This is a genomic window from Pseudomonas sp. NPDC085632 (assembly GCF_044541255.1).
Lineage (GTDB): Bacteria > Pseudomonadota > Gammaproteobacteria > Pseudomonadales > Pseudomonadaceae > Aquipseudomonas.
Genome location: NZ_JBITSX010000028.1, coordinates 1 through 57,671 on the forward strand (window position 1 = coordinate 1; position 57,671 = coordinate 57,671).

General features: G+C 58.4%; 45 protein-coding genes (1 of these 45 running past the window's edge). 25 read left to right on the forward strand and 20 right to left on the reverse strand.

Annotation, left to right across the window (positions count from 1 at the left end; all coding sequences use genetic code 11):
- From ACIF4X_RS18005 to gspG, 5 genes are all read right to left on the reverse strand, one after another.
- Positions 1 to 1,109 (reverse strand): secretin N-terminal domain-containing protein (locus tag ACIF4X_RS18005; protein ID WP_397483174.1); only part of this gene is annotated, 1,109 nt, incomplete at its 3' end.
- On the reverse strand, positions 1,106 to 1,651 hold the full coding sequence (gene gspM, locus ACIF4X_RS18010; RefSeq protein ID WP_397483175.1) for a type II secretion system protein GspM: 546 nt from the start codon (positions 1,649 to 1,651) through the stop codon (positions 1,106 to 1,108). The genes ACIF4X_RS18005 and gspM, both read right to left, overlap by 4 nt.
- Positions 1,644 to 2,822, reverse strand: a complete 1,179-nt coding sequence (gene gspL, locus ACIF4X_RS18015) for a type II secretion system protein GspL (protein ID WP_397483176.1) — start codon at positions 2,820 to 2,822, stop codon at positions 1,644 to 1,646. The genes gspM and gspL overlap by 8 nt, the downstream gene beginning before the upstream one ends.
- Entirely contained in the window at positions 2,819 to 3,778 is a 960-nt protein-coding gene (gene gspK, locus ACIF4X_RS18020; protein WP_397483177.1) for a type II secretion system minor pseudopilin GspK, read from the reverse strand. Before gspK ends, gspL begins: the two co-directional genes overlap by 4 nt.
- Before the next feature lie 8 nt (positions 3,779 to 3,786).
- Positions 3,787 to 4,245 (reverse strand): type II secretion system major pseudopilin GspG, encoded by a 459-nt coding sequence (gspG, locus tag ACIF4X_RS18025; protein WP_038368790.1) that lies wholly within the window; start codon positions 4,243 to 4,245, stop codon positions 3,787 to 3,789.
- Between the two features lie 147 nt (positions 4,246 to 4,392).
- Here gspG and gspI point away from each other — a divergent pair, with 147 nt between their 5' ends.
- From gspI to ACIF4X_RS18040, 3 genes are all read left to right on the forward strand, one after another.
- Complete coding sequence (gene gspI / locus ACIF4X_RS18030) at positions 4,393 to 4,779, forward strand: type II secretion system minor pseudopilin GspI (protein WP_397483178.1); 387 nt, start codon at positions 4,393 to 4,395, stop codon at positions 4,777 to 4,779.
- Positions 4,780 to 5,829: 1,050 nt separating this feature from the next.
- Entirely contained in the window at positions 5,830 to 7,362 is a 1,533-nt protein-coding gene (locus ACIF4X_RS18035) for a hypothetical protein (protein ID WP_397483179.1), read from the forward strand.
- Positions 7,363 to 7,498: 136 nt separating this feature from the next.
- A complete protein-coding gene (locus ACIF4X_RS18040; RefSeq protein WP_397483180.1) occupies positions 7,499 to 7,888 on the forward strand; it encodes a hypothetical protein in 390 nt (129 codons plus the stop codon).
- Between the two features lie 157 nt (positions 7,889 to 8,045).
- Here the strand turns inward: ACIF4X_RS18040 and ACIF4X_RS18045 are convergent, their stop codons facing one another.
- A complete protein-coding gene (locus ACIF4X_RS18045) occupies positions 8,046 to 8,405 on the reverse strand; it encodes a DUF6124 family protein (RefSeq protein WP_099758868.1) in 360 nt (119 codons plus the stop codon).
- Positions 8,406 to 8,996: 591 nt separating this feature from the next.
- On the opposite strand from ACIF4X_RS18045, the gene ACIF4X_RS18050 reads away from it, so the two are divergent.
- The 3 genes from ACIF4X_RS18050 (at position 8,997) to ACIF4X_RS18060 (ending at position 11,936) form a co-directional block, all read left to right on the forward strand.
- On the forward strand, positions 8,997 to 9,869 hold the full coding sequence (locus ACIF4X_RS18050; RefSeq protein ID WP_397483181.1) for an ion channel: 873 nt from the start codon (positions 8,997 to 8,999) through the stop codon (positions 9,867 to 9,869).
- A complete protein-coding gene (locus ACIF4X_RS18055) occupies positions 9,869 to 10,687 on the forward strand; it encodes a nucleotidyltransferase domain-containing protein (protein WP_397483182.1) in 819 nt (272 codons plus the stop codon). Before ACIF4X_RS18050 ends, ACIF4X_RS18055 begins: the two co-directional genes overlap by 1 nt.
- A 304-nt stretch (positions 10,688 to 10,991) precedes the next feature.
- Positions 10,992 to 11,936, forward strand: coding sequence for an HNH endonuclease (locus tag ACIF4X_RS18060; protein ID WP_397483183.1), 945 nt, complete (start codon positions 10,992 to 10,994; stop codon positions 11,934 to 11,936).
- Between the two features lie 128 nt (positions 11,937 to 12,064).
- On the opposite strand, the gene ACIF4X_RS18065 is transcribed toward ACIF4X_RS18060, so the two are convergent.
- The 3 genes from ACIF4X_RS18065 to ACIF4X_RS18075 form a co-directional block, all read right to left on the reverse strand.
- A complete protein-coding gene (locus tag ACIF4X_RS18065) occupies positions 12,065 to 12,598 on the reverse strand; it encodes a HEPN domain-containing protein (RefSeq protein ID WP_397483184.1) in 534 nt (177 codons plus the stop codon).
- Positions 12,595 to 13,734 carry a DUF262 domain-containing protein gene (locus ACIF4X_RS18070; protein WP_397483185.1) on the reverse strand — a complete coding sequence of 380 codons (1,140 nt, stop codon included), beginning with the start codon at positions 13,732 to 13,734 and terminating at the stop codon, positions 12,595 to 12,597. The genes ACIF4X_RS18065 and ACIF4X_RS18070 overlap by 4 nt, the downstream gene beginning before the upstream one ends.
- Positions 13,735 to 14,037: 303 nt before the next feature.
- On the reverse strand, positions 14,038 to 14,469 hold the full coding sequence (locus tag ACIF4X_RS18075; RefSeq protein WP_397483186.1) for a type II secretion system protein N: 432 nt from the start codon (positions 14,467 to 14,469) through the stop codon (positions 14,038 to 14,040).
- Between the two features lie 120 nt (positions 14,470 to 14,589).
- Here ACIF4X_RS18075 and ACIF4X_RS18080 point away from each other — a divergent pair, with 120 nt between their 5' ends.
- Positions 14,590 to 14,694, forward strand: coding sequence for a prepilin-type N-terminal cleavage/methylation domain-containing protein (locus tag ACIF4X_RS18080; protein WP_397483187.1), 105 nt, complete (start codon positions 14,590 to 14,592; stop codon positions 14,692 to 14,694).
- Positions 14,695 to 14,718: 24 nt separating this feature from the next.
- Positions 14,719 to 14,856, forward strand: a complete 138-nt coding sequence (locus tag ACIF4X_RS18085; RefSeq protein ID WP_397483188.1) for a hypothetical protein — start codon at positions 14,719 to 14,721, stop codon at positions 14,854 to 14,856.
- Positions 14,857 to 14,915: 59 nt separating this feature from the next.
- On the opposite strand, the gene ACIF4X_RS18090 is transcribed toward ACIF4X_RS18085, so the two are convergent.
- Positions 14,916 to 15,230: a hypothetical protein gene (locus ACIF4X_RS18090; protein ID WP_397483189.1), complete on the reverse strand. Its 315-nt coding sequence runs from the start codon at positions 15,228 to 15,230 to the stop codon at positions 14,916 to 14,918.
- A 301-nt stretch (positions 15,231 to 15,531) separates the two neighbouring features.
- Between ACIF4X_RS18090 and gspH the strand changes: the two genes are divergently transcribed.
- Together gspH and ACIF4X_RS18100 are read left to right on the forward strand one after the other, a co-directional pair.
- Entirely contained in the window at positions 15,532 to 15,978 is a 447-nt protein-coding gene (gene gspH, locus ACIF4X_RS18095) for a type II secretion system minor pseudopilin GspH (protein ID WP_038369315.1), read from the forward strand.
- Positions 15,975 to 16,583, forward strand: a complete 609-nt coding sequence (locus ACIF4X_RS18100; RefSeq protein ID WP_397483190.1) for a prepilin-type N-terminal cleavage/methylation domain-containing protein — start codon at positions 15,975 to 15,977, stop codon at positions 16,581 to 16,583. The genes gspH and ACIF4X_RS18100 overlap by 4 nt, the downstream gene beginning before the upstream one ends.
- Positions 16,584 to 17,278: 695 nt before the next feature.
- Here ACIF4X_RS18100 and ACIF4X_RS18105 read toward each other — a convergent pair.
- From ACIF4X_RS18105 to ACIF4X_RS18115, 3 genes are read right to left on the reverse strand one after another with little or no spacing between them, the layout of a single operon-like run.
- Positions 17,279 to 18,217, reverse strand: coding sequence for a FecR family protein (locus ACIF4X_RS18105; RefSeq protein WP_397483191.1), 939 nt, complete (start codon positions 18,215 to 18,217; stop codon positions 17,279 to 17,281).
- 31 nt (positions 18,218 to 18,248) lie between these two features.
- A complete protein-coding gene (locus tag ACIF4X_RS18110; protein WP_007913935.1) occupies positions 18,249 to 18,800 on the reverse strand; it encodes an RNA polymerase sigma factor in 552 nt (183 codons plus the stop codon).
- The gene (locus ACIF4X_RS18115; RefSeq protein ID WP_397483215.1) at positions 18,797 to 19,462 is read right to left on the reverse strand and encodes a secretin and TonB N-terminal domain-containing protein; all 666 of its coding nucleotides are present in this window, start codon (positions 19,460 to 19,462) and stop codon (positions 18,797 to 18,799) included. Before ACIF4X_RS18115 ends, ACIF4X_RS18110 begins: the two co-directional genes overlap by 4 nt.
- Before the next feature lie 207 nt (positions 19,463 to 19,669).
- On the opposite strand from ACIF4X_RS18115, the gene ACIF4X_RS18120 reads away from it, so the two are divergent.
- On the forward strand, positions 19,670 to 19,984 hold the full coding sequence (locus ACIF4X_RS18120; RefSeq protein ID WP_397483192.1) for a hypothetical protein: 315 nt from the start codon (positions 19,670 to 19,672) through the stop codon (positions 19,982 to 19,984).
- Positions 19,985 to 20,113: 129 nt separating this feature from the next.
- Here the strand turns inward: ACIF4X_RS18120 and ACIF4X_RS18125 are convergent, their stop codons facing one another.
- Entirely contained in the window at positions 20,114 to 20,554 is a 441-nt protein-coding gene (locus ACIF4X_RS18125; protein WP_397483193.1) for a carboxymuconolactone decarboxylase family protein, read from the reverse strand.
- 309 nt (positions 20,555 to 20,863) lie between these two features.
- Here ACIF4X_RS18125 and ACIF4X_RS18130 point away from each other — a divergent pair, with 309 nt between their 5' ends.
- From ACIF4X_RS18130 to ACIF4X_RS18145, 4 genes are all read left to right on the forward strand, one after another.
- The gene (locus ACIF4X_RS18130; RefSeq protein WP_397483194.1) at positions 20,864 to 22,297 is read left to right on the forward strand and encodes a PLP-dependent aminotransferase family protein; all 1,434 of its coding nucleotides are present in this window, start codon (positions 20,864 to 20,866) and stop codon (positions 22,295 to 22,297) included.
- A 123-nt stretch (positions 22,298 to 22,420) separates the two neighbouring features.
- The gene (locus ACIF4X_RS18135; protein ID WP_016984406.1) at positions 22,421 to 22,714 is read left to right on the forward strand and encodes a putative quinol monooxygenase; all 294 of its coding nucleotides are present in this window, start codon (positions 22,421 to 22,423) and stop codon (positions 22,712 to 22,714) included.
- A gap of 232 nt (positions 22,715 to 22,946) precedes the next feature.
- A complete protein-coding gene (locus ACIF4X_RS18140) occupies positions 22,947 to 23,351 on the forward strand; it encodes a cupin domain-containing protein (protein WP_397483195.1) in 405 nt (134 codons plus the stop codon).
- 217 nt (positions 23,352 to 23,568) lie between these two features.
- Positions 23,569 to 24,282: an ATPase gene (locus ACIF4X_RS18145; protein WP_397483196.1), complete on the forward strand. Its 714-nt coding sequence runs from the start codon at positions 23,569 to 23,571 to the stop codon at positions 24,280 to 24,282.
- A 170-nt stretch (positions 24,283 to 24,452) separates the two neighbouring features.
- Here ACIF4X_RS18145 and ACIF4X_RS18150 read toward each other — a convergent pair whose 3' ends face one another.
- The gene (locus ACIF4X_RS18150; RefSeq protein WP_397483197.1) at positions 24,453 to 29,348 is read right to left on the reverse strand and encodes an NAD-glutamate dehydrogenase; all 4,896 of its coding nucleotides are present in this window, start codon (positions 29,346 to 29,348) and stop codon (positions 24,453 to 24,455) included.
- A gap of 503 nt (positions 29,349 to 29,851) precedes the next feature.
- Between ACIF4X_RS18150 and ACIF4X_RS18155 the strand changes: the two genes are divergently transcribed.
- The 7 genes from ACIF4X_RS18155 (at position 29,852) to ACIF4X_RS18185 (ending at position 37,342) form a co-directional block, all read left to right on the forward strand.
- Entirely contained in the window at positions 29,852 to 30,205 is a 354-nt protein-coding gene (locus tag ACIF4X_RS18155) for a hypothetical protein (RefSeq protein WP_397483198.1), read from the forward strand.
- A gap of 291 nt (positions 30,206 to 30,496) precedes the next feature.
- Complete coding sequence (locus ACIF4X_RS18160; protein ID WP_007913915.1) at positions 30,497 to 31,456, forward strand: MoxR family ATPase; 960 nt, start codon at positions 30,497 to 30,499, stop codon at positions 31,454 to 31,456.
- Between the two features lie 5 nt (positions 31,457 to 31,461).
- Positions 31,462 to 32,406, forward strand: coding sequence for a DUF58 domain-containing protein (locus ACIF4X_RS18165; RefSeq protein ID WP_116029096.1), 945 nt, complete (start codon positions 31,462 to 31,464; stop codon positions 32,404 to 32,406).
- Positions 32,403 to 32,900, forward strand: a complete 498-nt coding sequence (locus ACIF4X_RS18170) for a DUF4381 domain-containing protein (RefSeq protein WP_064119837.1) — start codon at positions 32,403 to 32,405, stop codon at positions 32,898 to 32,900. The genes ACIF4X_RS18165 and ACIF4X_RS18170 overlap by 4 nt, the downstream gene beginning before the upstream one ends.
- The gene (locus tag ACIF4X_RS18175; protein ID WP_397483199.1) at positions 32,893 to 33,972 is read left to right on the forward strand and encodes a vWA domain-containing protein; all 1,080 of its coding nucleotides are present in this window, start codon (positions 32,893 to 32,895) and stop codon (positions 33,970 to 33,972) included. Before ACIF4X_RS18170 ends, ACIF4X_RS18175 begins: the two co-directional genes overlap by 8 nt.
- Complete coding sequence (locus ACIF4X_RS18180) at positions 33,969 to 35,708, forward strand: tetratricopeptide repeat protein (RefSeq protein ID WP_397483200.1); 1,740 nt, start codon at positions 33,969 to 33,971, stop codon at positions 35,706 to 35,708. The genes ACIF4X_RS18175 and ACIF4X_RS18180 overlap by 4 nt, the downstream gene beginning before the upstream one ends.
- A complete protein-coding gene (locus ACIF4X_RS18185; RefSeq protein ID WP_397483201.1) occupies positions 35,705 to 37,342 on the forward strand; it encodes a BatD family protein in 1,638 nt (545 codons plus the stop codon). Before ACIF4X_RS18180 ends, ACIF4X_RS18185 begins: the two co-directional genes overlap by 4 nt.
- 216 nt (positions 37,343 to 37,558) lie before the next feature.
- Here the strand turns inward: ACIF4X_RS18185 and ACIF4X_RS18190 are convergent, their stop codons facing one another.
- From ACIF4X_RS18190 to ACIF4X_RS18200, 3 genes are all read right to left on the reverse strand, one after another.
- Complete coding sequence (locus tag ACIF4X_RS18190) at positions 37,559 to 37,861, reverse strand: hypothetical protein (RefSeq protein ID WP_077573237.1); 303 nt, start codon at positions 37,859 to 37,861, stop codon at positions 37,559 to 37,561.
- Between the two features lie 73 nt (positions 37,862 to 37,934).
- Positions 37,935 to 38,276 (reverse strand): hypothetical protein, encoded by a 342-nt coding sequence (locus ACIF4X_RS18195; RefSeq protein ID WP_397483202.1) that lies wholly within the window; start codon positions 38,274 to 38,276, stop codon positions 37,935 to 37,937.
- Positions 38,273 to 51,313, reverse strand: coding sequence for a hemagglutinin repeat-containing protein (locus ACIF4X_RS18200; RefSeq protein WP_397483203.1), 13,041 nt, complete (start codon positions 51,311 to 51,313; stop codon positions 38,273 to 38,275). The genes ACIF4X_RS18195 and ACIF4X_RS18200 overlap by 4 nt, the downstream gene beginning before the upstream one ends.
- A 408-nt stretch (positions 51,314 to 51,721) precedes the next feature.
- On the opposite strand from ACIF4X_RS18200, the gene ACIF4X_RS18205 reads away from it, so the two are divergent.
- The 3 genes from ACIF4X_RS18205 to ACIF4X_RS18215 are packed head-to-tail and all read left to right on the forward strand — an operon-like array spanning position 51,722 to position 57,197.
- Positions 51,722 to 52,966, forward strand: coding sequence for an exonuclease SbcCD subunit D C-terminal domain-containing protein (locus tag ACIF4X_RS18205; RefSeq protein ID WP_397483204.1), 1,245 nt, complete (start codon positions 51,722 to 51,724; stop codon positions 52,964 to 52,966).
- Positions 52,963 to 56,604: an SbcC/MukB-like Walker B domain-containing protein gene (locus ACIF4X_RS18210; RefSeq protein WP_397483205.1), complete on the forward strand. Its 3,642-nt coding sequence runs from the start codon at positions 52,963 to 52,965 to the stop codon at positions 56,602 to 56,604. The genes ACIF4X_RS18205 and ACIF4X_RS18210 overlap by 4 nt, the downstream gene beginning before the upstream one ends.
- Positions 56,601 to 57,197: a glutathione S-transferase gene (locus ACIF4X_RS18215; protein ID WP_397483206.1), complete on the forward strand. Its 597-nt coding sequence runs from the start codon at positions 56,601 to 56,603 to the stop codon at positions 57,195 to 57,197. Before ACIF4X_RS18210 ends, ACIF4X_RS18215 begins: the two co-directional genes overlap by 4 nt.
- 124 nt (positions 57,198 to 57,321) lie before the next feature.
- Here ACIF4X_RS18215 and ACIF4X_RS18220 read toward each other — a convergent pair whose 3' ends face one another.
- Both ACIF4X_RS18220 and ACIF4X_RS18225 read right to left on the reverse strand, forming a co-directional pair.
- Entirely contained in the window at positions 57,322 to 57,579 is a 258-nt protein-coding gene (locus tag ACIF4X_RS18220; protein WP_397483207.1) for a hypothetical protein, read from the reverse strand.
- Positions 57,576 to 57,671, reverse strand: the final stretch of a protein-coding gene (locus tag ACIF4X_RS18225; protein WP_397483208.1) for a hypothetical protein. Its footprint extends 117 nt past the window's final position; the window shows 96 of its 213 coding nt (coding positions 118-213); its start codon lies beyond the right edge, outside the window; the stop codon is at positions 57,576 to 57,578. The genes ACIF4X_RS18220 and ACIF4X_RS18225 overlap by 4 nt, the downstream gene beginning before the upstream one ends.

Consider the following 57,671-nt stretch of genomic DNA (forward strand, 5'->3'; position numbering starts at 1 on the left):
AGCACAGAACGCGCACTGTCACTGGTGCCGCTATCACTCTCACCCGTGAGCAAACCACGCAGTGCCTGCGCCAGTTTCGCCGCTTGCGCATTACGCAGATAAACCACATGCAGATTGCTCGGATTGCTCTGCGCGTTATCCAGTTTGTAGATCAGATTACGCGCCAGTTCCGTGCGCTCCGGACTGCCAGCGCGAATGATGATGGTGTTGGAGCGCGGATCACCAATCACCGCAATTTTCTGCGTCGGATCATTGCCCGGCGCATCGAGTAAATCCGCCACCATCGGCGCAATGTCAGCGGCAATGCCGTTCTGGATCTGCACCACATCGGTGTCAATCGCACTGGGCGAATCAATGCTCGCAATCAACTGCGCAACGCGAGTCAGGTTCTCCGCGTAATCGGTGATAACGATGGTGTTGTTGCCCGGATAGGCGTTGATCGGATTATTCGGCGACACGATCGGCCGCAGCACAGGAATCAGGTTCACCGCGTTCTCGTATTGCAGGCGAAACGTGCGGGTGAGCATGCCGTTGCCGGCCGGTTTGTCGGCGCTGTAAATCGGCCCGCCGAGCAACTTCGCATCCGCCTCCGGCACCACCTGCGCGACACCGCCAACATCGACCACGCTGAAACCCTGCATGCGCAACGCCGCCAGCAACATGTCGTAAGCCTGCCGCGCCGGCACCTGACCTTCCGAGACCAACGTCAACGTACCCTTCACCCGAGGATCGACGAGAAACTGCTGCCCGGTCGAACGCGCCAACGCCCGCACCACCGCTTGAATATCGGCGTCGACAAAATTCAGCGTCACCGGTTGATCGCCCAAAGGATTGCTTGGCAACGCGATGCCCGACGCCGCAGCGCCACTGCGCCCACTCTTGCTGATGTTGTGCAATGGCTTCGGCGCCGGTCGCGCCTGAGCCTGTGCGCGTTCGCGGTCGAGCACCGCGTCACCGCTGCGCTGGGTGTTGGCCAGCGGCCGCCCGAGCTCACTGTCGACCAGCAACGGCGGCTGATTCTGTGGTGTGCTGGTGTGGCTGCACGCGCTCAACGCCATCAGCAACATCGGCAACGCCAGACGTGCCGGTTTGGATCCTGACCCCTTCATGAAGCTTCCTTAGCGCCCAGCGCCTGATCCATGCGAACGGTGCCTGACAAAGTGCCGGCAGTGACTTCGGTCGAGGGGTTGTCTGCGCGTTGCAAACGGGCCTCGACCACTTGCAGAGAAAGTTGTGCCGGGTTGCTCAACAGCCAATCGAGCACGGCGTCGGCCGGCGCCGCGTCGAAGGTCAACTGCCAGGCGCCCTGTGCCTCCTGTAATTGGTAATGCCCCGCCAGGCCGCTGGCCTGCAGGGTCTGCTCCAGCGACTGCGCCACGCTTTGCCCGTCCGGGCGCACGCTGACTTCACGCAACAGCACCTCCAGCGCTTCGGTCTGGGCGCGCAGCTTTGGCGTTTCGGTTTGCCAATAGGTGATTTTCTTTAGCGGTGGTTGGATCAGCGCGATCCACAGCAACAGGCCGATCAGCGCGATGGCCATGCCGGCGACCATGCGCTTTTCACGCAACGCCAACGGCTGCCAGCGCGCGTGCACCTGAGCGTTAAAACGCTGCCACTTGGCGCGGTACAGCGCGAGCGAGGCCTTATTCATCTTCTTCTGCTCCGCCGCTGTCATCGCTGTCGCTTGGGGTGGCTTCAGTGGCCGGACGCAAGGTCCAACCTTCATCATCTGCCGTCACGCTGATACCGGCCTGGGCCAACGTGCTTTGCCACTCCTGATCATTGCCGCCGCGACGGGCTTCACTCAGCAGACTCAGTTGCAACGTGCCGTCGACAAACGCCAACCGCTCGACACTGCCCGCCATCGACGGCATGCCGCTGCCGGCCTGCAACACCAGACGATTGAACGTCTGCGCCGGATCATCCGCCGCGCCCTTCTGCCGCGCTGCCAGTTGCTGACGCGCCTGTTGCAACGGGTTGAGGATCACCGGCAACTCGGGAAATGCCTGTTTTACCCGGAGGTTCATCTGGGTTTTCAGTTGCTGGCCCTGCCCGGCCTCGCGCGCGGCATACAGGTTCAAACCGATCACCCACACCGCCACAGCCAACGCTGACAGGGCGACCGCCCTGCCCCAGCCGCGATGCTCGGTTTGTTGCTGCTGGACTGCGCCGTGCAGCCCCCAACCCGGTAGCGGCCCAGTCCAACGCTGCGCATCCGCCATCGGCAGTTCAGCACCCGACGGTGGTTGATCCCCGATCCAGTGCAAAGTGACGCCCGGTTCCCAAACAACACCGTCGAGGCCGTCATCAAACAACGGCTGCACCCGCGCCACTTGCACGCTGTCGCGCAGCAACAAATGCCCGTCCTGCACGCACGCGACGGTGCCGGGCAACACCGGCAAACGGTACGGCGCCGGGTAGAGTCCGCGCAGGTTCAGCCCAGCACTTTTCAGCAACTGGCCAAAGCGCAACAGGTGCTGCCGAGGCGCCCAGGCGATCTGCACCTGCCCGGCCTCGTCCCGCGCGCTGTGCGCGATGTGCATCTCGCTGCTGTCGCCCAGCATCAAGGCCTGCGCCGCACACTGCACCGCCGCAACAATCTTGTTCGCAGGCAACGGCGGTAAATCGAGACTCGCCAACAGGCTGTCAGCCGGGTGCAGAAAACACACCAGCGGCGGCAGTTTCGATTGCTGGCTCAACTGGCTCAGGCCGAGGCGCTCTTCCCGCGTGACCTGCCCCTGACGATCCAGCCAAGCGCAGTGCAATTCACTGTGCAAATCCAGTTCCGCCAAGGGCGGCAACGCGACTTTCAACTGACTCATACGCCCACCCGCGACCAGATCACCTGCGGCAAGCGGTCCTGGCTGCGATGCAGCAACGCCTCAAGACTGACCCGCCGCTGATCGCGCCGCGCCTCGCCGCGCAGGCGAAACCAGTCACTGGTGATGCCGACCTTGACGCTGGTCAACTCCAGTTGCGGCATGCGCAAACGGTTAACGAAGTCGCCCCGGTTGATAAACCAGCGCCCGGCATCGCGCTCGGCGATCAGCGCATTGGCGCGCTCCAGCGACAGCCCAGGCACATACGCGGCCAAGACCGGCGCGGTGGCGGTGTTGCCGTTAAGCCAAGTGGTCGCCGGAATCACCGTCAGGTACGGCGCCAGTTTGCCGATCACCGCCTCATTCACGCCGTCGACACTGCGCAAATCATCGATGCTGCGCAGCATCGGCAACGTCGGCTTCTGCGGTTTGTGTGAAGCGTTGGGCGAGGTGGCGCGACCACTGTCGAAACCGCTTTTCGGCGCCTCGGCAATCTGCGCATTCAGCAGTCGTGGGTAGGACGCAATCACCCGCTGACTGATGCGCTGACTCAACCCGGCGCTGACTCCGATCAACTCGCACAATCGCTGAAACGCCGCGACCTGCGCCTCATCGACCCGCTCGTTGGCCACCAGATTGCGCAAGTTGAACTTGCCCTGCTCATCCTCCAGTCGCCCCTCAAAACCTTGCGCGGAGAGTCGCTGCGCCCACGGCTGATCGAGCCGGGTCAGCGGGTCGCGCTGACGTGCATCCCACAGCAATTGACGGCTGATCTCCAACCCGCCCTGCACCAGCCAACGCCCCTGCACCCGCTGCTGATCCGCCTCCAGCGCCCGGGTCGCCACGCTCTGGCGCGTCAACATGCCCGCCGCAATCACCGCCACCACGGCCGCAATCAACAACGCGCTGATAATCGCCATGCCCTGTTGCTTCGCCCCCTCAGGCGAGCGGCTGTTCATGGCCGGCCTTACAACTGCCAGGAACCGATATCGGCATTCACGCCGTCGCCGTCAGGCTGACCGTCGGCACCGAGGGAAAAGATGTCGATCTCACCATTGGCGCCGGGGTTGAGGTACTGATAAGGACGACCCCACGGATCGTTCGGCAAGCGCTCCAGGTACGAGCGCCAATTGCTGTTCTTCGCATCCGCCGGCCGCTCCACCAACACCTTCAGCCCCTGGTTCATGCTCGGGTAAGTGCCGTGATCGAGGCGATACAACTTCAACGCCTGCATCAACCCACCAATATCCTGCTTCGCCGCCGTCGCCCGCGCCTGATCCGGCCGGTCGAGCACCTTGGGCACCACCATCGCCGCCAAAATCCCCAGAATCACCACGACCACCATGATCTCGATCAGGGTAAAACCCTGCTGCCCACGCGGCGTGCGCATCGGTTGCTGAAGCGATTTGAAAGGTGCGATATCCATCTCGACATTCCCTGGCTTGATTCGATTCGACGCGCAGTGTTGCAAGAAGATATGTCAGGGATGTTGAAAATCCTCGGGTGTTTTCGTCGTCAAGCCGTCAAGGACGCGGGTTAGCGTCGAGGGCTGGGTTTTGGTTTTGGGCCATGTATGCGTGCGCGTTCGCGGGAAGAGGGTTTCACGTTGATTGAGGTGCTGGTGGCGCTGGCGATTATTGCCGTGGCGATGTCGGCGGCTGGGCGGGTGGCGGGGTTGATGACGCAGAGCAGCGGGGTTTTGCGGGATCGGTCGGTGGCGATGATTGCGGCGCAGAGTCGGATGGCAGAGTTGCGGTTGGAAGGCAGGTTGCCGATGGGTATGAAAGCGCTGGATTGTGATCAGGGGCGGCTATTGCTGCGCTGTGAACAGCTGATCAGCGCAGCCGAGAACGGACGTCTACTCAAGATTGGTATCCAGGTATTTGACCGGAATCAGGATGCGCCACCGTTGGCCAGGCTTGAGACGTTGTTGTCCCGAACCGAAAGCCCCTCACCCTAGCCCTCTCCCAGAGGTAGAGGGAACTGATTCGGGGATGTTCGAGAGCTACACCGACTTGAAAGCCATTCATTGAATCCAAAATGGCCAAGCTCACAAAGCCAAATCGAAGGTCCTTCACCGAACCATAATCGCCAAAATCTTCCAGGTCGACGTACCCCGCAAGACACCTCGGTCGGCCCACTCTCCCTCCGGGAGAGGGCTGGGGTGAGGGCCGCTTCAACTCGCGCCCCCAGATCACCAAAGCAATAATCGCGAAGGCCCTTCACCAAAACCATAATCGCCAAAATCTTTCAGGTCGACGTACCCCGCAAGACAACTCGGTCGGCCCCCTCTCCCTCCGGGAGAGGGCTGGGGTGAGGGTCGCTTCTAATCACGAATTCCCCAGAACAACCACCCGATCAATCAACAGTTGATCCCGACACCTACATCACCCCGGCAAGATTCGGGCGGGTTGGGTGTTGGTTTGATCATGGTAAAGCTCCTTGATGACTGGAGCCGCCACCGTTCGCGGTCAAACAAACAGGGGGGCAGCTGTACGCGGGTTGACCGACCGGACATCAAGGAATCCGGCACACCCGAAGGTGTCCCACGCACAGCCACCGCGACATGATTTCAGACAATGCCTGAACACGTGCAGAACGCTGGCGCGCCTTGATGTTGGGCGGACGGTCAAATCCGATCGCTGATTCGTCAGCGACCGGACCACAATAGAACCCACCCCCAAGGCGCACAAGCCGGCGGATTCTGGCGTAGCTGTAGGCAAAGGCGCAAGGATGTGTAGCCTGAGAGAGTGTCTGGAAATGTCTTTTTAAACGTTGGTGTTTATCGAGATAGCCTTCCACCACTTGGCCCTAAATAGATCCGCCCCCTTATCCAAGGCGCCCACTGTCGCGGGTCAGGTCTATTGCGACTTTAGTCACTGTCGAAAACGGGAAGTAATGCAGGTAGTATGCGGCGGCCTTGTGCCACTATTATCAAGGCCGCGCTACACCTTGATAGAGCTGACCTACCCCCCTACTTTTCCCCGCGAACCTGGAACGGTGACACGCAATGGATGCAAGCACTCAGAAGATCGAACTCTACGGCCACGCCCTCGACACACCGCAGAGCAAGCTTGATACCAACCTGGTCAGGCAAGCATTCTCGACGATTGCCTCGACATGGTCGCGGAAAATCAATGGCGGCTTCTACGACCTGTTTTCCGACCTGGATAACCTCTACGAAGACGGTGACGACCTGGCACACGAGATCCGCATCCAGGCAATTGGTCAAAGTATCAAACTCACCGTGGCCCACGGGATCTACGATATCGACGAAGAACGTTTCTATGACGCCTTCATGGAGCGCTACGACTCGTGGGATGAAGACTTCGGCGTATTGGCCGAGCAATACGAGGCCATTGTCGAGCGCACTGCCGAGCAGGATGCGCATCGCACCAATCGCCGCCATGGCCGCCGCCAATGGGTAGGCTACGGCTCAGAGAAAGCGGTATACGATGCCGACGCGAAAAACCTCATGTCCAATATTGGTCATGGTGTATTCAACCTGATGGCCAAAGGGGTCAGCGCACTCGGCAACTCGTTCAAGAAAGACGAGATTTTCAAGAGCCCGGCAACGGTCAAGGCTTTTGCAGACGGTGCCAGCAATATCGTCAATGCGGCGTACCTCGCGACGCTCGACGCCATCAATGCCGACTCACCCGGAAAGTTGCATGGCTACTCGAAGGACGAGATCAGAAAGTCCCAGGCGATTACCGAGAACATTGAAAAAGGCCTGATCCCCGACGATGCCGTGCTGCCGTCGGCGATCAAGGCGATCAGTGCATATCCCTACAACGAGCGCATCTACCCGATCCTGCTGCGCAAGTTCGGCGGTGATCAAGGGCGGCTGGATGATGTAGTGGAGTTTTTCGGCATGGGAGGCCTGCTCAAGGAAAAGCAAACGCTGATCCAGGAGCAATTGCGCCAGTGCGATCTGAGCACGGTGGAAAGTTTCAATGCCAGTCGTCCGAACATCGAGCGCTATGCGCAATTCATCTGTTTCGACCGTATCGATGAACACTGTGAGCGAGTGATCGAGAAAATCGTGGCGCGCGAGACTCAGACAAGCTCGCCATCTGCCATAACTTCCGCACTACCGGGCGCCGCAAAACACAGCGCCAGCGGGTTGACCGTGGCGATGGCCGTCGAGGGTTTCAGGTCCAATGCCGACCACAAGTTCTATGCAGCGCCGGACTTGCCGGCGAAGAAAATTTTGACATTCGAATCCAAAAACGCGCTGAACATTGCCAAGGACGAGGTGGTGTTCTACTTCGACGACACGGTGTTTGGTTCCGGCGACAAGGGCGTATTGGTTGATCTTGAGCGCGTGTATGCGTACTTGCCATTCAAGGAGTCGCACCGCGTGGCACATGCTGATATCGCCGACGTTACCATCAGCGGCCTGATGAATAAAAAGCTGACGATTGCCAAGCGTGATGGAACCAAAGTGGATGTGCCACTGACCCAAAGCAACAAGGGCGCGACCAGCCTGTACGAGGCCATTCTTAAGCTGGTGCGGTTGAGAGAGGCGGCGGGGAACTGATTTATCAGGTCTGCCGAAGTTCAAGGTCGGTGACATACCGGGCGCGATACCGAAAGCAGCAAGAAACTGACCCGCAACCTTACGCCGAGTATCCGAAGTGTCTGTCGAGTTGAAAATCGGAGATAGGAGCCATCAAATGAAGGCTTCGATCCTCGTACTTGTCGCGCTTTATTGCACGGGTATCAGCGCAGCGTTTGCCGATGACTCACAGGCGCCAAACGACAATCGCAAGCCAACAGGCATAGTCGTCGGTGAGCGTTTGGTTGCGGTCAAGTCCAAGCTAGTCAAACAAGGATGGAAGCCGACGCGTATGCACACCACCGACGGCTATGAATACAGTGGCCTGGAGCGGGACTTGGCTGCACGCGAGTTCTTCGAACTGGATGCCTGCTCGTTTGATAGCTCGCGCTGCGTCTTGTACTACGCGAAGAAAGGAACTTGCCTACGCGTCGATACCATCGGTGAGCAATTCAATGACATGACCGTGACGCGATGGACCCGCGAATGTCCTGAAGCGCCTCAATAACCATACGAAGACAGCACGGTAATAATCAACTGCTCCCACAGGTTCCAGCGTCGTACACAACATCTGCAATCAGCATAAAACCCTGTGGGAGCGAGCCTGCTCGCGAAGGCGCCAGAATGAACACCCGATCAATCACCAGGTGATCACGGCACCCGCATCACTCCGGCAACTGCAAATTATCCAGCGCCCGATTCACCGCCAACTCCCCGAGCATGATCAACTGCGCAATCCCCGCCAGCGCCTGGCGCTGCGATGCCGGCAACAGGCTGGAGACGTTCTGGGCGATGGTTTTGGCCGACGCGAGTGTTGCACTGGCATCGACCAGCAGTTCTTCGGTTTTGTTGTCCGCCGTCACGGCGTACATCCCACGGTTTTTACGTGGGGGCGGCGTGGAACCGGGTGGACAGAGGTAATGGTCGAGCGCGCGGTCGGCGGCTTCGTGGAGTTTTTTTGAGTCGATGGATTCGTAGGGGGAAACCGAGGCGGTTTCGGGCGGGTTGGGTGTTGGTTTGATCATGAGTGAATCTCCAAATCATAGAAAAGGAGCCATCATCTTTCGCTACCAAACGAAGGGGTGGTGGCCATACGAAGGTTGGTAGACCGGTGACTTGGAGAACCGGCGCGCCCGAAGACGCCCTGCGCATGACCACCATAAATACACAGCCCCAAAAAGGCCTGTATCGGGTGACGCTATGCGCCAAGTCTAAGCCGGGCTACCAAACCCGATCGCTGATTCGTCAGCGACCGGACCACAATAGAATCCGACCCAAAAGCGCACAAGCCGGCGGATTCTGGCGTAGCTGTAGGCAAAGGCGCAAGGATGTGTAGCCTGAGAGAGTGTCTGGAGATGTCTTTTTAAACTCCGGTGTTTACTACTCTGATCCTCGATGGTGTTATCCGAGCGTGTGTGATTACCTAACAGGCATGTACAATCCAACAAAAGCGTGGGGCTAAAATGCGCCGCAGATCACGTCAGGGATGTTGACATATGCTTGGCTTGAAATCGAAGCCGCTCGGCCGTGTCGCCAACCGGTCTAAGAGATGCGCAATGAACACAAATGGGTTCTGAGAAACCAAGAAATGGTAATCAGGCAATGGAGTTGAATGAGTGCTAAACAGGATAATAGTCAAGTTAATAGCGGCAGTGAAAGAACGGTTAGTCCCGAGGGGAAGCCGAAACTTTGGAATATCTGAAAAAATCACAAAGCACGCCCACATTCAAACCCTGCCAAACACGCCTGAAATTTCGCTATCCTTCATTGAGTTTTATTTTGAAAACATAACCCCCAAGGAAAGACAGATTTCAGGAAAAATTTTTACGAAATGCATATTCTCCCATCAAATCATAGAAAACTTCACTTTTACGAACTGCAAGTTTTTAGACTGCGTATTTAATGGTGCATATTTGACAGGAGTCGAGTTTCACGACTGCGAATTCCGCGAGTGCTTCTTCTACAAGACAAAGTTTAAAGACACATACGTTGATCCAGTATTTTTCCATTTTACAAAAAAATGGCACTGGATCAGCGCCAATATAAATTCAGGTTTTTTTCAATCCCTGTATAGCAATTACAAAAACATGCATCAGGAAAAATTTGCGATGGATGCAGACCGGAGATTTCAATTTTATCGGAGATATCAACATCTATATGGACGGAATCCCAGTATCTACAAATTTGTAAAAGGCTTATTATTCGACTACTTTTTGGGGCATGGTTATGGAATCACGAATAGCCTTGTTGTAACGGCTATATCAATCCTCAGCTTTTCTTGGCTTCTTCACGGAAAATTAACGCCTGGCAAAGAAGATTTTTTTGAAACTCTCTACTTTACAGTTGTTTCATTGACAACAGCTGGATACGGCGAGATCACGCCCCGCCATGAAGTTATCCCTCTGACAATTACAATGATTCTACTACTTTCATCAATCGCTTGGTGCGCATTAGTCACCGCAATCATTGTAAAGAGGATTGTGAAATAGTGCCATTCGCCATCATTCAATGTGGGTCTACTGCTAGGGGCGATGCGAACGCCAACAGCGATGTGGATATTATTTGCGTCTGGTCGGGCAAATCGCCTGACTTTACCCGTCTTATTCACCAGTACGGCGAGCTAACCTTTTATTCTGTAGAAACGATCCGCCGGATGCGAGCCAAAGGCTCTCTGTTTTTGACACATTTAGATGTCGATGGTGTTCTTATCGATGGTGACAAATCCTTACTCGAGGAATTTCGCGGTTTTCGCCCATCAGCCAGCCAGGTTCGAAGTCTGTATAAAAATACAGCTCGCGCTGTAAGTAACTTGGACTGGTTTCCTGACAACCCCTCCGGGGAACTTTGGCTTTGCGATGTACTTTACGTCGCCCTTAGAACCTGCCTTTATTGTAAGAATGCAGCGGCAGGCATTTACACATTTGGCTACCTTGATGCGTTGAAAGCTAGAAAATTAAACACAAATCAAATCGCAACGATGGCTCTTCTTAGAGAAGGTAAATATCGCTATAGAAAATCGACCGCCGATTTTAGCAACGCGAGATTCGACTTTAAAACCAGCCTAGCCGCCCAGGCGTGCTTCGCAGTTTTGTCCAAGCCAGTCAAAATAGTCAGAGGCGGTAAGACAGACTGGGCAAAGCTATCCTTGCGAGACTATTGGGGTGAAAGACTAATAGAAAGGGCTATTTTGAACAATGAACATCAAGATGATGAGTTTATGCTGAAAATAAAACATCACAACTACAACAAAAGATCTCTCAAATCTGACATCTCCAGAATTGTAGACATGCATAGATTTACCAATTAATCCGCGACGAACTTAACTCCGACAGACTTTACAGCACAAAAAAGAATAACCATATTTCAATCACAAAGAAAAAGAACTGCAGATTTTCCCGAAAGGTAACAACACATATTTTCACTACTGAGAAATTTAGTTCATCATCATTACCGATACTCTAAGCTGAGAGTGTGCCCGGCGATAGCACTCACATGATCCCAGCCAAAACAGTGATGGAAGCTTCCTTAATTTTTAGAGCTCATCTGTGTTGGCAAATACAGCATTTCGACCATTCGCTACTCCTTCACCCCTGAGCCAGAGAGGCCTATTTTTGTCCAGACCATCTATCCCAGCTGAAATCCGTCGCGCTGTCCTAGTAGAAGCTGGCCATCGCTGTGCAATTCCTCGGTGTAACCAAACGGAGCTTGATGTACACCATATCGTGCCGTGGGAAACATGCAGAAAACATGAGTACTCCAACCTGATAGCGCTCTGCCCGCTCTGTCACCGTCGTGTTCATAATGGTGACATTGACCGCAAGGCTCTGCATATCTACAAGGAAAATTTGGCTAAAGAGTTTGGAAAGCACGACAACGGCAGCTTCCAGGCGGAGGTTATTGAGTACAAGCGCCGATTGAGCGAAGTGAACGATGGCGCTCCCGGGTTCACCTTCCAATTCGAATTTCCAGATTTTCCGAATCCTGTAGAGAGGATCGTATCTCGAAATATCGAAGCGTGGGGCTTAGAGCTACTTGCTGATTTTCGTAATACTCAGGAGCATTATGACAAGCATCCTCAAGAGCTTGAGGGCACACTAATGAACATCAGGGCTGACCTGTCGGGTCACTACCGAGTCATACGGAGGGACGAGAAGATCATCAGTATCAGGTACAGCATTGACACCTATTATACCGGTGCCGCTCATGGCCGAAGAGGTACGCGCGTACTGAACTACACATTGAAGCCGTTTCGCCCAATCACACTTGAATACCTTCTTGGCGACCTCAATCGCCTCCCATTGCTCGCAGCATTAGTTCGCCACAGGCTAAGTGAAACCGGACGCTACGACGCTAAATGGCTCATTACAGGCACAGAGCCTGAACCAGAAAATTTCTCCTTGTTTAACATCGAGCAATATGGCCTGACATTCACTTTCCCCGAGTACAAAATCGCCAGTTATTCAGAGGGAGTACAAAGAATATTCGTGGACCTATACTCACTATCAAGCATTTGTGACCCGCATGCGCTTGAAGCAATCAAAGAATTTAATCTCTAGCCATTAAAAAGCTGTTCAGCACTTCGAAAAAATATCAATTTATTCTTCAAAACAATAGATAGAAATTATTTCTTGAAACTTTAAATGGGACTGTTTCATTTTCATAAAATCAATCAGCCCCACCATTCTTACTCCAGCTCATTCACCGGCTCATCTTCCCCCTCTTCGAACTCATGATTAACGACTTGATCAAGAATGCGCAACACCTCGCATCCACCTTGATAGCATTCTATTGTATCTTCGATTTCGACATTTGGGGAACCGCCATGAGCGAACTCATTTCTTGCTTTAACCAGCTTATTTAGCGCAGTATTGAATTTTGGCTTGTCACTTAGACCAACTAGCTCTTCAAATTTTTTTCGCCATCTCAAGTCAAATTCTGAAAGAATGTTCTCAATTTGCCCAAGACGAGGATTGAACGAGCTGTCACGAATCTTCTTCTTTACAAAATTTCTGGCCTGTATAGCGCATTCGGCGTCGACTTTGTCTGCGATTATTTTTTTAAATCCAACCTCGATCGCTCCCGAGGCCCTTATTACGGCATAGCGTCGCATATAAGGTGTGGGGGTGGCACCCGCCCCCATTCCCACCAATAATTGTCTTATACCTTCAAGCTCCTGACTACATAATTCAAGCTGTTGTAACACCTCCTGATTTATCATTGAGATGCTCCTTTGAAAAACTCCCTGTACATCTGTCCAACTCGATTACGAATGGTTTCAGTACGCATGGTCTCAAAGGAAAGATTATTTTGAAGCCCTTTGTCTTGTAAGGCTTTTCTACGTCGCGCAGATAAACCTTCTGAACAATCACGCGCAATATTACGCCGTATCCCCAGATCAACAGCAATCATGACTGAATCGAAAATGGTCGCGCTAAATGCAGGGACCACTCGATCAGGGTTGCTTGGTGATAGGTTGTGGAAGGCTTCAACGCCTAAATTATCGTGAATGTAGCGTGTCGCCGCTAAAAATCTATCCCGGAATGCGTCGCAATAATCGACGCGATTATGCACCCCCATGTACTGGTTAAGATATTTTTTTAGCGAAATTCTAGAAGGCGCTTTTGTTGGATCCAGAGAGGCCAAGTCAGAAATAGCGAAAAATCGTAAGATACACTCCATATCTCGCATCCTGGAATCAGCTTCCTCTCTACCCCATAGCTGCCGCCAAACTGGGTCTTTGTTCAATTCAAATAATAAGGAGTTGAATGGACCTTGATATACACAGTTACGTATCTCTTGCGGTAGCAAAGATCGACCACCAGAGTTAATTCGCTCGAAAACTTGAAAAAGACTAGTATCGCCGTCGGTTGGGGATTTCTGCATAAAAACGATGGCATGAATAGTTGTATTTCTGATCTTACGCTGCTCTTCAGGCAGAAGCTCTAAGAATGCTTTCCCCTTCCAGCGCTCATGAATTTTTTCGCTTTTTGAAAGCTTGAATACTGATCCATCTTTTGTAAACACACCTTTTACATAATCGCGCACCGTCATCAATCTTTGATAACCATCAATTATCAAAAGCTTTTCATCGTTAGTTTTTGCTAAAAATATGCTCGGGACAGGGAGCCCAAGCAGAATGGAGTCTATGAATCTTGAAGCTTCCGACTTATCCCAGACATAGTTTCGTTGCAGTTCAGGCTTTACAAGTTCGTTATCGTCATAGCGACTTATTAATTCGCGAAAGCTTAAATCTGCACCCCATGATGAAATTTCAAATAAGTCATCATCGCTATAAAAGTCTTCATTTTCTTCTGAAGGTAAATCTAAAGTTACGTTGCTCTCGTCAGTGCTCATGCTTAGCGTCCTGTGCGTCATGATGGCAATATGCCCCGGCGTTCAGCAACATAGCCGAGCCTTAAATGTTTCGCAACGAAAAGCGTGGTGGCACCCTGCCTCGCCGCTAACAACATAGACCCAGGTGAGGTACCGCTTCTGGCCCAAAGAGGCTTAATCTGAGCGTCCGCTAATGGCCAATAGCAAGCATTAGCGGCGACCTACTCTGGTCAACTCCGACTGAGAATCCTTCTGGTTGTCTGTTTGCTTTTTTTGCACAAACATCTGAAATTGCAACCATCTTAAAAGCGAATCCACCCTACCTCACCGCCTCACCAACTCCGGCAACACCACCCCCTCCGCCAACCTCTCCACCTCCAACCTTACCCTCTCCCCACCCTGCTCAATCACCACCCCATCCCCCTCCACCGCCACCAACTTCACCCCAGGCCCCACCCTCTCCCCCTGCAAAAAACTCCTCGGCGGCCCGTCATTCAAACTCAGTATCGCCACCGCCCCCCGACTCCCCGCCATCACCCCGCTCACCTTGATATCCATCGGCGCCGTTTGATTGGAAAACCACTGCAACGCCGGGCTATCACTGCGCGCCGCCAGCAATTGCGGGGCCGCTGCCGGGGTGTGGGATTCGGCGGAGGTCAGCAGCAGCGACGACCACGTCGCCACGCCGACCAGCGCGGCGAGCAGCGCGAGGGCCTGGACCATTTGGGGTGGGGAAACGCGTGCGGTGAAGGTCATGGGTTGAATCTCCTTTTTATCCCTGCTGCCAGCCTACGCGGCAATTCTCTCCGTTTTATTTCACACGCCTTACAGGTTGGCCGTGCACGATGGCGCAGGACGCAAAGGAGCGCGCGCGCGATGAACAGGCAACAGGGTTTTACGCTGATCGAGTTGATGGTGGTGCGGGTGATCATCGCCGGGGCCGGGTTGAGACGCGGAGCAATGAGCGTTCGATGGCCCTGATTGCGAAGTTTGCATGGCCGGGTTATGCGGTTGTTGCGCAGTGAACAGGTCATTGGCGCGGCGGGGAATGGGCGGTTGCTCAAGGTTGGCGTGCGGGTGTTTGACCGTAGTCAGGACGCGCTACCGTTGGCCACACTCGATACCCTGCTGAGCGGCCCATAAGGCTCCTGAGCTTAGCCCTCATATTTAGAAAAGGACTAGGCCAGGAGCCATTTTTTAGCCTACTTGTTTGGAACCACAGTGAAGTTCCAGGAATGGGACTCTTCTCCAGCACCGTATAGCGCCTTGGCTCTAATGCTGTGCGAACCCACGCTCAATTCACTCAAGGAAAAGGTCCAGTTGCCCATTGGATCGACAACGACTGCACCTTTGGCAAACGTGCCATCAAACACTTCAACTTTCTGCGTTGCTTCCGCGATACCGGCAAGAGTCACGCGGGTCTCGGTGGTTTTACCGCCATTCGCAATTTCAACGCCGTTGGCTCCTTTGACCGAAGTGATAGTGGGTGCAGTTGCATTAGGTTGGGATGTCGACATGGTGAAAACTCCGATAGTGAGATAAATGGAACGGAGTAATTCAACGCTGAAAAACGCAAATGCACACCTGTCAGATCTGACAGGTAGCGGTCCTTTTTCGACGAGCGGTCGTCTTCACTCAGGGTCGGTCAGCGCGAGTACCTGGACCATTTGTGGTGGGGAAACGCGTGCGGTGAAGGTCATGGGTTGAATCTCCTTTTTATCCCTGCTGTCAGCCTACGCGGCAATTCTCTCCGTTTTATTTCACACGCCTTACATGTTGGCCGTGCACTATGGCGCAGGACGCAAAGGAGCGCGCGCGATGAACAGGCAAGAGGGTTTTACGCTGATCGAGTTGATGGTGGTGCTGGTGATCATCGGCATCGCCAGTGCGGCGATCAGCCTGAGTATCAAGCCCGATCCGTTGCAGTTGCTGCGCAAGGATGCCGAGCGTGTGGCGCAGTTGCTGCAGGTGGCGCAGGCGGAGGCGCGCGCGGATGGTCGGCCGATTGTGTGGGTGAGTGATGCCAAGGGGTTTCGGTTTAGTCGGCGCAGTGACAGTGGCAAGGGGTTTGATCATTTCGCGCAGGATCCGCAGTTGCGGCCGCGTGCCTGGCAGAGTCCGAAGATGGAGGTGCGGGTGGAGCCGAAACAGAAGGTTGTGCTGAACGCTGAGTGGATCAATCCGCCGCTGCAATTGACGTTGTCGGATGGCTTGAATCGCTTGAGTGTGCTGCGTGATGGCAGCGGAAGGATCAGCCTGCAATGAAGCGCCAGCAAGGGTTTACGTTGATTGAGGTGATGGTCGCGATTTTGTTGATGGCGGTGGTGAGTCTGATTGCTTGGCGCGGGCTGGACAGTGTGACGCGGGCGGACAGTCATTTGCAGGCGAGCAGTGAGCAGAGTGACGGTTTGGTGCGGGCGCTGAATCAGTTGCAGCGGGATGTGGAGATGCGCGCGGGGATTGAGTTGACTGAGCCGAAGAAGGTTGGGGTGGATGATGAACCGCCGAGCGCCCCGCCCGCTCTGACTGTGCGCAGTAGCGACAGTAAGGGGTTTCGGCTGGACATTATTCGCACGGCGGCGGATCAGCCGGGGGCGTTGCAGCGGGTGCGGTGGTGGGTCAAGGGCGACACGTTGTATCGGGCGGTGGCTGAGGCGCGGAGTCGGTATCCGTTGCCGGCGCCTGGGAATGGGGTGGCTGTTTTGAGTGATGTCAGCGATGTGCAGGTGCGGGTTTGGGAGGTGGATAAGGGGTGGCGGCAGTTGAGTGGGAATCGGCGGGAGGATCCGCTGGGGTTGGAGATTCGGTTGAATCGGGGGACTGCGCAGGGGGTGGAGAAATACCGGCAGGTGATTGGGCCGTTGGAGTGATACTGGCTGCAATGTGGATATCCGTGTAGGAGCTGCCGAAGGCTGCGATCTTTTGACTTTGAAGATCAAAAGATCGCAGCCTTCGGCAGCTCCTACATTGGGATTGGGTGCAGTCAGTTGGGGTTGGTTGGCTGGCAGGCCGTCATCGCTGGCAAGCCAGCTCCCACAGGAATTGGGTGAAGTCAGTCAGGGGTTGGTTGTCTGGTTGGTCGCCATCGCTGGCAAGCCAGCTCCCACAAAGACTGAGTGCAGCCGGTAGATATTGGTCCGCTGACAGGCCGCCATCGCTGGCAGGCCAGCTCCCAAAATTTCGATTCGCGAGCACAGCATGCGGCGAAGCCGCCCCACTCAATGGCCGAGTGTCAGCTCGCCGAAAGCTCTTGATCTTGATCCACGGGCGACGTCGGAAGGCTGAGTGGAGGGATTCATCCGGGGGTGGGAGCGCAGCGACCGTTTGGCGCAGCCAAATGCATCGAGAGGAGGTGCAGCGAAGCAAACCGTAGGCGATGCGCCCGGATGGATCCCGGAGCGAAGGAACCCCGAGCTTTAGCGAGCGGGCCGCACGCAGGAGCAAGCCTTTTTGGTTACTTTTTTCTGGGCCGGCACTCCGGGCGTCTGGAAAAAGTGACCCGCCGTAAGGGCGGAACCCTAAGCAGCCGTTACCGCAGCAACGGATATGTACCCAGTCAAACCCACTAACTCAAAACGACAACGCCACCCGGCAACTCGGTGCATTTGACGCCATAGGCATCCCGGATGAGCAGTGCGACGCCGGCGAGTTGGTCAAGGCTGAAGCGGGCCTGGACGCGGCGTTGGCCGAGTTCGCGGTTGAGCAGCAGCAACATGCCGGGGCGGTAGCGGTTGATTTCGTCGATCATCTGGCTGAGGGTCGCGCCGTTGAAGACCAGCACTTGTTGGCGCCAGTTCATCACGGCGGCTGTATCGACGCTTTGCACGCTGCCGACTTGCTGCGCGTCGTAGGTCACTTGCTGGCCCGGTTCGAGGCGCAGGCTGCGACCTTCAACATCTACTTCAACCGCGCCATCGAGGCAGGTCACACAGACTTGCTGATCGGTGTTGCGCAAGTTGAAACGTGCCTGACTGGCGCGCAACCACCCTCCTCCAGCCTGCATCGCCAGCGGCAAGCGTGCGGTCTGCACTTCGACTTCACCGCTGACCAGTTCGAAGCCTTGCACACCGTTATCGATGGAGCGCTGATTGATCCGCGTCTGGGTGTTCAATTCCAGGCTCACACCCTGCGCCGGTTCAAAGCGACGCTGCTGGCCGACTTCGGTGATGAAGTCGGCACCGAGCCCTTCGAAGCCACCGGGAATCGTCCCGCGCACCAGCAAAAACGCCGCCGACGCAGCAATCGCCCCGCCGAGAAAAGCACGTCGACCAAACCCACGCGGCGCCTGCATCTGCTCCACGGCCGGTTGCAGTTGCTGCCACAACCGCTTGGCCTCTTCGAACGCGCGGGCATGCTCGGCACTCTGCGCGCACCATTCGCGCAAGGCGCGGGCGTCGGCCACGGTGGCGCGGCCGGAGGTCAGCAGGACCAGCCAGTCGCGGGCTTCGCTGTGCAGATGGTCGGCCGCCGATGGCTCGGAAGGTGTCAGTCGAAAGATGTTCAAACGCGCAGATTCTCAACGAATTGATCGGGCACTATTCAGAAGACGGTTTTCCGGCCCCGCGACCGAACCGCTGAAACACTTTTCTTTCCAGTTTCGCCGCGCAGAAGCCCAATGCGGCTTTGATTTCCTTTTCGACCATGCGCGTGGAAATGCCGAAACGCTGGGAAATTTCCAGATGCGGTGCCTCTTCCAGGCGCGCGGCGATGAAGATCTTCCGGCGCCGTGCGGGCAGCTCGTACAACGCACTGAGCAGTGACTGGATTTCCTTTTGCCCACCGACCACCCGCGCCGGGTCGAGGGCTTCGTCGCCGATTTGCAGCAGCTCCTCGACTTCCTCGCCGGTGAGCAGGCGCGCATCGGCCTGACGGCGGTCGGCGGCGATGTTCAGGGCCATGCGATAGAGGTAGGCATTCGGCCGCAGGACGTTCGGCGGCGTCTCCATGCGGTCGACGCGCAGGTAGGTTTCGTGCAGCACGTCGTTGGCCAGATCTTCCGAACCGAGACGCCTGCGCAGGCGCACCCGAAAGTCCTCGTAGGACGTCAGGAACAGTTGGACCATCGAACCTTGTCCGGTGTCTTTCATCCCCCGGAAACTCCTTCCCATTTGGTGCATTCCATGCGTTTCCCTGACGACTCCGGTAACAACAGCAACGTGACCGGCTGACGCAAGGCGCTGGGCGTCGGCCGGTCGATTTTGAGGTTGCGAAAACTTTCCACCAGCGCGTTGTCGCGCCGTACATCACCGGTCGAAGTGACCAACCGGTTGTGCTGCACCAAGCCATCGCGGCCGACCCACACCTGCAACACCGCGCGATAACTGCCCGGTCGGGTCAGCGGCGAGCGGCACAGATTGCGTTCGATGGCCGCCTGCACCGCCGTCGCGTAACTGCGATTGACCGCGACGCTTTCCGGCGTCTGTTTTTGCGGCGGCGTCGGCACGTCTTCGACCTGCGCCACTTGCAACGTAAACGCATCGTCCCGGGCATAACGCGCCATCAACCCACTGCCGCCGAGCAAGCGACGCAGGGCATCGGCGGCGGTGTATTCACCATCCACCGCCAGCGAACGTCGGCCGCGACTCAACTGGCTGTCGACCAGCACCGCAACGCCGGTGGCATGGCTGTACTGATCCAGCGCGTGCGCCAGATCCTGTGCCGGAATGTGCAGCGTCATGCGCAAGTCCGCCGGCACCGCATCGGCCATGGCGTGGCCCGCCGCACAGCCAAGCAGCCACCCCAGGCACATCCGGCGCACAAGCCTCGTTGAACGCTGAAAACCGTCCGTGGAATTGCCTCGCTGCACGGCTGACGAATCCTTGGAAATCGTCATCCTGAGGGCTGTTTATGAATCTGGTGTGACGGGCGGTGCAAAAAAACCATCACGGGAATTGCGCACGGCTTGCACTAGACTCAAGCCATAGCGCGGCCCCTCCGGGCCGGCCAGGAGGCGAGCATGAACACACTGTGGCGATTGAGCCTTGGCGGGCTGTTGTTGGTGGCGCTGTCGAGCGCTTATGCCGAACAGCCGTTGGGCTGTGTCGAGGTGACGGTCGGCGGCTACAAGGCACCGAATTACGACTGTTTGAGCCAGCAGATGGGCAACAACCCGGAAGGCGCGGCGGCGGCGGAGAAGAATCAGGAGGCGCTGAATGTGCCGGTGAATAAGCGGCCGCCGAATCAGGTTGGACTGGCGACACCGGCGGCGACCAGTACGCGGATGGGCAATACCTTTGGCACCTCGGTGAAACCGCAACGCCCACCGCAATGACACCCCACCGATCGTTCCCACGCTCCGCGTGGGAATGCAGCATGGGACGCTCCGCGTCCCATCCGGAGCCGAACGCGGAGCGTCCGTTGAGGCATTCCCACGCAGAGCGTGGGAACGATCAGGGCGGGCTCAATCGCTAGGCGTTTGGCGGAAGCTTACTGCGAGGCGGTTCCAGCTGTTGATGGTGGTCACGGCCATCGTCAGGTCGACCATTTCGCCTTCGTTGAATTGCTCGCGCGCCTGCTGATACACCTCATCCGGCACACGGCTTTCCGCCAAAAGCGTCACCGCCTCAGCCCAGGCCAGCGCCGCACGCTCGCGCGGGTTGAAGAAGTTGCTGTCGCGCCACACCGCGATCGCATACAAACGCCGATCACTCTCCCCGGCCCGCCGCGCGTCGACCGAATGCATGTCGGTGCAGAATGCGCAGCCGTTGAGCTGTGAAGCACGGATGCGGATCAGTTGCAGCAGCGGCTGCTCGATACTGAGGTTGGCGGTCAGCGCCTCCATGGCAATCATCGCTTTCATCGCCTTCGGCGAAGCGTTGTAGTAATCCAGGCGCGGGGACATGGCGGTTCTCGGTAGACGGAATAATGACTTCACCGTAAACGCCGACAGCGGTGCGTTACAGCCCCAATTGCACGGAAAACCGCTACACCACTGCCTCCGGACACACACTGACCCTGTGGGAGCTGGCTTGCCAGCGATGGCGGTATATCTGCTGACACTAATGCTGGGTCCGAAGGCCTCATCGCTGGCAAGCCAGCTCCCACAAGGTACGTGACCAATTCGAGTTTTTTACTCCACGCAACTACTGCCCCGCAAACAAACGGGAGTAATCTGGCCGGCACACTCAACTGCCCGGGGAGCCTCGTCGGTATGGAACTTCACGTCGTGATCAACGGCCGCAAGGATCTCGCCGGTCAGTTGTACCAGCAACTGCGCGGCGCCATTGAATCCGGGCGCCTGGCCGCTGGCACGCAATTGCCGCCAAGCCGTCTGCTCGCCGAGCAACTGGGGATTTCGCGCAAGACCATTTCCGACACCTACGCGCAACTGACCTACGAAAACTTCCTCACCGGGGTGATCGGCAAAGGCACTTACGTCAACGCGCGACCGGCGCAGATCCAGCGCAAGCAAAGCCACAGCGAACTGGCCAGTGCCGAAGTGATCGAGAGCTGGCGCAATCTGCCGGTGTTTCTGCGCCATCCGACACTGGAAGGCTCGCTGCGCTACGACTTCATCGGCGGCGCGACGAGCAAGGGCCAGTTTCCGCAGGATGACTGGCGCCGCTGCGTCGCCCATGCGATGCGCCAGATGGGCCAGTCCAAGGGTTTTTACAGTGTCGCCGAAGGCCTGCCGGCGCTGCGCAATGCGATTGCCCGGCACATCGCGTTTTCCCGGGGCATCAACTGCCAGGACGAAGACATTGTGGTAAGCAACGGCGCGCAACAGGCGCTGGACCTGATCACACGTGTGCTGATTCGCCCGGGCAGTCTGGTGGCGATGGAAGACCCCGGTTATCCGCCGGCGCGTCTGCTGTTCGGCACCCACGGCGCCGAGGTGGTCGGGATTCCGGTGGATGCCGAGGGTATTCAGGTCGAACACATTCCCGATGGCACGCGCCTCATCTATGTCACGCCGTCGCATCAGTTTCCGCTGGGCATGCCGATGAGTCAGGCGCGGCGTGAAGCCTTGCTGGCTCGCGCCCATGAGCTGGGCGCGATCATCATCGAGGACGACTACGACAGTGAATTCCGCTACGAAGGCCGGCCGACCGATTCGCTGTTCAATCTCGACCAGCGCGGCATCGTCGCCTACGTCGGGACGTTCTCGAAAACCCTGCTGCCGGAGTTGCGCCTGGGTTATGCGATTCTGCCGCCGGCCATTCTTGAAGCGGTGATCCGTGCCAAGCAATTGACCGATTTGCACGCCTCGACCCTGCCGCAATGGGCGCTGGCAAAATTCATCGCCGAAGGTTGCCTGCTCAAGCATATCCGCCGTTGCCATGCGATTTATGCGCAGCGCCGCGAGCGGATTCTGGCGCGCATGGCGACTGATCTGGCGCCATGGCTGGACGCGGTGCCGGCCAGCGCCGGGTTTCATATGGCGGTGTTCTGCAAGGTGCCCATCGATTTGCCGCTGGTGATCGAACTGGCAAAAAAAGTCGAAGTCGGTTTGTACTCGATCAACGGCTTCTATTATCAGCAACCGGCGAAAAACGGCCTGTACTTCGGCTTCGGCGCCATCGAAACCCTGGACATTGATATCGCGCTGGATCGTCTGCGCGACATCCTCCAGCAGGTCGCCTGAGCGATTGGCCTGAAGATTTAACCGCCGATTGGTTATTGGTGTTCCCAGGGTGCAGGCCTATCCTGCACAGGCGTTATCCCTCAATGAGCAGGATTCGTCCGGCCTGATTCAGGAGTGTGAGCAATGTCCAACGAAGTGATCAATACGGTCCAGGTGCAGGCTGCGGCCGGCCGCTCGGATGAACTGGGCAGGCAACTGCAGAAGATCGTCGAAACCCTGCGCGAAACGCCGGGCTGCGATTCTTACCTGGTCGACCGCTGCCCCGAGGACAGCCACCGCTGGACGGTCAGTGCCCGCTGGCAGTCGGAAGCGGCGATGCAGGCGCATTTCAACCGGCCCGAGGCGCAAGGGTTTATTGACCTGATCGATAGTCGATTGGCCAATAGCGTCGACTTCAATAGTTTCCCTATCGTCTGAGAGCAAGATCAAAAGATCGCAGCCTGCGGCAGCTCCTACAGGGTTTTGTGTCGTTCATTAAATTATCGAACGACGCTGAACCCTGTGGGAGCCTGGCTTGCCAGCGATGGCGTACTCAAACACGCTGAATAACTTCCAATTGGTCACCTGATCTTCCCGAATATTGGCCGTTTGAATGCGCCACCCTGCGGACTACTGTGATTGCACCCCCAACCCTCACAGGTAACCCGCCATGAAAGCCCTGCACGTCTTCGCCGCCGCCCTCGCCCTGAGCCTTTGCACCTCGGCCGCTTTTGCCCACGACCCGTCGGAAAAAGTCACCGTCCTGCAAGACCAGATGCTGAAAAACGCCCCCGGCAAAAAAGCCATGATGATCGAGGTCGACTACAAACCCGGCCAATCCTCCATCGCGCACAAACACGACGGCACGGCGATGGCTTACGTGCTGGAAGGCGAAGTGATTTCCCAAGTCAAAGGTGAACAACCGATCACCTACAAGAAGGGTCAATTCTGGTACGAACCGGCCGGCTCCGAGCATCTGGTGTCGAAAAATGCCAGCCAAAGCAAACCTGCGAAGTTGCTGGTGTTCATGGTGCTGGCCCCGGATGAGCAAGTGCTGATCCCGCTGAAAAACTGATGGCTGTTTAACCAGCCATAAATAAACGGGCGCAAATCGACGATTGGCGCCTTTTTATTTCCCGGGGCAATTAGTGGTTGCGGGTTAAAGCGAATCAAACTATTGCTCTGCTTTTATTACAGCAAATTGTCAGCTTGGCGGGTTTAGTCTGAATTAACGGTCGTCATCAACGACTTTAAAAACTTTCCGACTGATGTTGTTTCACGGGAGAAACACCATGAAACTTGCGCTCACCAGTGTCTTGGCGATATCGGTTTTAGCTCTGTCAGCCTGTTCAGTCCCCACCGCGCCCCAAGCCGTTTCCTCACTCGACACAATGCTCCCCCATCCCACCGGCCGCAGCAGCGCCACCCAGGTAAAAAGCGGTCCCGGCGTATCACTCGGCGTGGTTTACAGCCCAAGTACGCAGACCAACCGCGAATACTTGCGCGACTATCAGACCAACGCCGGCACCGGTTTCGGCCAGAGCCTGCTGGTGCAGCCGATCCATGACGCCTACGTCGCCAGCTCGAAACCAGACATGGCGGTGGACTGGGTCAACGCCTCCCTGCAACGTCAGTTTGGCTCAGTGACGGTGTATCCAGACATGCAAAGCCTGCGCGCGGCCAAGCCGGATGTGGTAGCGATCGTCGACACCCACAGCCAGTTGATCACCTCGCGCAGTTCCGATATCAAAGCCGACGTCAGTGCCGATTTTTATGATGCGCGGTTGAACTATATCGGTACGGCGAAAGGTTCGGATGCACGGGAATTGACGCCGGTGTGGGCGGACTTCAAGCGCTCGGAAGAGATAGTGGCGGATATTAATCAGCAGCAGGATGTGCAAGTTCGGGCATTGCAGAAGTTTGACCAGTCGCTCAGCAATTTAGTGGCCAGGCCTGCGGATAAAGTGTCGATGCTTGATAACAACCAATCACATAAGTTGTATTGAATGTAAGGGCCTCATCGCTGGCAAGCCAGCTCCCACAAGGACCGGGTACAACACAAAACCTGTGGGAGCTGGCTTGCCAGCGATGGGGCCAGAACAGCCACCACAAAACCTTCAGACATAAAAAAGCCCCGGCATCTCACGACACCGGGGCTTTCTCATTCCACCACTACTTACGCCAGTTCAAGCTCGGCATTCGCAGCAACCGCAGGCACTACCGCTTGCCCACTCAACGCCAGATCCAGCAGTTCACGGTTGGCCACTGCATACATGGCGTAGTCCGTGCCGCTCGCCGCACGGATTTCCACCAGCATGGCGCGCCAGCGCGAGATCATGCTTTCGTGCTGTTCCATCCACAGCGCCAAACGTGCTTCCACGTCCAGTGTGCCGTCGCCCTGTTGCAGGACAGAGATGGTGATTGCACGTTGCTGCCAGTCGACATCGTCACGGAACGCTTCACGGGCCAGGGCCTGCCAGTTGTTTTCAACCGGCAGCGCGCTGATCTGTTGCAGGTACCAGGTGATGTCCAGCGCACTGCCCACGGCGAAGTAAGCCTTGGCCACTTCGGCAGGGTTCTGGCCAGTCACGTCGGAGGCTTCGATGATCGGCAGCAGCGTGTACAGGTGCGAGGTGCCCGCAACCATACGCGCCAGCAATTCCGGTACACCGGCTTCGACGTACGCCTGATAACGCGCCTGCCAGTTTTCACGGATTTCGCCGCTCAGCAGTTCGTCGAGTTTCAGGCCCAGCTCTTTCAGGTGTGGACCGAAGTGCGCGGTATCACGGGCAGCGTTCTGCTCGTTGCGACGGGCACGCAGGAACCAGCGCGTGGCACGGCGGCCCAGACGCATCAGCTCGTCCATCAGCTCCAGCTGTACGTCAGCGCTGACTTGGTAGTCCAGCGCTTCGATCTGACGGAACCAGTGCGGGAGGTGGAAGATGTCGCGCACGATCACGTAAGCACCGGCCACGTTCGCCGGGCTCATGCCGGTCGACTCTTTGAGTCGTTGAACGAAGGTGATGCCCATGTGGTTGACCAGGTCGTTGGCGATCTGGGTGCTGACGATCTCGCGCTTCAGACGGTGACGACGCATGGCTTCGGAGAACTTGCTGACCAGGGTCGGCGGGAACGCCGTTTCCATGTCGCGGGTCAGGTATTCGTCGTCCGGCACCAAGGAGCCCAACAGCTGCTCTTTGAGGTCGATCTTGCTGTAGGAAATCAGCACCGACAGCTCAGGACGGGTCAGACCGTGGCCTTCAGCAATGCGCTCGTTGATCTGCTCTTCGGTCGGCAGGAATTCGATGGCACGGTCCAGCTTGCCACGACCTTCCAGATCGCCCATCAGACGCTTGTACTCAGCAATGCGCGCATAAGCACGACGCGCCGCCAGGGACAGGGCCTGAGTCTGCTTGTAGTTGTTGCCCAGCACCAGATTGCCGACTTCGTCGGTCATGCTCGCCAGCAACTGGTTGCGTTGCTTGTCGGTCATGTCACCGGCCTGAACCACTTCGTTCAGCAGGATCTTGATGTTCACTTCGTGGTCGGAGCAGTCGACGCCCCCGGCATTGTCGATGAAGTCGGTGTTGGAACCGCCGCCATTCAGACCGAATTCCACGCGACCCAGTTGGGTCATGCCGAGGTTACCGCCCTCGCCCACCACTTTGCAGCGCAGCTCGTTGCCGTTCACGCGCAGTGCGTCGTTGGCCTTGTCGCCGACATCGGCGTGGCTTTCAGTGCTGGCCTTGACGTAAGTACCGATACCGCCATTCCACAGCAGATCCACCGGCGCCTTGAGCAAAGCGTTCAGCAGTTCGGTCGGGGTCAGTTTGTCAGCCTTGATGTCGAAGCGTTCCTGCATCTGCGGGGAGATCGCGATGCTCTTCGCGCTGCGCGAGAAGATACCGCCACCTTCGGACATGATGCTGGTGTCGTAGTCGGTCCAGGCCGAACGCGGCAGGTCGAACATGCGCTGACGCTCGACGAAGCTGGTCGCCGGGTTCGGGTTCGGGTCGATGAAGATGTGCATGTGGTTGAACGCGGCAACCAGTTGCAGCTTGTCGGACATCAACAGGCCGTTACCGAACACGTCACCGGCCATGTCGCCGACGCCGACAACCGTGATGCTGTCTTCTTGAACATTGATGCCGCGCTCGCGGAAGTGACGTTGTACGCCGACCCACGCGCCCTTGGCGGTAATGCCCATTTTCTTGTGGTCGTAACCGGCCGAACCACCGGACGCAAACGCGTCACCCAGCCAGAAACCGTAGTCGATGGCAATGCCGTTGGCGATGTCGGAGAAGGTCGCAGTGCCCTTGTCCGCTGCCACCACCAGGTACGGGTCGTCATCGTCGTGGCGAACCACGTTCAATGGCGGTACCAGTGCGCCGTCTTTCAGGTTGTCGGTGATGTCCAACAGACCGGAAATGAAGATGCGGTAGCAGGCGATGCCCTCGGCCGCGATCTCGTCACGGCTGCCGCCCAGTGGCAGGCGACGCGGCAGGAAGCCGCCCTTCGCACCGACTGGCACGATGACCGAGTTCTTCACTTGCTGGGCTTTTACCAGGCCGAGGACTTCGGTACGGAAGTCTTCTTCACGATCGGACCAGCGCAGACCACCACGGGCAACGTTACCGAAGCGCAGGTGCACGCCTTCGACGCGTGGCGAGTAAACGAAGATTTCGAACTTCGGTACTGGCTTCGGCAGTTCAGGGATCGCGTGCGGGTTGAACTTGAAGCTGAAGTACGACTTGTTCTGGCCGTTGGCGTCAGTCTGATAGAAGTTGGTACGCAGGGTCGCTTTGATCAGGTCGAGGTAACGACGCAGGATGCGGTCTTCGTTGAGCACCTGAACGTCGTCCAGTGCGGTCAGAATCGCTTGTTCCAGACGCTGTTGCTTGTCTTCCAGGTCGTCGTCGCTGAGCTTGCGCGCCAGATAGAAGCGGGTCTTGAACAACCGGGTCAGCTCGCGAGCGATGTCGGTGTGGTTGTTCAGGGTGCTGGCGATGTAACCCAGATCGAAGCCCAGACGAATCTGCTTCAGGTAACGCGCGTAGGCACGCAGCAGCGCCACGTCGCGCCAAGGCAAGCCGGCGGTCAGTACCAGACGGTTGAACGCATCGTTTTCGGCTTCGCCACGGACGATGTGGACAAACGCGTCCTGCAGGGTGTCGTTGAGTTGCTGGATGTCGAGGTCCAGGCCTTCTGCGGCAGTGAACGCGAAGTCGTGAATCCAGAACTCGCGGCCATTGGTGTGACGCAGACGGTACGGGAATTCACCCAGTACGCGCAGGCCGAGGTTTTCCAGAATCGGCAAGACGTCGGACAGCGCCAGTGGGGTGTCGGCGTGGTACAGCTTGCAATGCAGCTCGCGTTGACCGGAAACCTGACCGAGCGGCTGATAGAAGCTCATCACCAGCGGATTTTTTTCGTTGAGGCTCAGCAGGTGCTGCATGTCGACCACGGCCGAATGCGCAGCGAAACGCTCGCGGTAGCCGGCCGGGAAGCCTTTCGGGAAGTCGGCCAGCACGTTGGTGCCGTGGGCTTCGCCGAAGCTCTCGACGGTCAGTGCGGCGTAATCGTCCTGCCAGCTGCGGCAGGCTTGCACGACTTCTTTTTCCAGCAGCACCGGGTCGATGTCGAGACGGTTTTTCGGGTCGACACGCAGGATCAACTGCACGCGCGCCAGTACCGACTCGGAGAAGAACGTCCAGAATTCGCAATCGGAAGCCTTCAGGCGCTCCATCAGCACTTGCTGGATCTTCTGGCGAACTTCGGTGGAGTAGATGTCGCGCGGCACGTAGGCCAGGCAGTAGCAGAAACGACCGTACGGGTCTTTGCGCAGGAACACGCGGATCTTGTTGCGTTCCTGGATCTGCACGATCGACATCACGGTGGTGAACAGTTCGTCGACCGGGGTCTGGAACAGGTCATCACGCGGCAGCACTTCCAGCACCTGCGCCAGTTCCTTGCCCAGGTGAGCCTTGGACTGGAAGCCGGAGCGCGTTTCGATTTCTTCGACCTTGCGACGGATGAACGGGATGACCCGCACGCTCTCGCCGTACACCGACGAGGTGTACAGGCCCATGAAACGGTGTTCCTTGATGACTTTGCCGTCAGCGTCGATTTCTCGGATCGACACGTAGTCCGGGTACGCCGGACGGTGTACACGGCTTGGGTGCGCCGCCTTGGCGAACGACAGCAGGGTCGGTTCGCGCAGGTAGTTCACCGCGTAGTCTTCGATGCGCAGGTCATCGTAGGTCAGGCCGGTGCGCAGCAGTTTGGTCAGGCCGAGGAAGGAGTTCTGGTCGTACTCGATGTGGCCGCCATCGGCCTGATCGGTGACCACGAATTCTTCGTAGCCGAGGAAGGTGAAGTGGTTGCCCACCAGCCATTCCAGGAAGCTCTTGATCTCGTTCTTTTCGTCGGTATCGACGGCGAACGCGCTGTTGTCGAGTTTGGTGAGGATTTCCTGCACCTTGGCTTTCATCGGCTCGAAATCGGCGACCGCGACGCGGACTTCACCGAGAACCTGTTCCAGCTCTTTGCTCAGCACATTCAGTTCGGCCGCGTTGGCGCAGCGGTCGATTTCCAGGTACATCAGCGATTCGTGCAGCACGCCTTCACCGGTGCTGCCTTTTGGCAGAATTTCCAGCAACTCGCCCTTGCTGCCACGACGCACGCTGAGCACGGTGGTTTGCAGGGTATGGATGCTGTAGCCGCGGCGGTTCAGCTCGGTGCGGACCGAGTCGACCAGAAATGGCAGGTCGTGGTGCAGGACTTCGACCGCGGTGTGGGTCGACTGCCAGCCATGACGCTCGTAATCGGGGTTGTAGACGCGCACTTGCGGTTGCGCGTGATCGAAGCGCTCAAGCAGGCGCCACGCAGAAAGAGTACAGCCAGCGAGGTCGGAGAGGCGACGCTGAGTCAGCTCGTCCAGGGAAATGATGCCGAAGAATTGTTCAGCGAACAGCGCCACTTGTGGCAGTGCCTGTTCACTGATGTGCTGCGCCAGTGCCGCTTGCAGTTGGTGCTGGAAGTCGGCTTTGCTGGCTGCGGTGAAGAACGCCATCTGTGGTACTCCGCTTAAGCTTGTTATTGATGGAAAGCGTCGCGTGCAACACCCCTTTCGGGGCCTGTGTCGCCCTGTTCCTGATTCTCGGGCAGAGGAAACAGGGGGACAGGTGGGTGAAGCTGGACGGGACACTCAGGTCACATTCACCTTCCATAGAATGAGCATCTGCAAAAACGACTGCCAGACTTGCGACAATGCCTTTACGGGTGCTCATCCGTTGCGCAGCTTAATGGGTGCGACAATGTGTCTGCTTGCGGTGCTGCGACATATTCGGTCATTGGCACGTAAACCGAGGCTTTGGCACCGGTAAACACTAGCACTCGTGGCGCAAAACGCTGGTCTGAATGCCCGTTTTTACGGTACATCCGTGCCAGAAATGACCATTGACCCACGTCGCGTTCACGACACATCCTCTGACACTCTCACATGCAGAAATTCCCGAGGACTGGCAGAATCGCGCCCATTAGCGACCAACACGCCCCTCGAGGCAGGAATTGACCATGCAAATGACCACCGCCCTACTGATCGTCAACCCGTGCGACGACGAAGAAGACAACATGGCCATGCTCTGCTGCCACAGCGACAAGGGCGACATGTTTCTGATGAGCCGCTATCCGGACGAGGATGAGCTGGAGATCACGCTGGATGGCGAGCCGTCGACCCTCGATGGCGTGAAAATCACCCTGAGCAAGACGCTGCTGAAGATCGAAATCGCGGCGGCGGATGCCGATGCGTTGAATGGGGATGATGTGCTGGAGATCAGCTTCAATCCGGACATGGTGGATATGGATGAGGTTGTCGAGACCTTGACGAATATCCTCGACGGGACTGGAACCTTCATCAACGAGATTTGATGGCGTCCGTTCTGGCCCCATCGCTGGCAAGCCAGCTCCCACAGGTATCGGCGGTGTGCATGCGATTTGTGCAACACATCAATCACTGTGGGAGCTGGCTTGCCAGCGATGAGGCCAGAACTGCCACCTCAATACTCCCTGGCTACAAAAATCCAACAATTCCCCCAGTCATTTCCCGCACTTTGCGCAAAATGCCGTTAGTCGCCACCCCCCGCGATGGATTAAAGTAACGCCCCCAGCCCCGGCGTTATCCGAACGCGCGTGGCCACCCCTTTCCAGGAACAGTCACCGATGGAACATCGTGAAGCGCTGCTCGCGCTGCGAACCTTTCTTTCAACGCAGATTCTCGGCCAGGAAAAACTCATCGAGCGTTTGCTCATCGCTTTGCTCGCCGACGGCCACATGCTGGTCGAGGGCGCACCGGGTCTGGCCAAGACCAAAGCGATCAAAGAACTCGCCGAGGGCATCGAAGCCCAGTTCCATCGCATCCAGTTCACCCCCGACCTGCTGCCGGCCGACATCACCGGCACCGAGATCTATCGCCCGGAAACCGGCAGTTTCGTGTTCCAGCAAGGGCCGATCTTCCACAACCTGGTGCTGGCGGACGAAATCAACCGCGCCCCGGCCAAGGTGCAATCGGCGCTGCTCGAAGCCATGGCCGAACGTCAGGTCAGTGTCGGTCGCAGCACGTATGAGCTGTCGCCGCTGTTTCTGGTGATGGCCACGCAGAACCCGATCGAGCAGGAAGGCACCTACCCGCTGCCGGAGGCGCAGCTCGACCGTTTCCTGATGCACGTGAAAATCGGTTTCCCGGACGCTGCCGTCGAACGCCGTATTCTGCAGCAGGCCCGTGGCGAAGCGCTGAATGGCGAGACCAAGCCCGAGCGCCGCGTCAGCCAGCAGGCGATCTTTGCGGCGCGCAAGGAAATCCTCGGTCTGTACATGGCCGACGCCGTGGAGGAATACCTCGTGCAACTGGTCATGGCCACGCGCAACCCGGCCAAGTTCGACCCGGAAATGGCCGAGTGGATCGCCTATGGCGCCAGCCCGCGTGGCTCGATTGCCCTCGACCGCTGTGCCCGCGCCCACGCCTGGCTGGCCGGTCGCGACTTCGTCAGCCCGGAAGACATTCAAGCGGTGCTGTTCGACGTGTTGCGCCACCGCATCATTTTGTCGTTTGAAGCCGAAGCCGCCGGCATCGATCAGGATCGGGTCGTGCAGCGAATTCTCGACGTCGTAGCCGTCGCTTGACCCCCATGAATGCCCCCTTGCCGTCCGAACCGGGCATCCGCGTCAGCCTCGCCGAGCTGATCGAGATGCGCCACCGCGTGCGTGAAGTGCAGCTGTTTTCCACGCCGAGCCAGCGCAGCCCGCTGATCGGTTTGCATCATTCGAAATTCCGTGGCCGTGGGGTCGATTTCGACCAAGTGCGGGTCTATCAGGCTGGCGACGACGTGCGCACCATCGACTGGCGCGTGACGGCGCGCACCCAGGAACCGCACACCAAGCTGTTCCACGAAGAACGCGAGCGGCCGATTTTCATCATGGTCGAGCAAAGCACACGGCTGTTTTTCGGTTCCGGGCTGATGTTCAAATCGGTACTCGCGGCGCAAGTGGCAGCGCTGATCGGCTGGGCTGCGCTCGGCCACAATGACCGCGTTGGCGGGCTGGTGTTCGGTGACAACGAGCACTACGAAATCAAGCCGCGGCGCAGCAAGCAGAGCCTGCTGCAATTGCTCAACCGTCTGGTCAAGGTCAATCAATCGCTGCACAGCGAGCGTGAGCCGGATCGCGATGCGTTTGGCGTGGCCTTGCGCCGTGCTCGTGAAGTGCTGCGCCCGGGCAGCCTGGCCATCGTGATCTGCGACGAACGTGCACTCTCCGACAGCGCCGAACAACAGCTCAGCCTTTTATCGCGTCATTGCGACCTGTTGATGTTGCCTATTTCCGATCCGCTGGACCACGCCCTCCCCGCTGCCGGCCTGCTCCGATTCGCCGAACGCGGCGCACAACTCGAACTCGACACGCTGAATTTCGATCTGCGCCAAACCTATCGCGCCCAGGCCGAAGCACGCATCGCCCGCTGGGAACTGCTCGCGCAAAAGCTGCGGGTTTTGCTGATGCCGCTGAGTACGCAAAGTGAAATGGTCGAGCAGATGCGCGAGTTCCTCAATCCGCAGCGTCCGGGGAAAGGTCGATGAACGGCCTCGAACAACTGCAACCGCTGATCTCGCCGCCACCGATCGCCTTCTGGCCGCCAGCGCCGGGCTGGTGGCTGCTGCTGTTGTTATTGCCGCTGCTCGGTTTCGCCGCGTGGAAGCTGCGCCGTTTCATCCCAATGAAGAAGCGCCCGATCGTGCGTGCCGAGCAGCCACTCGACCCGGTGCGCATCGCCGCCCTTGCTGAACTCGCGCAGATGCCCAAACCCTACGACGGTGCCCCGGCCGGCGCGTGGTTGCAACAACTCAACGGCCTGCTCAAACGCCTGTGCCGCAACCACTATCCCTACAGCCAGAGCCACACCCTCAACGGGCGGAAATGGCTGGCCTTTCTCGATAACCGTTGCCCGGCGGCCGGTCTGACCCGTTGGATGGTGCTGGTCGAGGGCGCGTACAAACCGGAATGCAAACTCGATGACAAAGCCATCGCCGGCCTGACCCAGGCGGTCGACACGTGGATTCGCAAACATGTTTGAGTTCGCCTGGCCGTGGATCTTTGTGCTGTTGCCGCTGCCGTGGCTGATGCGCCTGGTGCTGCCGGTGGCCGACAGCGGCGAGCCGGCCTTGAAAGTCAGTTTCCTGTCTGACCTCGAAGGCCTCGCCCGCCGTCGCGCTCGTGCCAATCTGCCCGCCTGGCGTCAACAAGCGCCATTCATGCTGTTGTGGCTGTTGCTGCTGACTGCCGCCGCGCGCCCGCAATGGCTCGGCGAACCTCTGCCGATTGCTGCCAGTGGGCGAGATCTATTGGTGGCGGTGGACGTGTCCGGCTCGATGGATTTCCCCGATATGCAGTGGCAGGACGAAGAGGTCAGCCGTCTGTCGCTGGTGCAGCATCTGCTCGGCGACTTCCTCGAAAGCCGCGATGGCGACCGGGTCGGCCTGATCCTGTTCGGCAGTCAGGCCTACCTGCAAGCGCCGCTAACCTTTGACCGCCACACTGTGCGCGTCTGGCTCGACGAAGCGCGTATCGGCATTGCCGGCAAGAACACCGCCATCGGCGATGCCATCGGTCTGGCGCTGAAACGCCTGCGCCTGCGTCCGGCGCAAAGCCGCGTGCTGATTCTGGTCACTGACGGCGCCAACAATGGCGGCGAAATCGATCCGCTGACGGCGGCAAAACTGGCCGCCAGCGAAGGCGTGAAAATCTATCCGATCGGTATCGGCGCCAATCCCGAAGACAGCGGCTCGACCGGCCTGCTCGGCGTCAATCCGAGCCTGGACCTCGACGAGCCGGCGCTCAAAGCCATCGCCGATGTCACCGGCGGCCAGTATTTCCGCGCCCACGACGGCAAAGAGTTGCAAGCGATCAAAGACACCCTCGACCAGCTTGAACCCGTCACCCAGCAACCGACCCAGGCACGCCCGGCGCAAGCCTTGTATCACTGGCCATTGGCGCTGGCCCTATGGTTGAGCCTGTTGCTGGTCGCCCGTGAATTGTGGCCGGACAACCCGCTGCAACGCCTGTTCACCAAGGAGCTGTATCTGCAAAGTCCGCTGCCTGACTGGCGTGAGCGCCTCAAGCGCCTGCGTCTGCGGAGGCGCCGATGATTGCGCTCTGGCCGCACTGGTTCCGTCCGTGGTGGTTGCTGTTGCTGCCGCTGCTGGGCTGGCTGATCTGGCAACTCTGGCACCGGCAGAAACGCGCCGGGCGCTGGCAGATGATTTTGCCGCCAGCATTTCATGCCACCCTGCTCAGCGGCGGCAATGGGCGTGACAGCAAACTGCCGTGGATCGCCCTTGGCCTGGCGTGGTTGCTGACCATTCTCGCGCTGCTCGGGCCGAGTTGGGAGCGCGTTGAACAGACCAGCCAGAAAGCCGCCGATCCGCTGGTGGTGGTGCTGGAACTGACCCCGGAAATGCTCGCCACGGACTCGCCGCCGACGCGTCTGGAACAGGCGCGACGCAAGCTGTTCGACCTGTTGCAGGCACGCAGCGATGCGCAGACCGCCATCGTCGTCTACGCCGGCAGCGCACACACGCTGGTGCCGCTGTCGGATGACCTGGCGACCAGTCGCAATTTGCTCGATGCGCTCAAACCGTCGTTGATGCCGGAAAGCGGCCATCGTGCCGATCTCGCCGTGAGCAAAGCGCTGGCCCTGCTGAAACAAGGCGCGCTCGGTCAGGGGCGGATTCTGTTGATCGGCTCGTCGCTTGATGAACAGGAACGCCAAGGCATCCGCCGCGCGCTGAGTGGGCAATCGACGCAACTGTTGATGCTCGGCGTCGGCACCGCCGAAGGTGCGCCGATTGCTCAGGAGGACGGCAGTTTCCTCAAGGACGAACAGGGCGCGATTCGTGTGCCGCAACTCGACAGTCCGGGCCTGAGCGCATTCCTCAACAGCGTCGGCGGTGAATACCACCCTGCCCGTCTCGACGAAGCGGATCTCGGCGCGCTCGGCCTGCTCAACGGTCCGCGCAGCCTGCGCGACGACGGCCAGACCGTGCGCCTCGACACCTGGGCCGATCAGGGTTACTGGCTGCTGTTGCCGCTGTTGCTGCTCGCGGCCTGCGCCGGGCGGCGCGGCTGGTTGTTCTGCCTGCCTTTGCTGTTGTGCCTGCCGCAGCCCAGCTACGCTTTTGACTTTGAGGATTTGTGGCTGCGCCCCGATCAACAGGGTCTGCACCTGCTCAAACAGAAGCGCCCGGCCGAGGCGGCGCAACATTTCGAAGATCACCAGTGGCAAGGGGTGGCGTTGTACGAGGCCGGCGACTACAGTGGCGCCGCTCAGCGTTTCGCCGAAGGCAGCGATGCCCGCGCCCACTACAATCGTGGCAATGCGCTGGCGAAAAGTGGTGAGCTGGAAGCGGCGATCGACGCTTATGAACAAGCTCTGGAACTGCAACCGGATTTGCGTCCGGCGCAGACCAACAAGGCGCTGGTGGAAAATCTGCTCAAGCAGAAAAACACACCGCCACCCGCCGAGCCGGACACCAGGCCGAGCGAGCAGCAAAGTCTGCCGGGCGACGAACCCGCGCCCGCGACCACGCCGCCGCCCGCCGTGAACAGTGAAACGCAGAGCCCGTCGCAGCCTGTCGAACCGGCCAGCGAACCGCCACCGACCACGCCGCCGCAGCCAGGCCCCAACGAAGTGCCGGGCAGCGACGAGGAAGAACAAACGGACACCGTGCCGACGCTGCGCCCGAGTGAAGACAACCTCGAAGGCGAGCAGCGTCAGGCACTGGAACAATGGCTGGGCAAGATCCCGGATGACCCGGGCGAATTGCTGCGACGCAAATTCTGGTACGAACAGCAACAACATCAGGATCAGGAAAACACTCGATGACCCGCTTCACCGCTCTCTTGCTGCCCCTGCTGCTCTGCACGGCCACCGCCCAGGCGGCCGAGCTGACCGCCAGTGTGGATCGCAGTCGCCTGAACTCCGGCGAGACGGTCGAACTCACCCTCGAAACCAGCGACGTCACCCAGTTCGGCAAACCTGATCTGACCGCGCTGGAAGCGTTGTTCGAAGTGCGGGGCACGCGGCAGGTCAACCAGCTCAACACGCTCAATGGCGACAACCGCGCGACCACGCGCTGGATCATCACCCTGCTGCCCAAAGAGAACGGCAGCGTGGTGATCCCGCCACTGCAACTGGGCGACGCGCAGAGCCAGCCGATCACCGTGCAAGTGGTCGAAAGCGACACCCGCGAGAACCAGAACAGCCTTGATCCGGTGTTCATCGAAGCCAGCCTCGACCAGTCCAGCGTCTACGTGCAGGCGCAGGCGATCCTGACGTTGCGCATCTACCATTCGGTGTCGCTGTACGACGACAGCAGCCTGACCCCGCTGCAAATCGCCGATGCGCGTATCGAACAGCTCGGCGACACGCGCACCTACGAAAAAGACCTCAACGGCGTGCGCCACGGCGTGATCGAAATGCGCTACGCGATCTACCCGCAGCACAGCGGTTTGCTGACCATTGCGCCGCAGACCTTCAGCGCCACACTGGTCGATACGCAGCCGTCTCAGGATGCCAATGCGCAGGGGCCGAAGCCGGGCAAACTGATGCGCGTCAGTTCCGCCGAAATCCCCCTGACCGTCAAACCCAAGCCACTGACCTACCCGGTCGACGCGCCATGGTTGCCCGCGCGCAGCCTGAGCCTGAGCGAAAGCTGGAACCCGGAACCGGAACACACTCAGGTTGGCGATTCGATGACGCGCAGCCTGACCCTGAAAGTCGAAGGCCTCGCCAGTTCACAACTGCCAGCGCTGCCCGCTACCGACGTCAACGGCCTGCGCCGCTACCCCGACCAACCAGTGCTGAGCAACCAGAGCACTGACCGGGGCATCGTCGGCAGCCGCGAAGAACGCGAAGCACTGGTGCCAAGTCGCAGCGGCGCCATCGACTTGCCGACGGTGGACGTGGTCTGGTGGAACACCTTCGAAGACCATCTGGAACACAGCAGCCTGCCCGCACGCACGCTGCAAGTAGCCAACAATCCGAGCCTGCAAGTCGACACCCCGGCCGGCAATTTGCAACCGAGCATCGTCGATAACGATGTGTTGTGGTGGTGGAAACTCAGCACGCTAGTCCTCGCCTGCACCACCCTGCTCGGCTTCGGCCTGTGGTGGCGTGCGCGTTGGCAACCGGCGGTGCATCGCGCCGCACAAACCGGCCCGAGCCCGCGCACGTTGATGGATGACATCAAGCGTGCGAGCCAGGCCAATGATCCGCAAGCGACGCGGCAGGCACTGGATGCGTGGGCGCGTCAGCAGCCGGAGACACTGGCGGACATGGCAGCGCGGTTTGTGCCGCTATCCGACGCCCTCGACGGTCTCAACGGCGCGCTGTACAGCGAGACGGGGCAGCATTGGCAGGGTGAGGATTTGTGGCGGGCGATTCGGGCTATTCCGGCGGCGGAACGGGTGCAGGATCCGGTGGGTGACAGTGGGTTGCCGCCGCTTTATCCGAAGTGAACGCACGATCCCACAACGAACACTTGAGGGATGTATTGGCAGGTCGGACTTGCAACGATCTTGACGTTCGCCTGCCGAAGGGCAGGAAGAAACTCCCCCCTCGGGCTGGATAAACAGGCATCACTCTGGGCCTGTCGTGCTGCGCCGGTCAGACAAACGACAGGTGGCCAGAGCCACCCGTTCGTTTCCCGGAACGCGGCAATGCGGCGTCCCCGATCAATACTTGAATTTCGTTTTCACTTGTTCGCCTTCGCGATAAGAGAGAACAAACGCCTTCCAGGGTTCACCGCGTTTGACTGCGTTTGCCTGCAATTGATCGACCAGACGAAGAATTATCGCCCCGTTTATATCGGTTTCGGCGTTCCAGTCCTCAATTCCGTCTTTCTCGACGGCTAATTCCGTTTCTATATAGCCCTCACCCAGCTCAACACCGTATCGGAACGCGTCATAGCCATGGACGATGCCTGCCTCGACCAATTGGAAAATCTCTTCGAAAATTTTTATATCTTCAGTGATCACTAAATAACCTCCGGAATTTGATGGTGTAAAACGGGGAGGGATTTACCCCGCCCGAGATCCAGCCAGCGGCCTCTTAATCCGAGACTTTTTCGTAATCAAAACCTTTGGGGATTTCCGGCCAAAAAGGTTTTTTTACCAACGCATCGAGATCGTCATAAATATCGCGAAAAAAATTAGCCAGATCCATGAAGTCCACACGTGAATTCATCAGCGCAACTTTCAACATGACATCGTCTGCATTTTCCTTGGCGGATGCCGCTCTGGACATATTGTAGAAAGCGTTTCCCAACCTTTCCGAAAGCTCAGCCTCCCAGTCCAGCTTGTAATCGGCCTCCAAACTATTGCCATCAAAGCTACCCGTCTTTTCTTTCACCAATTGGATGATCAGGTTTTTCACCGACTCGAAATCGTTCATCTCAATTTTCTCCCATCGGCAAGGGCCTTAGCCGTTTTCTCATTGTTTTTTGAGCCATCCAAATTCAAGACGTACTTCACATCACCAAATTTATCGAACACTTCCAAATGGTCTTTATGAAGATTATCCAAATAAATCTGGTCGCCTTTCTTAATATTTGGGGCAATTTTCTCGGTCGCTTGATAAACGGTCTGACCTTGAAATCTCTTTGAGGTTTTTCTAGTAGCGTCGGCTAATTGGCCGCCAAAACCTGGCTGATTGAAAAAGTCCTCCATTTTTTCAATTTTCGTTACTTGGGGTCGAGTCGGAGGGGATGCTGGATCAGAACCAGAGTTTTTGCCACCCGTTTTTCTACTGACCTCAAGCACCCGACCGGTCGCCTTGACTCCCAAGGCCTTAAACTCACCTAACGCCGCATCAATCAGAAAACGCGAGGCAACGACATAGTTATCACCTTCCAGAGGATACTTGACGGTGTTGCCATTCTCATGCTCACCCTTTGCAAGCTCGTTGCTCTTCCTCAGGCTTTCCTCTGATTGACCGGTAAAGAAGGCTGCCAATTTAATCGCTGCGCCATCTTTTAACTCTTCAACTTCCTTTCCTGCTGCGGCATTAATCAGAGCGTTTGCAGTAAAGCTCACCATGAATTTCATGGGTCCCATTACAGCTTGAGCTGCAATGGCAACGGTTTTGAGCTGATCACGTTTTTCCTCCGGCAATGAATTGGCCAGCACGAGCAGGTCACCCAGTTCTGAAAGGGCCGCCTGCCCCATGGGAATGACCTTCTCGCTCACGGTGATCCTATCGAGATAGACGACGTTGGTTCCCCCGCTACCGTCGTTCTTGGATTCAATGATGATGTTGCCCTGATCAACCTCCTTCGCCATTTCCTTATCGTAATCGGCTGCCAGATCGGCAAATCGCTTGAGTCCAGCAAGCACTTCGGGGTCAAGGGAATCCATATCCGAAGGATTCTTCCCCTGCCGAACAAAGTTCTTCGTGACGGCCAGTGCCTGCTCATCACCAAGCTCATTGCGAAGCGAAGGAGACACCTCACTGATATCAACTAGCTGAGCATTGATTGCCAGTTTCAGATTTTGCAGAAAGCTGGCACCGGCCAAAGCCTGGTTGAGCATGTTCTTCTTGAAATCAGTAACGCTTTCGCCCCAACGCTCCAGCGTCTCTAACGGATGGCTAACGGCATCAATGGAGGAACTGCTCGCATACAACGTCGTGCGATGCTCCTCATCCTTGGTGATCTCATAGGCCTTGTTCACATCACGATTAAGACCCGCCGTGGAATCCTGGCCGGTAGCCTTGTCGTTACGCACGACAATCTGACCTTCACCCACGGTGGCATTCAGCGTCTGCTGACGATCCTTGTCGTACTTGTAGCCCTCCACGGCCCAGCTGTTTTTGCTCTCGCCTTCCATGCCCTTGTTCGGCTTGTCGGCTTGGGCGCCACCGCCCCCGCCATAACTGCCGCTGACATTGAGGTAATAACCGTGCTCGTTATCCTTGCCGGTGATGTTGCGGTAGCCGAGGGTGTCAGTGTCGAGTTTCAGGTTGCCGTTGTCAGCGCTGATCACCGAGCCATCGAGTTGCGTATGTTTTTCGGTACGGATGTCGACTTTGCTTTTGCCACTGATAACCGTCTGATTGTCGACCCAGTTGGTCTTGCCGTTGGTCTCGCCATAACCCAGCGAGCCGCTGACCGTTGCACCGAAGCTCACCGCGACCGTCAGGCTGGCGTCGAACTCCTTGCCTTCGACCTTGCCGGTGTTCGGCACAGAGGTCACGGTCAGGTTGCGACCGACATCACCGATAACTTCATCACCGCGCAGGGTCGCGCCAGCGATATTGGTATCGCGACCGCTTTCGAAACCCAGTTTGTTGCCGGCATACAGATAAGCTTCTTGCTGTTTGACGCCCTCACGGTTGAGATCGCCGATACCCACATTCGCCGAACCATAAACACCGAAGCCGTCCTGGCCGGCGATGATGCCGCCCTCCGCGCCCCAGCTACGCCGATCGTGCGAACTCTCGTAAGCGTTTTGCGCCGAGAGAATATTCAGATCGTTACCGGCCTTGAGGGAGATATCCCGCTCGGCGGTGGCCCGAGTGCCGATCAGCGTCAGATCGTTTTCCGCGTCAAGGTTGATGCTGCCACCGGCGTTCAACTGAGTGGCCGTCGAGGTGCCCTGAGTCGATTTGTCTACGGTGCCGGCATTGCTGACACCTACGCCCAGTTTGAAGCCGCCGGTGGTGCCCCCTTTGACGCCGCCTTTGCTCTGGGTCGAATGCCCGTCGCTGCTTTCCGAGCCGTGCGCGACATCAAAGGTGATGTCCTTGCCTTTGACGTTGATGTCACGGCCGGCATTGAACTGGCTACCGCTGACGTTGACGTTGTTGCCAGCGTCCAGCGAGATGTCATTGCCTGCAGAAAGTGTCGATGGACGTTGAGTGACCGACGTCTGAGTCTGGCTGGAACTGACGCTCGATCCACCGATATGTCCGTCAAATTTCGGTCCACTGAAGAACTGATCCAGCGTATCAACCGACTTCAGTACGCTTGAGCCTTTGCTGACCCCATCTTCACCTTTGCCAGTGCCTTTGAGGCCATCCATGGTGTTGCCGATGTTGTAGGCCGTGGTCACGGTGAGACCGTTGCGTTTGATGCTGTCACGGATAGTAACTTCGCTGGCCTCTTCCTTGGCATCGATGTTGATGTCGCGATCAGCCTTGAGCCGGATGTTGTTCTCGGCGGTCAGATCGGAACCTTGCTGGTTGATGTCGCGACCGGCGTTTACATTGATGTTCATCCCGGCGTCGATGGAACTGCCCGCAGCGGTGTAGCCCTTGCTGTTGACGCCATGTTGAAGGGTTTCGCTGCCAACGAACGTGGTGAAGGCATTGCTGTCGATGGTCTGTTTGATCCCGACGCTTTTGTCCGTCTCCCAAGTATTGCTGCGCTGCTGATCGATCGAGGCAACCACGTTGACATCGCGGCCGGCATCGAGCGAAACGCTGTTATCGGCACTGATTCCACTGCCAATGACGTTGATGTCGCGAGATGCATTGAGAATCGCATCGTGCCCGGCATTGACCTGGCTGCCAATGCTGTTGGAACTGACGACTTCACGTCCGCCATTGTGCGAGGCACCGACGGTAATATCGGCTCCCAGCCCCGGAGTACCGGCAAAGACACCAATGGTGTCCTTGAGCGACATACCCAGTTTTTTCTTGTATTCCTCGGCTCGGCTGTACGCTTGGTCATCCGCAGACGACAGGGTGATATCACCCTCCTTGTCCACGAGACCCGCATGCAGTTCAGCATCATTGTCAGCGTTGACTTCACTGGCGTTCAGACGAACATCGCGTCCTGCCAGGACCACGGCATCATGCCCGGCGTTCAACTGGCTACCGACTTGAGTAACAGCAGTCTGTAAGTGGCTGCTGCCACTTTTCGACAGGCCGAAAGTACCGGTCTTGGTTTTCTTGGTGTAAGAGCCGGATTCTTCTGTAGCGGAAAGAACAGCCACATCGTTGGTCGCACCGACGACGAGGTCTTTGCCGGCGTTCAATTGACTACCGATGATGGTGACATTGCGCCCGCCATCCAGACTCACGGCGCCGTCTTCGTCCTTGGACGAGTTGACGGTCAAGTCACGTCCAGCCTCGATCACGGAAGCTACGTTCTCGCTCTCATAACTTTCTGTCGTGGTGGTTTTGCTGCGCCCGAACGAGCCCTTTTTCTTCTTGTAGTAATAAGAAGAACTTTCGTCTTTGGCCGAGGCAACGGTGATGTCCTGAGCCGCATCGAGGCTGACATCTTCCGTAGCCTTGATCCGACTGGCGATGATGCCCAGATCATTACCCGCGTTCAGCGCGATATCGCGACCGGCGTTCAATACCGACGACTGTTGCGTGATGCTGTGGGTTTCGTTCGCGCGCTTCTTGCTGCGCGAGACGTAATCACTCTCGTCGGCGGCCGAAGTAATGACAATGTCATGGCCTGAATCGACGCTGAGATCGCGCTTGGCATCCAGCCGACTGGCCACAATCGCCACGTCACGATCAGCACTGATCGACAGATCCCGCCCGGACGTCACTTCAGCGCCGTGCTGAGTAATCGTCTGATTGAGGAAATTGCTACCCCGCGCGTCCGTGTAGCGATCCTGAACCGAGGTGATGTTCACATCGCGATCAGCGTCGAGCGTCATGTCCCGACCGCTTTGCAGCACGCCGCCGATGTTGTTGATGTCTTTGCCGGACTTGATCGTCAGGTCGTTGGCTGCCTCGATCCGGGCGGCGTTATCCAGGTAGTCACGGTGCAACACGTTGCCGCGGCCGGTCAGGTCGAAGCCGGTCACGTCACGCTGGTTGATCACACTGCCGTTGGTGGCGGTCAGGCTGACGTCCTTGCCGGAGATGATGCCGCCGGACTTGTTGATGATGTCGTTGCCAGCCTTGAGCGTCAGACGTTCACCCGCTTCGATCAAACCGGTGTTAGTGAGGTTGTTACCCGCTTCGGCCGACAGATTGTTGGAGGCCCGAAGCGTACCGGCGTTGTCCAGATCGCCACCGGCAATCAACGTCACATCGTTGCCCTGAATCAACGCCCCGTTTGGCGCCAACCGGTTATTCGCCTGAGCCAGATACAGCACCGGCACCAGCACTTTCTCACCATTCACTTCGTGCTCTTCGAGCCAGACGATGTCGTGGGTCAGTGCCGCCACTTGTTGCGCGGTCAGCGTGACGCCCACCGACAGGTTGAGCTGATCCTTGCTGGCGATGGCGTTGTTCATCAGGTACTTGAACATCGCTTCGTCGGAGGTCTGGCCGTCGATGAAACGCTGTCCCGTACGCTCGACGACCGCTTGCTGGATCATCCGCTGTTCGAAGAAACCGTCGCCCAGGCGCTTGGCGCTGTTGTCCGGGTCGTAGCCGAGTTTTTGCAGCAAGTAATCCGAACTTTCGAATTTCTTCAGGTCGGTGAGTACCGGGTTGGTTTCGATCAGGTATTTGTGCGGATTGGAGCGCACGCTGGTATCGGGCAGGCCTTTTACCGGAGGTGCGTAGATCAATGCATTGCCACGATTAGGCAGTAGCACACCGACGGGGCCGTCAGCGGCGGTTGCACCCACGTTGAATTGAGCGGTTCTGTCGTTGAGATTCAGCGAGGCGGCATCGCTCAGCGCCAGATCGCGTTTTTTTATCGACACCGGGTCGGTGTTGTCGAACTGGAACTGGGTCGACGGCCGAGCGGGCATGCCGACCGTATGATGTGTCGACTCGCCGGACAGCGTATCGATGGTCCAGGACGGTGCAGGCACCAAGGATTGTTCGCTACCACCTTTGCCGCTCAGGCGGAACATGCCGTTGTCACCGACCGGCAGGCTGAAGCCGGGTAATGTCAGCGGGTTGACCTGTTGTTGTGCCAAGTCCGGTGGCAGTTGGCTGTTGAGGCTGATGACGGTGGTTTTACCGGTGCCGCCAGCGCCGGTATTGGCGTTGCGTGAGGTGCTGGCGGCGCCTGAACTGTAGGCCTTTTCAACACCGTTGCTGATTTTGTTGCTGGCGTTGATGGTGACATTGCCGGCGGCCTGAATGATCGCCGAGGCGAATCCTGAAGGATCGGAGGTGACGATCTTTTCATTGAACACGGCATTCTTTATGAAGTCTGGAGCTTCCGTTCTGACTCCCGAGGAATAGAGAGAATCTCCGAACTTGACGGCCTGACTCTGTTTATTCAAAGAAATGATGGTCGAGCCGAACGTCTGGAACCAGTTGTCAGCCTCACCCTTGGCACCATATCTGACGACCTTGGAAACTACCCGTGAGTCGTCTTCATTGGCGTTCCAGAAATGCAGATCCTTGTTGTAGTCCGCATCGTTGTACATGTTGTACTCAACGACTTCGTTCCACTGGGCAACGGAGAGCCCTCCATTGACGTATTTGCGGGAAACGTAATCGCCAGTGGCAGTACCCGAGTTCTCGAAGTTGGCCACGTTGATGTTGATGTTTCCAGAAGCGGCGATCGACGAGTTCGAATTCAGGAACGATCCACCCACAGCATCAAAGTTTTTTCCGGCAGTAATGGACGCGGCTTTGGAGCTTTCCCCCTCCGAAATGCTTACCTTGAACTTTTGCTCCCAGACCAGGTGAGACGGTAATTTGCCTCCTTGCAGATCTGTCCAGTTAAGCGGGATCTGATCACACGAATAGCAACGCACCCCAATATCCGACGAGTACAGCTCGGAAATCGTCTTGTACTGATCTCTACGGTTAACAATCGAGTCGGCCTTGATCGAGAAGTCGCCGGTGCTCTCCATCGTCCCGGAAAGGTTCTCCACCGTCGCCGCGCGATTACCGGCATCGTCCCGCGCAATATCGATTGCGCCGAGGCTGTAAACGTCGGATTTCTTATTGCTGAAGCTGCCCACGCGAAGCTTCATGTCGCCACCGCTGAACAGGAACCCACCCTGATCGTTGAGCAGTGATGAGGCCGTCAGCTTCATACCCGACGCGCCTGCGAGCGTGCCGTAGTTGTTAACGGTGCCGGCATTGAGGACAAGATTATTGGCAGCGGTCAGGCGGCCATAGTTGTTGACGATCGCCAGGCCACCGCGTGCGCCTACGGTCGTATTGCCTCCGGCCGCGATACTCGTAGCGCTGGTAAGGTTGAGGGTGGAGGCGTCGAGTTGCAGATCGCCCAGACTGCTCGTGCGACCGTTGCCGCCGTAATTGACGCTCAGCTGAATATCGACGCTGCCATCACTGGCAATCAAGCCTTCATTCGTCCAGTTACCGCCACGTCCCACCAGTTGATTGGAAGCGAGCAACTGCCCGCTCGCGGTCTGCACAAAGTTGCCGACGTTGACCGTCAACCGCCCGGCCTGAATCACGCTACTGTTGGTCCAGCTGTCCGCATTCAGGGTCAAGCCGCCACGGGTCACCAGCGAGCCGCCGGCGTTCATCACGTTGGCGGTGGAGATGCCGAACTCGCCCAGACCGACATGCGTCACCGAACCGCCGGCATTGAGAAAGCTCGGTGCCGCGAGGGTGAAATCGGTGTTGGCGGTTTCCACCAGACCGTTGCGGTTGTCGAACAGGCTGCCGATCTGGAAATCGGTTTTGCCGCTGGTGCCGAGCGCGCGCAGTTTGCCGCCCTGGTTGTCGAGGTTGGCCGCGCGAATCGCCAGTGTGCCGGCGCTTTCGATCAGGCCGCTGCGGTTGCTCAGATTGCCGTCGGCACCCAGCTCGATGCTGCTGCCGCTGATCTGGCCGTTGTTGTTGCTCATCAAGCCAGCGATGGTTTTCACCACGCCACGGGCATAGATCCCGCCGCCGCTGTTGTCGAGGGTGTTGCCGCCCGCGTTGAGCAGGATGTTGCCGGTGTTGGCGGCGATTCGTCCGCCGTCGCTGTAGATGCCACCGAGCGCTTGCAGGTCGAGGCGACTGCCTTCAATTTTGCCGCCCTGGCCGTTGCGCAATACGCCGCTCAATCGGGTTTGCAGCAGACCTTTGAGGCTTGAAAGCGCCCCGCCACGGCTGTCGAGGCTGGCGGCGGTGAGGGTCAGGTCGCCGTTCTGGGCGATGATTTTGCCGCCCTGGTTGTCGATCGCGCCGCTGCCGGTGTTCACGCTCAGCGCGGTCATGCTTTGCACCGCGCCTTGGGCATTGTTCAGTGCGGCGGCGTTGAGGGTCACGCCAGCATAGCGGCTGGACAGTAAGCCGTCCGCGTCGTTGCGCAGCGTGCCACCCACGGTAAGATCCAGTTGACCGTTGGCCGACACGGTGCCGAGTTGGCTGTTGTTCATATCGCCGCTGGTGAGCAGGCTTAGCAGGGTCTGGCTGATCAACTGGCCACCCTGGTTGTCGACGCTGGCGGAGCGTTTGATCAGCAGCGCTCCCGTGCTGCCCAATGCGCCATCGACGTTGGTCAGGGCACCGAGCAAATCGAGGGTGACGCTGTCGTCACCGACCAGCCTGCCTTTCGTGTTATTCAGCTCGCCACCGGTAAAGCTCAGGGCCTTTTTGGCCATGACGTTGCCGGAACTGTTATTCAGGCTGGCCGCACGGATATCGAGGGTGTCGCCACTTTTGATCAAGCCCCCGGCAGCGTTATTGATCACGCCGCCGCTCAGGGTCAGGGTTTGCTTACCTTCACTGCTGACCGTGCCGCCGCTGTTATCCAGACTCGCGGCGGTGATGCTCACTTCGCCGAGGCCGCCGATGCCGCCCATGCTGTGGTTGAGCAAGGCGCCGCTCAGGTCGATATTGACGTTACCGAGTTGGCTGGAGATGGCGCCCTCCAGGCTGTTGTCGACGGTGCCGCCGCTGACGCCCACACCTTTCCAGCCGGAGAGCAGACCGCCCTGATTGTTCAGATCGGCCGCTTCCACGGTCAGTTGACCGTTGCTGATCAGGTTGCCGCCACGGTTATCGAGGCGGTTGCCAGTGAGGCTGAAGCTGTTGACGCTGGAGATTTCGCCCTGCTGGTTATTCAGGTCACGCAGGGTGGCGATGCTCAGCACGCCTTTGCTGTTGATCACGCCGTTCTGGTTATTCAGGTCGCGCAGATGGGCAATGCTCAACCCGCCCTTGCTGCTGATCACTCCGTTCTGGTTGTTCAGGTCCTGCGCGCTGGCGCCCAGATCGATCGACGCGCCGGAAACACCCACCAGCGTGCCGCCCTGATTGTTCAGGCCGGTGCTGTTGAGGGTCAGTTGTTGTGCGGCGCGAATGCTGCCTTTGTTGGTGTTTTTCAGCAGGCCATCGACAGTCACCTCGATGTCGCTGTCACTGAGCAACACGCCGCCGTCGCTGTTATCCAGACTCGCCGCGCGAACCTGCAACGCCGCAGCGGCAATCGTGCCTTTGATCGAGGTCAGTGCATTGTCGAGGGTCAGGGTGAGTTTCTGGTTGCTCAGCAGTTGGCCGCCGCTGTTGTCCAGCGACTTGGCGATCAGTTCAAAAGCCTTGTCGCTGGAAATCTCGCCGCCACGGTTGTTCACGTCGGAGAGGTTTTTCAGGAGTAACTGGTCCGGCGCGTTGATCACGCCGCCCTGATTGTTCAGCGTGCCGCCGTTCAGATCGACACTGACGGTGCCGCCGCTGAACAGTTTGCCGCCCTGCTGGTCGAGGCCTTGGACATTGGCGGTCAGCATCTTGCCGGCGCCGAGGCTGCCTGCGGTGTTGGTCACCTGACCGGCATTGATCTCAACGTGGTCGGCCGCGTAAATATTCGCTTGGCTGTTGTTGAGTTCGCCAGTGCTGATGTTCAGGCTGGACTTGCTGCTGATTACACCTTTTTGCTGGTTATCCAGCGTGCTGCTGTTGAGGGTGAGATCGCCATCGGTCAGCAGGCTGCCGCCCCGGTTGCTGATGGCGCCGCGCGTGTCGACGGTGAGCGCTTTGGCACTGGAGACGGTGCCGGCGTTGTTGTTGAGACTTTGCGCGGTGATCGCCAAAGCGCCTTCGTTGACGAGGCTACCCTGCGCGTTGTTCAGATCCCCGGAGAGATTGATCGCAAGGTCTTTCTGGCTGGTCAGACGTCCGCTGTTTTCCAGCGTCTTGCCGCTCAGCGTCAGCCCGGTGTCACCGGACAGCAGGCCTTTGTTGCGGTTGATGACGTCGTTGACGGTCAAAGCCAGATTGCCGCCGGCGAGCATGTAACCGCTGTCACTGTTATCCAGCCACGCACCGATCAGGCTGACATCGCTTTTGCTCGACAGCTCGCCGCTACGGTTGTCGACGCGAGCCACGTTGAGGTTCAGCGCTTTTGTTGAGCCGATCAGGCCTTCCTGACGGTTATCCAGACTGGCGGCGGTGATCGTCAGGCCGTTGTCGGCGATGACCACACCGTTGTGGTTATCGAACATGCCAGTCACGCTGAAATCGACATCGCCGCGCACACGGATATCACCGCTGGAGTTGTTCAACGTATCGCTGCGACTGTCGAGGCTGGCGGAAGCAATCAGACCTTTGACGTTGCTCAGCGCACGTTCGATGACCAGGGTGAGTTTTTCGTTGCTGAGCAGTTTGCCGCCGTCGTTATTCAGGCTTTGCGCGTTGACGCTCCAGGCCTTGGCGGCGGAGATTTCGCCGGCGCTGTTGTTGACGTCCTTGAGGTTTTTCAGCAGCAACTGGCCCGGCGTATGGATGTTGCCGCGCTGGTTGTCGAGCAGACCGTTGTGCATGTCCAGGGTCAGGTCGCCATTGCTGAACAGCTCGCCGCCGTCCTGCGCCAGTGAGGTCAGCGAAACTTCGAGTTTCTGCTGACTGCCGAGGCTGCCGCCGGAGTTGTCCAGGTGCGCGGCGGTCAATAATAGGGAGCCATCGGTGGCGATGCTGCCGCCCTGGCGGTTCTTCAACTCACCGGTAGTCAGGGTCGAATCAGCCTTGGCACTGATGATGCCGTTGGCGCTGTTATCGAGACTGCCGCTTTTAAAGGTCAGGCCTTTCTGCGAAACGATCAGGCCGCCCTGACTCAGCACGGCACCGCTGGCGGTCAGTGCCATCGCGTCAAGGCTCGACAGTTTGCCCAGACGGTTGTCGAGGCTGCCGGCGTTAAGGGTCATCTGCCCTTCGCTACTGATCAGGCCTTGCTGGTTGTCCATGGCCCCGTCGAAAGTCAGCCCGACAGTGTTCTGGCTGACGATGCGCCCGCCGACGTTGCTCAAACCGGTGCCGCTGAGGGTGCTCGCGCCTTTGCTGAAAATCAGGCCGTTAGTGGCGTTGATGATCTGCGCGACTTTCAGCGCCAGTGTGGTGTCGGACAGCACCTTGCCGCCGTCGCTGTTGTCCAGGCGCGAACCATTGATGTGCAAATCCAGTTGGCTGGACAGTGTGCTGGCGCGGTTGTCGATCTGCTCGACGTTGACGGTCAGGGTCTTGAGCGAGCCGACCAGACTGTCCTGATGGCTGTTGAGGGTTTTGCCGGTCAGCAGCAGATTGCCTTCGGCGACCAGTTCACCGTGCTCTTGATTGAGGGTGTCGATGTTGGCGTCGATATCGCCTTTGGCGGAAACCCGTCCGCCATCGTTGGTCACTGCTTTGGCTTTGAGGCTCAACGCACCGCTTGAGGTGAGCAGGCCGCCATTGCTGTTGTCGAGTGTGTTGCCATCGACGGTCAGCGCCGTCTTGCTTTCGAGGCGGCCCTTGTCTCGGTTGTCCAGGTTGTCGATCAGCAGTTTTGCCGCCTGATCGGCACGCAGGGTGCCGCCACGGTTGTCGGTGTTGGCGCTGCTGACGGTCAGCGTGTCGAGGCTGGAAATCTTGCCAGCACGGTTATCCAGGCGCGTGGCCTGCACGTCCATGGCGCCGTTGGCCTGGATCAGGCCCTTGTTCTGGTTGTTCAGTTGCTCGCTGATCCGCGTGGTCAGCGTGCCTTCGCTGGTCAACTGGCCCTGCTGGCTGTTGTCGAGCTGTTGGGCTTTTAGCGTGAGATTCTGTTTGGCGCCGATCTTGCCGGTGCGGTTGTTGATCGCACCGACCGCGCTGATGTCGAGTAGACGGCCGGCGCTCATCAGGCCGGCAACGTTGTCCAGCGAGGTGACGTTGAGAACCGCGTCGGTCTGGCTGCTGAGTTCGCCGTTGCTGTTGATCAGTTGACCGATGTTGGCGGTGAGGCTGGCGTTGCTGGTGATCACGCCTTGGCTGTTGAGCACCCGCGCGGCATTGAGGTTCAGGGTGCCGTCGCTCTGCACTTTGCCGGCATTGCGGTTGTCCAGCGTGCCGGCACTGATCGCAGCGGTTTGGCCGCTGAGCGTGCCGCCCTGGTTGCTCAGGGTTTGCGCGGTGTTGACGGTCAGATTGCGGCTGGCGGTGAGGCTTTTGCCGGTGTTGTCGAGGCTCTGCGCAGTGAGGCTCAGATCGCCGCTGGCATTGCGGCTGCCGTCGGCGTTGACGCCGGCTTCGATGGCGCCAGCGTTGGTCAGTTGGCCGCCAGCGCTGAGAGTGATGCTGTCGCGGGCCGCGAGGGTCTGGCGGTTGGTCAGGTTGCCTTGGGTTTGCACATTGACGCTGGTGCCGGCGTAAACCGGGCCGCGTGCATCGAGGCTGGCGGCTTTGACGTTGACCGCGCCAGTGGCCGAGGCGTCGGCCAGACTCAGTTGGCCATTGGCATCGAGCTGAATATCGCCGCCGCTGGCAATCAGTTTGCCGTCGAGTTTCACCCCGACCCCGGCCTCGGTGCCGACCAGTTTGATCGCGCCGGCGTACATGCCACCCAGCGCCGAAGAATCGATGGCCAGTTGCGGTTTGCCGCTGCCGTCATCGGCGCGGGCCGTAGCATTCAGGGTTTGTGCGTTTACGTCGTTGCGACCGGCAACAATCGTCAGGTTCTGCGCCTGAAGTTGCGCGTTGATCTTCGCGCTGCGGGTGATGATTTCGAAACGGTCAACGTTGGTGGCATTGAGGCCCGCGCCTTCAATAGCGACGCTGCCCTGATCAACTTGAAAGCGATCCAGTCGGCCGTTATCGAGTACTGGTTTGCCGGTAGTCAGCGTGACGCGCGGCGAGTTGATGAAACCGCAACCGTTGCAAGTAATGCCGTAAGGGTTAGCAACAATGACCCGCGCCGACTGCCCCGCCACTTCGGTGTAACCGCGCAACTGGCTCGGATTGCCGCTGATGACTTCGTTGAGAATCGCCTGCGCCGAACCGCTGTTTTTCAGGTTCGGGTTATCAATGATGTGCCCGCCCAACTGCGTCAGATTATTCTGCGTCGAGCCGTTGTTGAGGATCAGCCCCTGCGCACCGACGTTGTAATCGTGGAACTGGTTGTGCGACAGGCCGCTGGCATTGGGCGTGGCGATGTTGATGATCGGCACGCCATTACCGGCGCGATCCAGCGAGGTATTCGGGTTGGCCACGACGATGCCGTCGGCCTGCGCCCACATCGGTTGCCAGAACATGACGTTCGCCAAGAGAAACGCCAGCCCGCGCTTGGGCATGCCGAGGAAAGACTCGCGTTTTTTTACGGCAGCAGAAGGCTGATGCGCGAGGAAGGCGTACTGGCGAACGTCCATGTTGAAGATCTCTTTGCAACGGGCAGTAATAGTTGGATTGACGGCAGGCGCACTACTTGCTGACAGGCACGCACTCGGGTGGCGGTCAGTGCAATGATGAGAAGAAAGGGAAATGACGTAATGACAGTCGATCACGGACCAGACTGTGGAAGGTCCGATCGCACCTTTACAGTTGCGCACTAGTATCAAAATAGTGGCGCGATATTAGATGGCCACTATTTTGGCGTCAATTATTAGATGCGCCGAACCGTGGATTCGATCAGCGCAATCAGGCAAACCGTGCCTGTGCGAATAGTCGTTGGCCTGCACGACAAGCCCTCCCGCCGTAATAATCTGTAAACTCTCCCCTCTTTCGCCGTCCTTCATTACCTCGCGGCCATCACCTCTTTAAATGTTGCGGAGTCCACCTTGCGTCTGTTCCACACCTCCGACTGGCACCTTGGGCAAAACCTGCACGGCCAGGAGCGCGATTTCGAGCATGCGTGCTTCCTCGAATGGCTGATGCGCCAACTGCAACTGGCGCAGCCGGATGTGCTGCTGATTGCCGGGGACATCTTCGACACGGTCAATCCGCCGGTCAAAGCTCAGGAACGCCTCTACGACTTCATCGTCAGCGCCCATGAACAACAACCGTTGCTGACCATTGTGATGATCGCCGGCAACCACGATTCCGGCTCGCGGATTGAACTGCCCGCGCCGTTGATGCGCCGTTTGCGCACCCATGCGCTGGGTCGGGTGTTGTGGCTGGATGACGGCCAACTGGATGCCGAACGTCTGCTGCTGCCGTTGCCCAATGCCCAAGGCGAGATCGCCGCGTGGTGTCTGGCGCTGCCGTTTTTGCGTCCGGCAGAGGTGACTGGCGCGCATCTGGGCGACAACTATTTGCGTGGCATCGGTCAGGTGCACGAATGGCTGATCGAAGCGGCCAACGCCAAGCGCAAACCCGGTCAGGCGCTGATCGCCATCAGCCACGCGCACATGGCTGGTGGCTCGGTATCGGAAGACTCTGAGCGCAGCCTGATCATCGGTAACGCCGAAGCCCTGCCCGCCAGCCTGTTCGGGCCGAGCATCAGCTACGTCGCCCTCGGCCACTTGCACAAGCCGCAGAAGGTCAACGGTGAAGAGCGCATTCGTTATAGCGGCTCACCGATTCCGTTGTCGTTTTCGGAGATCGGCTATCAGCACCAGATCCTCGACGTTACGCTCGATGGCGAAACCCTGGTCAGTGTCGAGCCGAAACTGATCCCGCGCTCGGTCAACCTGCAACGCATCGGCCCGGCACCGTTGGCCGAGATTCTGCTGCAACTGGCAGACCTGCCGAACATCGACCTGCTCGCCGAAACCCAGCGTCAGCCCTGGCTGGAGGTGCGCGTAACCCTCGACGAACCGCAGCCGGATCTGCGCCATCAAGTGGAAAGCGCCCTGCAAGGCAAAGCCGTGCGGTTGGTGCGCATTGCCGCTGAATACGCCGGCAATCGGGGTGCTGACGGCGTCGAAGATGGCACCGCGCTGATCGAACTCGACCAACTCACCCCACAGGAATTGTTCAGCCGTGCCTGGCTCGATAACTACGGCAGTGAAGTCGACGAGCAAACGCTGAAGGACTTCGCCGAACTGTTGCAGGACGTGCAACTGGAGGGCGAGCAGCCATGAAGATTCTCGCCATTCGCCTGAAAAACCTCGCCTCGCTGGCCGGGCCGTTCGAGATTGATTTCACCGCTGAGCCGTTGGCCAGTGCCGGGTTGTTCGCGATTACCGGTCCGACCGGCGCCGGTAAAAGCACCCTGCTCGACGCCTTGTGTCTGGCGTTGTTTGGCGCGGTGCCGCGTCTGAACAACACTGGCCGTGACGCCAAAGTCCCGGATGCCGACGGTGAAATCGCCACTGGCGACCCGCGCACCCTGCTGCGTCGCGGCACCGGCGAAGGTTATGCCGAAGTGGATTTCGTCGGTGTCGATGGCCGCCGCTACCGGGCGCGCTGGGAAGCCAACCGCGCCCGCGAGAAGGCCGGCGGCAAGCTGCAAGCCAGTCGTCAGAGCCTGCGCGATATCGATCAGGACCAACTGCTCGCCAGCTCGAAAGGTGAGTACAAAACTCAACTGGAGGCGGCACTCGGCCTGAACTTCGAACAGTTCACCCGCGCCGTGTTGCTGGCCCAGAGCGAATTCAGCGCGTTCCTCAAGGCTGACGACAACGACCGCAGCGAACTGCTGGAAAAACTCACCGACACCGCGCTGTACACCCGCCTCGGCCGGCGCGCCTTCGACAAGACCAAAGAGGCCCGCGAAGCGCACAAGCTGTTGCAGGATCAGGCCACCGGCGTGACCCCGTTGGCACCCGAAGCCCGGGCCGAGCTGGACGAGCGCTTCAATGCTGCACAACAGCAAATGAAGTTGCAGCAGGCGCAGCTCAAACAGCTTGAGCAACAGCACAGCTGGCTCAAGGATTTACGTGTATTGCAGGACGCGCAGCAAGCGGCCGCCGAGCAACTGCACAGTGCACAGCAGCAATCGGAAAGTCTGGCCGGCGAGCGGGTGAAACTGACACGACTGGAACAGCTCGGCCCGCAGCGACATCAGTTCGCGCGCAAAACCGAACTCGATGCCTTGCTCGCGCCACTGGCCGCACAAATCACCGCGCACACCCAGCAACACGCCGAGCTGACTGAGCGCCAAACGCAACTGGAGCAAACTCTGGAAGCGGCGAAAGTAGCCCTGAGCGAAGCGCAGCAACGGCAAAGTGAAAACGCGCCACTGTTGCGTCAGGCCTTTGAAGAGCAAAGCACCCTCGCCCGTCTGGCCAAGGATGTCGCGCAAAGCGCCGAAGCCAGGCTCACTGCGCAGCGGGCTTGCAGCGAGGGCCAGAATGCCATTCAAGCCTTGCAGGAAAAACAGACCCAGGTCGGCGAACGCCTGCAACGCATCGCCGCCGAACTGGAACAAAGCGCTCATCTGGCGCCGTTGAGCGATGCGTGGAATGCCTACCGCGATCGCCTGCAACAGTTGATGTTGATCGGCAATCGTCTGAACAAGGGGCAAGCGGAACTGGCGGGCCTCGAACAGAACGCTACGCGCAGCGCCGCCGAGCTGACCACGCAGAAGCAGCAACTGGAGGTGCTGTTCAAAGAGGCCGGCGCCGAACCCGATGCCGTCGCCGAACAGATCGGCATCCTTGGCACGCTGTTGCAGGACAACCGCAAACAGTTGCGCGCTTTCGAAGACCTGTCGCGCCTGTGGGCCACGCAACAGGATCTGGACAAACGCAGCGCCGAGTTGCAACAGCGCCAGCTCAGCGCCCAGCAGGAACGCGAGCGCCTGACTCAGGACGGCGTGAAAAGCAAAGCCGAACTGACCGTCGCCGAGCAAACTCTCAACGTCACTCGCGAACTGCTTGAACGCCAGCGTCTGGCGCGCAGTGCCAGCGTTGAAGAGTTGCGCGCGCAGTTGCAGGACGATCAGCCGTGCCCGGTCTGTGGCAGCAGCGAGCACCCGTATCATCAACCGGAAGCGTTGCTGCAAAGCCTCGGTCGCCATGATGAAAGCGAGCAGGCCAACGCCCAGCAAGTGGTCGATCAGCTCAAGGAAAAACTCACTGAACTGCGCGCCGAAGTCGTTGGCGTCATTGCTCAGCAGAAAGAACTGCTGCAACAGCAGGAACAACTGGCCACCCAGCAGCAAGCGTTGGCGCCGAGCCTCGACGCGCATCCGCTGTCCACGCAGTTGTTCAATCAGGACGCCGACAAGCGCGATGCCTGGCTCGCCCGGCAAAACGAGCAACTGAACCAGAGCATCACTCAGGACGAACAACGCCAGAACGCCCTGCTCACCCTGCAACAGGATGCCGCGCGGCTGACCCAGCAATTGCGTCATGCCGAAACTGCGCACCAGCAGGCCGCGCAGCATTTGAGCAATCAGCAGCGTGAGCTGAGCAGCGACCGTCAGCGTCTCGACGAAGAACTCAGCGCGTTCGGCAGTTTGTTGCCGGCCGACACCCTGGAAGCCTTGCGCCAGGAACCGGCCGCGACGTTCATGCAGCTCGACCGGCAGATTGCCGAGCGCCTGGCGCAAGTCGATCAGCAGAAGGAAGAACAGGCCGAGCAGCAACAGCGGCAGCAGACCCTGGAAAAAGAACAGGATCGCCAGCAGACCCGCGCACAGCAGTTGCTCAGCGCCGAACAGCAATTCACTGCGCTGACGGAGCAACAGCAAGCCTGCCAGCAGAAACTCGCGCAATTGCTTGGCCAGCACAGCAGCGCCGAGCACTGGCAGCAGCAGCTTGAGCAAGCGGTGGAACAGGCGCGCAACGCCGAAACCGTTACCGCGCAGGAACTGCAGAATGTGCGCACGCAACTCGTGCAGATCTCCGCCGAACTCAAGGCGCAGCAAGAGCGTTTGCAGGCACTGGAAAACGAAGAGCAGGACCTGGCCGGCAAGATTGCTGACTGGCGCGCCCGCCATCCGGAGCTGGATGACGGCGGCCTCGAAGACCTGTTGCGAGTCGATGACGGGCAAGTCGCCGAACTGCGCCAGCGCTTGCAGCACAACGAAAAAGCCATCGAACAGGCCAAGGTGTTGTTGCAGGAGCGTGATCGCTTATTGCTCGATCATCAGGCGCAGCACAACGGCAACCTCGATGCCGAACAACTGGCCAGCGCCCTCACCGACCTGCAGAACCAGTTCACCGTCAGCGAACAGCAATGCGCCGAACTGCGTGCCGAACAGGTCGAAGACCAGCGCCGGCAAAACGCCAATCAGGCGCTCGCGCAGCAGATCGCTTCGGCGTATGCCGAATATCAACGCTGGGCGCGCCTGAGTGCCTTGATCGGCTCGGCCACCGGTGACACTTTCCGCAAGATTGCTCAGGCCTACAACCTCGACCTGCTGGTGCATCACGCCAACGTGCAACTGCGCCAACTGGTCAAACGCTATCGCCTGAAACGCGGCGGCAGCATGCTCGGCCTGCTGGTGATGGATACCGAAATGGGCGACGAACTGCGCTCGGTGCACTCGCTGTCCGGTGGCGAGACGTTCCTGGTGTCATTGGCGTTGGCGCTGGGTCTGGCGTCGATGGCGTCGAGCACGCTGAAGATTGAATCGCTGTTTATCGATGAAGGTTTTGGCAGCCTTGATCCGGAGTCGCTGCAACTGGCGATGGATGCACTCGATGGTTTGCAGGCGCAGGGCCGCAAAGTTGCGGTGATTTCCCATGTGCAGGAAATGCACGAGCGGATTCCGGTGCAGATTCAGGTGCAGCGCCAAGGCAACGGCTTGAGCACACTGGAGGTGAAATGAACACGCTGTATTCCTTTCGCCGCTGCCCGTATGCGATGCGCGCGCGGATGGCGTTGCGTTACTCGGGTGTACCGGTGAACATCGTTGAGGTCAGCCTCAAGGCGAAACCGGCCGAGATGCTGGCGATCTCGCCCAAGGGTACGGTGCCGGTGCTGGATGCTGGCGGGCGGGTGATTGATGAGAGTCTGGAGATCATGCGCTGGGCGTTGGCGCAGAATGATCCGGACAACTGGCTACTCGACGGGGACTCGTTCGGGGCGTTATGGATGGACAAGCTGATTCAGGGCAACGATCAAGTGTTCAAGGTGCACCTGAATCGCTACAAGTACGCCGAGCGCTATCCCGAACAGCGGATGGAGGTTTATCGGGCTGAGGGCGCGTTGTTTTTGCAGAAGCTGGATGAGTTGCTGACGGATCGCGATTATTTGCTGGCCGAGCACTTGAGTCTGGCGGATGTGGCATTACTGCCGTTCGTTCGGCAGTTTGCCCATGTGGATCGCGAGTGGTTTGCGCAGACGCCCTATGTTCGCTTACAAGCCTGGTTGCAGCGTTTCCTCGAGTCCGAGCTCTTCACCTCGATCATGAAAAAATAACCCTTACCTTCCTGCTTTGATCGTTCCCACGCTCTGCGTGGGAATGTCTCAAGGGACGCTCTGCGTTCCAATCGGACGCGGAGCGTCCGGGCTGCATTCCCACGCGGAGCGTGGGAACGATCAGTCAGGCCAGCGCGTTGCACATGCCGAGGGCCATGCAATCTATCTCGAATGGCCCGAGAAAATCGGCCGAGACTTTTACCGGTGGATTGCCGGCCATCAGCCCCAGGGTATTCGCTCGTTCGATGTTGTGCGCGATGCTGTGATTGGCCTCTATGGCCCGGGCCAATGCGCCGACCGAGCCTTGGCCGATACCCAGTAACGATGCGCCGTTGGTGAAGAACGCCAAACCAGCGATCACCCAGAGTCTGTAGCCTTTCATGCTCCGCCGACTCCCGCGAGTTCGGCCCGGTCGACCATCACGCTTTGCGAGCGGACTTCGAGCTGGATGCCGGGGTGGGCGACTTGAATCGG

Excerpts from the sequence above, each read along its gene's own strand:
- ACIF4X_RS18090 (WP_397483189.1), bottom strand. The coding sequence starts at position 15,230 with ATGTCGACATCCCAACCTAATGCAACTGCACCCACTATCACTTCGGTC.
- gspK (WP_397483177.1), bottom strand. The coding sequence starts at position 3,778 with ATGAACAGCCGCTCGCCTGAGGGGGCGAAGCAACAGGGCATGGCGATT.
- ACIF4X_RS18085 (WP_397483188.1), top strand. The coding sequence starts at position 14,719 with ATGCGGTTGTTGCGCAGTGAACAGGTCATTGGCGCGGCGGGGAATGGG.
- ACIF4X_RS18175 (WP_397483199.1), top strand. The coding sequence starts at position 32,893 with ATGTTTGAGTTCGCCTGGCCGTGGATCTTTGTGCTGTTGCCGCTGCCG.
- gspL (WP_397483176.1), bottom strand. The coding sequence starts at position 2,822 with ATGAGTCAGTTGAAAGTCGCGTTGCCGCCCTTGGCGGAACTGGATTTG.
- ACIF4X_RS18185 (WP_397483201.1), top strand. The coding sequence starts at position 35,705 with ATGACCCGCTTCACCGCTCTCTTGCTGCCCCTGCTGCTCTGCACGGCC.
- ACIF4X_RS18135 (WP_016984406.1), top strand. The coding sequence starts at position 22,421 with ATGTCCAACGAAGTGATCAATACGGTCCAGGTGCAGGCTGCGGCCGGC.
- gspG (WP_038368790.1), bottom strand. The coding sequence starts at position 4,245 with ATGGATATCGCACCTTTCAAATCGCTTCAGCAACCGATGCGCACGCCG.
- ACIF4X_RS18140 (WP_397483195.1), top strand. The coding sequence starts at position 22,947 with ATGAAAGCCCTGCACGTCTTCGCCGCCGCCCTCGCCCTGAGCCTTTGC.
- ACIF4X_RS18075 (WP_397483186.1), bottom strand. The coding sequence starts at position 14,469 with ATGACCTTCACCGCACGCGTTTCCCCACCCCAAATGGTCCAGGCCCTC.
- ACIF4X_RS18165 (WP_116029096.1), top strand. The coding sequence starts at position 31,462 with ATGAATGCCCCCTTGCCGTCCGAACCGGGCATCCGCGTCAGCCTCGCC.
- ACIF4X_RS18100 (WP_397483190.1), top strand. The coding sequence starts at position 15,975 with ATGAAGCGCCAGCAAGGGTTTACGTTGATTGAGGTGATGGTCGCGATT.
- ACIF4X_RS18130 (WP_397483194.1), top strand. The coding sequence starts at position 20,864 with ATGGAACTTCACGTCGTGATCAACGGCCGCAAGGATCTCGCCGGTCAG.
- ACIF4X_RS18170 (WP_064119837.1), top strand. The coding sequence starts at position 32,403 with ATGAACGGCCTCGAACAACTGCAACCGCTGATCTCGCCGCCACCGATC.
- ACIF4X_RS18070 (WP_397483185.1), bottom strand. The coding sequence starts at position 13,734 with ATGAGCACTGACGAGAGCAACGTAACTTTAGATTTACCTTCAGAAGAA.
- ACIF4X_RS18145 (WP_397483196.1), top strand. The coding sequence starts at position 23,569 with ATGAAACTTGCGCTCACCAGTGTCTTGGCGATATCGGTTTTAGCTCTG.
- ACIF4X_RS18215 (WP_397483206.1), top strand. The coding sequence starts at position 56,601 with ATGAACACGCTGTATTCCTTTCGCCGCTGCCCGTATGCGATGCGCGCG.
- ACIF4X_RS18115 (WP_397483215.1), bottom strand. The coding sequence starts at position 19,462 with ATGTGCCTGGGGTGGCTGCTTGGCTGTGCGGCGGGCCACGCCATGGCC.
- ACIF4X_RS18180 (WP_397483200.1), top strand. The coding sequence starts at position 33,969 with ATGATTGCGCTCTGGCCGCACTGGTTCCGTCCGTGGTGGTTGCTGTTG.
- ACIF4X_RS18195 (WP_397483202.1), bottom strand. The coding sequence starts at position 38,276 with ATGAACGATTTCGAGTCGGTGAAAAACCTGATCATCCAATTGGTGAAA.
- ACIF4X_RS18080 (WP_397483187.1), top strand. The coding sequence starts at position 14,590 with ATGAACAGGCAACAGGGTTTTACGCTGATCGAGTTGATGGTGGTGCGG.
- gspI (WP_397483178.1), top strand. The coding sequence starts at position 4,393 with ATGCGTGCGCGTTCGCGGGAAGAGGGTTTCACGTTGATTGAGGTGCTG.
- ACIF4X_RS18120 (WP_397483192.1), top strand. The coding sequence starts at position 19,670 with ATGAACACACTGTGGCGATTGAGCCTTGGCGGGCTGTTGTTGGTGGCG.
- ACIF4X_RS18065 (WP_397483184.1), bottom strand. The coding sequence starts at position 12,598 with ATGATAAATCAGGAGGTGTTACAACAGCTTGAATTATGTAGTCAGGAG.
- ACIF4X_RS18045 (WP_099758868.1), bottom strand. The coding sequence starts at position 8,405 with ATGATCAAACCAACACCCAACCCGCCCGAAACCGCCTCGGTTTCCCCC.
- ACIF4X_RS18125 (WP_397483193.1), bottom strand. The coding sequence starts at position 20,554 with ATGTCCCCGCGCCTGGATTACTACAACGCTTCGCCGAAGGCGATGAAA.
- ACIF4X_RS18040 (WP_397483180.1), top strand. The coding sequence starts at position 7,499 with ATGAAGGCTTCGATCCTCGTACTTGTCGCGCTTTATTGCACGGGTATC.
- ACIF4X_RS18035 (WP_397483179.1), top strand. The coding sequence starts at position 5,830 with ATGGATGCAAGCACTCAGAAGATCGAACTCTACGGCCACGCCCTCGAC.
- ACIF4X_RS18110 (WP_007913935.1), bottom strand. The coding sequence starts at position 18,800 with ATGAAAGACACCGGACAAGGTTCGATGGTCCAACTGTTCCTGACGTCC.
- ACIF4X_RS18220 (WP_397483207.1), bottom strand. The coding sequence starts at position 57,579 with ATGAAAGGCTACAGACTCTGGGTGATCGCTGGTTTGGCGTTCTTCACC.
- ACIF4X_RS18210 (WP_397483205.1), top strand. The coding sequence starts at position 52,963 with ATGAAGATTCTCGCCATTCGCCTGAAAAACCTCGCCTCGCTGGCCGGG.
- ACIF4X_RS18160 (WP_007913915.1), top strand. The coding sequence starts at position 30,497 with ATGGAACATCGTGAAGCGCTGCTCGCGCTGCGAACCTTTCTTTCAACG.
- ACIF4X_RS18200 (WP_397483203.1), bottom strand. The coding sequence starts at position 51,313 with ATGGACGTTCGCCAGTACGCCTTCCTCGCGCATCAGCCTTCTGCTGCC.
- ACIF4X_RS18155 (WP_397483198.1), top strand. The coding sequence starts at position 29,852 with ATGCAAATGACCACCGCCCTACTGATCGTCAACCCGTGCGACGACGAA.
- gspH (WP_038369315.1), top strand. The coding sequence starts at position 15,532 with ATGAACAGGCAAGAGGGTTTTACGCTGATCGAGTTGATGGTGGTGCTG.
- ACIF4X_RS18150 (WP_397483197.1), bottom strand. The coding sequence starts at position 29,348 with ATGGCGTTCTTCACCGCAGCCAGCAAAGCCGACTTCCAGCACCAACTG.
- gspM (WP_397483175.1), bottom strand. The coding sequence starts at position 1,651 with ATGAATAAGGCCTCGCTCGCGCTGTACCGCGCCAAGTGGCAGCGTTTT.